The 56083-nt window shown below is 71.4% G+C and carries 52 protein-coding genes (1 of these 52 cut by a window edge); 17 read left to right on the top strand and 35 right to left on the bottom strand.

Annotated elements, in window-relative coordinates; all coding sequences use genetic code 11:
- A protein-coding gene (locus tag ADL34_RS12900; RefSeq protein ID WP_062667734.1) for a PepSY domain-containing protein crosses the window boundary here: on the top strand, positions 1 to 644 show its 3' portion. Its footprint begins 55 nt before the window's first position; only the last 644 of its 699 coding nucleotides appear in the window; its start codon lies beyond the left edge, outside the window; its stop codon occupies positions 642 to 644.
- Between the two features lie 13 nt (positions 645 to 657).
- Here the strand turns inward: ADL34_RS12900 and ADL34_RS12895 are convergent, their stop codons facing one another.
- From ADL34_RS12895 to ADL34_RS12885, 3 genes are all read right to left on the bottom strand, one after another.
- On the bottom strand, positions 658 to 1881 hold the full coding sequence (locus tag ADL34_RS12895; RefSeq protein WP_062667732.1) for an MFS transporter: 1224 nt from the start codon (positions 1879 to 1881) through the stop codon (positions 658 to 660).
- Positions 1882 to 2026: 145 nt separating this feature from the next.
- Entirely contained in the window at positions 2027 to 2986 is a 960-nt protein-coding gene (meaB, locus tag ADL34_RS12890) for a methylmalonyl Co-A mutase-associated GTPase MeaB (RefSeq protein WP_062667729.1), read from the bottom strand.
- Positions 2987 to 3036: 50 nt separating this feature from the next.
- Positions 3037 to 4239, bottom strand: coding sequence for an acetyl-CoA C-acetyltransferase (locus ADL34_RS12885; protein WP_079034124.1), 1203 nt, complete (start codon positions 4237 to 4239; stop codon positions 3037 to 3039).
- 148 nt (positions 4240 to 4387) lie between these two features.
- Here ADL34_RS12885 and mce point away from each other — a divergent pair, with 148 nt between their 5' ends.
- The 7 genes from mce to ADL34_RS12850 all read left to right on the top strand — a co-directional run bounded on the left by mce (position 4388) and on the right by ADL34_RS12850 (position 14176).
- On the top strand, positions 4388 to 4828 hold the full coding sequence (gene mce / locus ADL34_RS12880) for a methylmalonyl-CoA epimerase (protein ID WP_062667723.1): 441 nt from the start codon (positions 4388 to 4390) through the stop codon (positions 4826 to 4828).
- A gap of 211 nt (positions 4829 to 5039) precedes the next feature.
- On the top strand, positions 5040 to 8888 hold the full coding sequence (gene scy / locus ADL34_RS12875; RefSeq protein WP_062667722.1) for a polarized growth protein Scy: 3849 nt from the start codon (positions 5040 to 5042) through the stop codon (positions 8886 to 8888).
- A gap of 183 nt (positions 8889 to 9071) precedes the next feature.
- Complete coding sequence (locus tag ADL34_RS12870; RefSeq protein WP_062667721.1) at positions 9072 to 10007, top strand: hypothetical protein; 936 nt, start codon at positions 9072 to 9074, stop codon at positions 10005 to 10007.
- Positions 10008 to 10144: 137 nt separating this feature from the next.
- Positions 10145 to 11125, top strand: a complete 981-nt coding sequence (locus ADL34_RS12865; protein ID WP_062667720.1) for an ATP-binding cassette domain-containing protein — start codon at positions 10145 to 10147, stop codon at positions 11123 to 11125.
- Position 11126: 1 nt separating this feature from the next.
- Positions 11127 to 11897: an ABC transporter permease gene (locus ADL34_RS12860; RefSeq protein ID WP_062667718.1), complete on the top strand. Its 771-nt coding sequence runs from the start codon at positions 11127 to 11129 to the stop codon at positions 11895 to 11897.
- A 135-nt stretch (positions 11898 to 12032) separates the two neighbouring features.
- On the top strand, positions 12033 to 13307 hold the full coding sequence (locus ADL34_RS12855; protein ID WP_062667716.1) for an ABC transporter ATP-binding protein: 1275 nt from the start codon (positions 12033 to 12035) through the stop codon (positions 13305 to 13307).
- Positions 13304 to 14176 carry an ABC transporter permease subunit gene (locus ADL34_RS12850; RefSeq protein ID WP_062667714.1) on the top strand — a complete coding sequence of 291 codons (873 nt, stop codon included), beginning with the start codon at positions 13304 to 13306 and terminating at the stop codon, positions 14174 to 14176. Before ADL34_RS12855 ends, ADL34_RS12850 begins: the two co-directional genes overlap by 4 nt.
- Before the next feature lie 42 nt (positions 14177 to 14218).
- On the opposite strand, the gene ADL34_RS12845 is transcribed toward ADL34_RS12850, so the two are convergent.
- A complete protein-coding gene (locus ADL34_RS12845; protein ID WP_062667712.1) occupies positions 14219 to 14551 on the bottom strand; it encodes a hypothetical protein in 333 nt (110 codons plus the stop codon).
- 222 nt (positions 14552 to 14773) lie between these two features.
- Between ADL34_RS12845 and ADL34_RS12840 the strand changes: the two genes are divergently transcribed.
- A complete protein-coding gene (locus ADL34_RS12840) occupies positions 14774 to 15802 on the top strand; it encodes an LLM class flavin-dependent oxidoreductase (RefSeq protein ID WP_062667710.1) in 1029 nt (342 codons plus the stop codon).
- 91 nt (positions 15803 to 15893) lie between these two features.
- Here the strand turns inward: ADL34_RS12840 and ADL34_RS12835 are convergent, their stop codons facing one another.
- Positions 15894 to 16286 carry an SCO5389 family protein gene (locus tag ADL34_RS12835; RefSeq protein WP_062667708.1) on the bottom strand — a complete coding sequence of 131 codons (393 nt, stop codon included), beginning with the start codon at positions 16284 to 16286 and terminating at the stop codon, positions 15894 to 15896.
- Between the two features lie 266 nt (positions 16287 to 16552).
- On the opposite strand from ADL34_RS12835, the gene nucS reads away from it, so the two are divergent.
- Positions 16553 to 17224, top strand: coding sequence for an endonuclease NucS (nucS, locus tag ADL34_RS12830; RefSeq protein ID WP_062667707.1), 672 nt, complete (start codon positions 16553 to 16555; stop codon positions 17222 to 17224).
- 66 nt (positions 17225 to 17290) lie between these two features.
- On the opposite strand, the gene ADL34_RS12825 is transcribed toward nucS, so the two are convergent.
- The 4 genes from ADL34_RS12825 to ADL34_RS12810 form a co-directional block, all read right to left on the bottom strand.
- A complete protein-coding gene (locus ADL34_RS12825) occupies positions 17291 to 19858 on the bottom strand; it encodes an ATP-binding protein (RefSeq protein ID WP_062667700.1) in 2568 nt (855 codons plus the stop codon).
- A 263-nt stretch (positions 19859 to 20121) separates the two neighbouring features.
- Complete coding sequence (locus tag ADL34_RS12820) at positions 20122 to 20445, bottom strand: STAS domain-containing protein (RefSeq protein ID WP_062667699.1); 324 nt, start codon at positions 20443 to 20445, stop codon at positions 20122 to 20124.
- Between the two features lie 207 nt (positions 20446 to 20652).
- Positions 20653 to 21501 (bottom strand): 3-hydroxyacyl-CoA dehydrogenase family protein, encoded by an 849-nt coding sequence (locus tag ADL34_RS12815; RefSeq protein WP_062667697.1) that lies wholly within the window; start codon positions 21499 to 21501, stop codon positions 20653 to 20655.
- 136 nt (positions 21502 to 21637) lie between these two features.
- Positions 21638 to 22279, bottom strand: a complete 642-nt coding sequence (locus ADL34_RS12810; protein ID WP_062667692.1) for a TetR/AcrR family transcriptional regulator — start codon at positions 22277 to 22279, stop codon at positions 21638 to 21640.
- Between the two features lie 79 nt (positions 22280 to 22358).
- On the opposite strand from ADL34_RS12810, the gene ADL34_RS12805 reads away from it, so the two are divergent.
- Genes ADL34_RS12805 through ADL34_RS12795 form a run of 3 tightly spaced genes read left to right on the top strand, consistent with a single transcriptional unit; the run spans position 22359 to position 24485 of the window.
- Complete coding sequence (locus ADL34_RS12805; protein WP_062667691.1) at positions 22359 to 23141, top strand: ABC transporter ATP-binding protein; 783 nt, start codon at positions 22359 to 22361, stop codon at positions 23139 to 23141.
- 8 nt (positions 23142 to 23149) lie between these two features.
- Positions 23150 to 23899 (top strand): ABC transporter permease, encoded by a 750-nt coding sequence (locus ADL34_RS12800; RefSeq protein WP_062667690.1) that lies wholly within the window; start codon positions 23150 to 23152, stop codon positions 23897 to 23899.
- A 13-nt stretch (positions 23900 to 23912) separates the two neighbouring features.
- Complete coding sequence (locus ADL34_RS12795) at positions 23913 to 24485, top strand: cob(I)yrinic acid a,c-diamide adenosyltransferase (RefSeq protein WP_062667689.1); 573 nt, start codon at positions 23913 to 23915, stop codon at positions 24483 to 24485.
- Positions 24486 to 24489: 4 nt separating this feature from the next.
- Here ADL34_RS12795 and ADL34_RS12790 read toward each other — a convergent pair whose 3' ends face one another.
- On the bottom strand, positions 24490 to 25065 hold the full coding sequence (locus ADL34_RS12790; RefSeq protein ID WP_062667688.1) for a hypothetical protein: 576 nt from the start codon (positions 25063 to 25065) through the stop codon (positions 24490 to 24492).
- A gap of 152 nt (positions 25066 to 25217) precedes the next feature.
- On the opposite strand from ADL34_RS12790, the gene ADL34_RS12785 reads away from it, so the two are divergent.
- The 4 genes from ADL34_RS12785 (at position 25218) to ADL34_RS36085 (ending at position 29467) form a co-directional block, all read left to right on the top strand.
- Complete coding sequence (locus ADL34_RS12785) at positions 25218 to 26405, top strand: sensor histidine kinase (protein WP_062667687.1); 1188 nt, start codon at positions 25218 to 25220, stop codon at positions 26403 to 26405.
- Positions 26402 to 27043, top strand: a complete 642-nt coding sequence (locus ADL34_RS12780) for a response regulator (protein ID WP_062667683.1) — start codon at positions 26402 to 26404, stop codon at positions 27041 to 27043. Before ADL34_RS12785 ends, ADL34_RS12780 begins: the two co-directional genes overlap by 4 nt.
- A 145-nt stretch (positions 27044 to 27188) precedes the next feature.
- A complete protein-coding gene (locus tag ADL34_RS12775; RefSeq protein WP_062667682.1) occupies positions 27189 to 29012 on the top strand; it encodes a glycoside hydrolase family 18 chitinase in 1824 nt (607 codons plus the stop codon).
- Between the two features lie 236 nt (positions 29013 to 29248).
- A complete protein-coding gene (locus ADL34_RS36085) occupies positions 29249 to 29467 on the top strand; it encodes a hypothetical protein (RefSeq protein WP_159038917.1) in 219 nt (72 codons plus the stop codon).
- 33 nt (positions 29468 to 29500) lie between these two features.
- Here the strand turns inward: ADL34_RS36085 and ADL34_RS12770 are convergent, their stop codons facing one another.
- The 25 genes from ADL34_RS12770 to ADL34_RS12650 form a co-directional block, all read right to left on the bottom strand.
- Positions 29501 to 29947, bottom strand: a complete 447-nt coding sequence (locus ADL34_RS12770) for a DUF2550 domain-containing protein (protein ID WP_062667681.1) — start codon at positions 29945 to 29947, stop codon at positions 29501 to 29503.
- A gap of 163 nt (positions 29948 to 30110) precedes the next feature.
- Positions 30111 to 30485 carry a F0F1 ATP synthase subunit epsilon gene (locus tag ADL34_RS12765; RefSeq protein ID WP_062667675.1) on the bottom strand — a complete coding sequence of 125 codons (375 nt, stop codon included), beginning with the start codon at positions 30483 to 30485 and terminating at the stop codon, positions 30111 to 30113.
- A 129-nt stretch (positions 30486 to 30614) separates the two neighbouring features.
- Positions 30615 to 32051: a F0F1 ATP synthase subunit beta gene (gene atpD / locus ADL34_RS12760; RefSeq protein WP_062667674.1), complete on the bottom strand. Its 1437-nt coding sequence runs from the start codon at positions 32049 to 32051 to the stop codon at positions 30615 to 30617.
- Entirely contained in the window at positions 32051 to 32968 is a 918-nt protein-coding gene (locus ADL34_RS12755; protein WP_062667672.1) for a F0F1 ATP synthase subunit gamma, read from the bottom strand. The genes atpD and ADL34_RS12755 overlap by 1 nt, the downstream gene beginning before the upstream one ends.
- A gap of 21 nt (positions 32969 to 32989) precedes the next feature.
- The gene (atpA, locus tag ADL34_RS12750) at positions 32990 to 34582 is read right to left on the bottom strand and encodes a F0F1 ATP synthase subunit alpha (RefSeq protein WP_062667670.1); all 1593 of its coding nucleotides are present in this window, start codon (positions 34580 to 34582) and stop codon (positions 32990 to 32992) included.
- 132 nt (positions 34583 to 34714) lie between these two features.
- Positions 34715 to 35530 (bottom strand): F0F1 ATP synthase subunit delta, encoded by an 816-nt coding sequence (locus ADL34_RS12745; RefSeq protein WP_062667669.1) that lies wholly within the window; start codon positions 35528 to 35530, stop codon positions 34715 to 34717.
- Positions 35527 to 36072: a F0F1 ATP synthase subunit B gene (locus ADL34_RS12740; RefSeq protein ID WP_062667668.1), complete on the bottom strand. Its 546-nt coding sequence runs from the start codon at positions 36070 to 36072 to the stop codon at positions 35527 to 35529. Before ADL34_RS12740 ends, ADL34_RS12745 begins: the two co-directional genes overlap by 4 nt.
- A 42-nt stretch (positions 36073 to 36114) precedes the next feature.
- On the bottom strand, positions 36115 to 36345 hold the full coding sequence (atpE, locus tag ADL34_RS12735) for an ATP synthase F0 subunit C (protein WP_024884520.1): 231 nt from the start codon (positions 36343 to 36345) through the stop codon (positions 36115 to 36117).
- A gap of 72 nt (positions 36346 to 36417) precedes the next feature.
- Positions 36418 to 37239, bottom strand: a complete 822-nt coding sequence (gene atpB, locus ADL34_RS12730) for a F0F1 ATP synthase subunit A (protein ID WP_062667667.1) — start codon at positions 37237 to 37239, stop codon at positions 36418 to 36420.
- Positions 37240 to 37464: 225 nt separating this feature from the next.
- Positions 37465 to 37911 carry a hypothetical protein gene (locus ADL34_RS12725; protein WP_062667662.1) on the bottom strand — a complete coding sequence of 149 codons (447 nt, stop codon included), beginning with the start codon at positions 37909 to 37911 and terminating at the stop codon, positions 37465 to 37467.
- 305 nt (positions 37912 to 38216) lie between these two features.
- Entirely contained in the window at positions 38217 to 39518 is a 1302-nt protein-coding gene (locus ADL34_RS12720; RefSeq protein ID WP_062667660.1) for an MraY family glycosyltransferase, read from the bottom strand.
- Between the two features lie 139 nt (positions 39519 to 39657).
- The gene (gene glyA / locus ADL34_RS12715; RefSeq protein ID WP_062667658.1) at positions 39658 to 40896 is read right to left on the bottom strand and encodes a serine hydroxymethyltransferase; all 1239 of its coding nucleotides are present in this window, start codon (positions 40894 to 40896) and stop codon (positions 39658 to 39660) included.
- 135 nt (positions 40897 to 41031) lie between these two features.
- Positions 41032 to 41700: a protein-tyrosine-phosphatase gene (locus ADL34_RS12710; protein WP_062667657.1), complete on the bottom strand. Its 669-nt coding sequence runs from the start codon at positions 41698 to 41700 to the stop codon at positions 41032 to 41034.
- Between the two features lie 52 nt (positions 41701 to 41752).
- On the bottom strand, positions 41753 to 42400 hold the full coding sequence (locus ADL34_RS12705; protein ID WP_062667656.1) for an L-threonylcarbamoyladenylate synthase: 648 nt from the start codon (positions 42398 to 42400) through the stop codon (positions 41753 to 41755).
- A 52-nt stretch (positions 42401 to 42452) separates the two neighbouring features.
- The gene (prmC, locus tag ADL34_RS12700) at positions 42453 to 43292 is read right to left on the bottom strand and encodes a peptide chain release factor N(5)-glutamine methyltransferase (protein WP_062667655.1); all 840 of its coding nucleotides are present in this window, start codon (positions 43290 to 43292) and stop codon (positions 42453 to 42455) included.
- 89 nt (positions 43293 to 43381) lie between these two features.
- Positions 43382 to 44458: a peptide chain release factor 1 gene (gene prfA, locus ADL34_RS12695; protein WP_062667653.1), complete on the bottom strand. Its 1077-nt coding sequence runs from the start codon at positions 44456 to 44458 to the stop codon at positions 43382 to 43384.
- Positions 44459 to 44563: 105 nt separating this feature from the next.
- Positions 44564 to 44788 (bottom strand): 50S ribosomal protein L31, encoded by a 225-nt coding sequence (gene rpmE, locus ADL34_RS12690; protein WP_055625166.1) that lies wholly within the window; start codon positions 44786 to 44788, stop codon positions 44564 to 44566.
- 124 nt (positions 44789 to 44912) lie between these two features.
- Positions 44913 to 46052 carry an LCP family protein gene (locus ADL34_RS12685; protein ID WP_062667652.1) on the bottom strand — a complete coding sequence of 380 codons (1140 nt, stop codon included), beginning with the start codon at positions 46050 to 46052 and terminating at the stop codon, positions 44913 to 44915.
- A 211-nt stretch (positions 46053 to 46263) separates the two neighbouring features.
- A complete protein-coding gene (locus tag ADL34_RS12680; RefSeq protein WP_234375003.1) occupies positions 46264 to 48075 on the bottom strand; it encodes a trypsin-like serine protease in 1812 nt (603 codons plus the stop codon).
- A 121-nt stretch (positions 48076 to 48196) separates the two neighbouring features.
- The gene (gene rho / locus ADL34_RS12675; RefSeq protein WP_062667651.1) at positions 48197 to 50236 is read right to left on the bottom strand and encodes a transcription termination factor Rho; all 2040 of its coding nucleotides are present in this window, start codon (positions 50234 to 50236) and stop codon (positions 48197 to 48199) included.
- A gap of 411 nt (positions 50237 to 50647) precedes the next feature.
- On the bottom strand, positions 50648 to 51577 hold the full coding sequence (gene thrB / locus ADL34_RS12670; RefSeq protein ID WP_062667650.1) for a homoserine kinase: 930 nt from the start codon (positions 51575 to 51577) through the stop codon (positions 50648 to 50650).
- Between the two features lie 333 nt (positions 51578 to 51910).
- Complete coding sequence (gene thrC / locus ADL34_RS12665) at positions 51911 to 52969, bottom strand: threonine synthase (protein WP_062667649.1); 1059 nt, start codon at positions 52967 to 52969, stop codon at positions 51911 to 51913.
- Positions 52970 to 52975: 6 nt separating this feature from the next.
- Complete coding sequence (locus ADL34_RS12660; protein ID WP_062667803.1) at positions 52976 to 54265, bottom strand: homoserine dehydrogenase; 1290 nt, start codon at positions 54263 to 54265, stop codon at positions 52976 to 52978.
- 157 nt (positions 54266 to 54422) lie between these two features.
- Positions 54423 to 55814, bottom strand: coding sequence for a diaminopimelate decarboxylase (lysA, locus tag ADL34_RS12655; protein ID WP_062667648.1), 1392 nt, complete (start codon positions 55812 to 55814; stop codon positions 54423 to 54425).
- 17 nt (positions 55815 to 55831) lie between these two features.
- Positions 55832 to 56083, bottom strand: a 252-nt coding sequence (locus ADL34_RS12650; RefSeq protein WP_267891644.1) for a DALR anticodon-binding domain-containing protein, incomplete at its 5' end; no start/stop codon positions are given.

Here is a 56083-nt window from a genome sequence, read left to right as displayed (position 1 = left end):
GCACGGTCGCGGCCTACGCGGGCAGCGGTGACGACGGCGCGTCGCCGCGGCAGTCGGACGTCCGGGTCGCCGGCGACCGCGACGACACGCAGAAGGACGACGACGACGGCGACCGCCGCGACAGCCGGGACGACGACCGGGGCGGCCGGGACGACGACCAGGGCGGCCGCGACGACGACCGCGACGACCGCGACGAGGCCCGCTCGCAGGCCGGCCGCACCGGCGTCACCGCCGCCGACGCCATCGCGGCGGCGCTGGAGCGGACCCCGGGCACGGCCGTCTCCGCCGAACTGGACGACGACGGCTCGCGGGTCTGGGAGGTCACCGTCGTCGAGGGCGACGGCACCGAGCACGACGTGCGGGTCTCCGCGGGCGACGGCAAGGTGCTGAGCGACCGGCGCGACGACGATGACGACCACGAGGGCCGCGCGGACCTCGCCGCGCTGAAGGGCGCGTCGGTCGACGCCCGCGAGGCCGCCGAGGCGGCGGCCGCCAAGGGTGTCGTCGTGGAGATCGACCTCGACGACGACGGCCCGGCCGTCTGGAAGGCCGAGACCACCAAGGGCGAGTGGAACGTCGGCCTGAAGAGCGGCGCGGTGACCCCGCACCACGACGACGACCGCGACGACCGCGACGACGACTGACGTCAGGGCGTCGTCACACGATCCCCGTCCCCACGGGCCGAGGGGCGCCACGCCGGGTGGCGCCCCTCACCGCCGTCCCCGCCACCACCAGCGTCGCCGCGCCGGCCGCCGCCAGGCACCAGCCCGTCGGGAGCAGCCCGGCCAGCACCCCGGCGGCCGCCGTACCGGCCGTACTCCCCGCGTTGACCGCGGTGTTGACCCAGGCGCCCGCCCGCACCCGGGCGCCGGAGGGCGCCGACTCGTCGGCGAGGAGGTAGGCCGTGGTGAGGGCGGGCGACACGAAGAACCCGGCGGCCGCCATCACCGCCGTGAGCGTGCCGAGTCCGGTCGCCAGGCCCGCGAGGAGCACGGCGAGCCCGAGCCCGGCCGTCAGCAGCGGCAGCCGTACGCCCGCCGGGGTGCGCCAGGACACCGCCCCGTGGAGCAGCCCGCCGACGGCGCTCCCGGCGGACAGGGCGGCCAGCGGCCAGGCCGCGCCGGCGCCGCCCGGGCCGTGCTCCTCGGCGAACGCGACGACGAGCAGGTCGGCGGCGCCCAGCGCGAGCCCCACACCGAGCGCGGCCAGCACCGGCCGCCGGATCGCCCTCAGGACCCGGCCGCGGGCGCCGTCGCGGTGGGCGGCCGCCGCGGGCTCGGGCCGTACCGCACGCACCACGGGGGACATCACGAAGCCGGCCGCTCCGGCCGTGATCAGCACCGCCCCGGCGGCGATGCCGGCGGCCGGAGAGGCGATCGCCACGAGGGCGCCGACCAGCAACGGGCCCGAGACGAACAGCAGTTCCTCGGCGACGGCGTCCAGGCTGTAGGCGCGCCGCAGCAGGTCCGGGTCGGGGGCGATCCTGCTCCACACGGCCCGCATGGCCGGGCCGAGCGGCGGGGTGCAGGTGCCCGCGGTCGCGGCCACGGCGCCCAGGACCATCGGTGAAGCGGCGTCCGGCGGCCGGACGAGGGCCGTCAGCAGCCCGAGCAGTCCGGCGTAGGCGGCGGTCATCGGCACGAGCGCCCGGCGCGCCCCGAGCCGGTCGATCAGGGCGGCCCGGGCGGGCGACAGGAAGACGCTGGTCGCGGAGAACAGCGCCATCACGGCGCCGGCCACCGTGTAGGACCCGTGGGCCCGGGTCACGGCGAGCATCACGGACAACGGCACGATCCCGTACGAGAGCCGGCCCAGCAGGGCGGCGGCGAAGGTCGTGCGGGCATGGGGCAGGCGCAGCACGTGCGCGTAGGAGGCAGGCATGGCGGGTCCTCGCGGTGGCGTGGAGGAAGGGGACACCGGGGAGCCGCGGGAGCCCGGGGGCTCGGACCGCGGCCCGGTGTGCGCCTACGCCAAGGAGAGGAACATGCCGATCAAGGTAGCAGCGCCCGTGCGGGGCGGACAGCCCTCAGGTGGTGCGGGTCAGGCCCGCGACGAGTTCGTCGGCCGCCCGGTAGGGGTCGAGTTCGCCGGCGGTGATGCGCTCCGCGAGGGCGCCGAGGCGGCGGTCGCCGTGCAGGTCGGCGATGCGTTCGCGCAGCGCGGTGACGGCGATGGTCTCGACCTCGCGGGCGGCGCGGGCGCGCCGGCGCTCGGCCAGGACGCCGCGCTCCTCCATCCAGGCCCGGTGCTTCTCCAGAGCCTCCACGACCTCGTCGACGCCTTCGCGGCGGGCCGCGACGGTCTTGACGATGGGCGGCCGCCAGTCGCCGGGGCCGCGGGACTCGCCGAGGCCGAGCATGTGGTTGAGCTCGCGGGCGGTGGCGTCGGCGCCGTCGCGGTCGGCCTTGTTGACGACGTAGACGTCGCCGATCTCCAGGATGCCCGCCTTGGCGGCCTGGATGCCGTCGCCCATGCCGGGGGCGAGGAGGACGACGGAGGTGTCGGCCTGGGAGGCGATCTCGACCTCCGACTGGCCCACGCCGACGGTCTCCACCAGGATCACGTCGCAGCCGGCCGCGTCCAGGACGCGAATGGCCTGCGGGGCGGCCCAGGCGAGGCCGCCCAGATGCCCGCGGGTCGCCATGGACCGGATGTAGACGCCGGGGTCGGAGGCGTGGTCCGACATCCGGACCCGGTCGCCGAGCAGGGCGCCTCCGGAGAAGGGCGAGGACGGGTCGACGGCCAGGACGCCGACCCGCTTCCCCTGCTTGCGGTAGGCCGTCACCAGCGCCGAGGTGGACGTCGACTTGCCCACGCCGGGCGAGCCGGTCAGTCCGACGACGTAGGCGTTGCCGGTGAGCGGCGCGAGGGCCGCCATGACCTCCCGCAGCTGCGGGGACGCCCCCTCCACGAGGGAGATCAGCCGGGCCACGGCCCGCGGCCGGCCTTCCCTGGCCTGGGCCACCAGGGTGGAGACGTCCTGCATCACAGCTCCGTTCACAGATCGTTCGCTACTGCGTCCTCACGGAAAGGACGTCAGGCCTTCGGTACCCGCACGATGAGCGCGTCACCCTGACCGCCGCCACCGCACAGCGCGGCCGCGCCGACGCCGCCGCCCCGCCGCTTCAGCTCCAGGGCGAGGTGCAGCACGAGACGGGCGCCGGACATGCCGATCGGGTGGCCCAGGGCGATGGCACCACCGTTGACGTTCACCTTTTCCGATGACACGCCGAGGTCCTTCATTGACTGCACCGCGACGGCGGCGAAGGCCTCGTTGATCTCGATGAGGTCGAGGTCGGAGACCTCCAGGCCCTCCTTCTTCAGGGCGTGGAGGATGGCGTTCGACGGCTGGGACTGCAGCGAGTTGTCGGGGCCCGCGACATTGCCGTGCGCGCCGATCTCGGCGATCCAGTCCAGGCCGAGCTCCTGGGCCTTGGCCTTGCTCATGACGACGACCGCGGCGGCGCCGTCGGAGATCTGCGAGCTGGAGCCGGCCGTGATCGTGCCGTCCTTGGCGAACGCCGGGCGCAGCCTGCCCAGCGACTCGGCGGTGGTGTCGCCGCGGATGCCCTCGTCCTTGCTGAACAGGACCGGGTCGCCCTTGCGCTGCGGGATCTCGACCGGGGTGATCTCGGCCTCGAAGACGCCGTTCTTCTGGGCGGCGGCGGCGCGCTGGTGGGACAGGGCGGCGATCTCGTCCTGCTCGGGGCGGGCGATGCCGAGGCGGGTGTTGTGCTTCTCCGTGGACTCGCCCATGGCGATGTTCTCGAAGGAGTCGGTCAGGCCGTCGTGCGCCATCGCGTCGAGCACCTGCACCGCGCCGTACTTGTAGCCCTCTCGGGACTTGGGCAGCAGGTGGGGCGCGTTGGTCATGGACTCCTGGCCACCGGCGACGACCACGTCGAACTCGCCGGCGCGGATCAGCTGGTCCGCGAGGGCGATGGCGTCGAGGCCGGAGAGGCACACCTTGTTGATGGTGAGCGCGGGGACGTTCATGGGGATGCCGGCCTTGACCGCGGCCTGGCGCGCCGGGATCTGCCCTGCCCCGGCCTGGAGCACCTGGCCCATGATCACGTACTGGACCTGGTCGCCGCCGATCCCCGCACGGTCGAGGGCGGCCTTGATCGCGAAGCCGCCGAGGTCGGCTCCGGAGAACGACTTCAGCGAGCCCAGCAGCCGTCCCATCGGGGTGCGGGCACCCGCGACGATGACGGACGTCGTGCCGTTTGCAGAAGACATGAGGTGAGATCCCCTTCCAGCCTGCACAGCCGAGGAGTGAACGAGGGTTTACTTCGAATGTACTGAGTGGCACTCCGTGCCGTCACCGGGCCGTCGGTGTGATCGCGCGCACGTTGCGTAACCACCCCGTGAGCGCTCCACTGAATCCATGCTGACGCGAATCGACCACATCGGAATCGCCTGCTTCGATCTCGACAAGACAGTCGAGTTCTACCGGGCCACGTACGGCTTCGAGGTCTTCCACTCCGAGGTCAACGAGGAGCAGGGCGTCCGCGAGGCCATGCTCAAGATCAACGAAACCTCCGACGGCGGCGCCTCCTACCTGCAGCTTCTCGAGCCGACCCGCCCGGACTCCACCGTGGCGAAGTGGCTCGACAAGAACGGCGAGGGCGTCCACCACATCGCCTTCGGCACCGCCGACGTGGACGGCGACGCCGCCGCGATCAAGGACAAGGGCGTGCGCGTCCTGTACGAAGAGCCGCGGATCGGCTCCATGGGGTCACGCATCACGTTCCTGCACCCGAAGGATTGCCACGGAGTTCTGACAGAACTGGTCACTTCGGCGCCTGTTGAGTCACCTGAGCACTGACCCTCGTACATAGGGGCCGGTAGGGTTGGGGGCGGTCGCTCTCTGAACCGAGGTGACCGCATGCCGGGGTCCGGGTTTCGGGGGGCGAGCGTCGGGGCAGCAGCCCATGCTCCGCCGTTGATCTGACACCATTCCCCGGGGGCACCGTCCGTTCGGACGGACGGAGCTCGTATGGCCAGGGATGCGACCAGGGGACGGATGGGACCGCGCAGTGCGGGGCTACGAACGCCAGGAGCGAGAGCCGGCGGCTGACGTCGACCACCTCTCTCGGTTCGAGGCCGAGATGGATCGGCTGAAGACCGAGCGGGAGAAGGCGATCCAGCACGCCGAGGACCTCGGCTACCAGGTCGAGGTGCTGCGCGCCAAGCTTCACGAGGCGCGCCGCACCATCATGTCCCGGCCCGCCTTCGACGGCGGTGACATCGGCTACCAGGCCGAGCAGTTGCTGCGCAACGCCCAGGTGCAGGCGGACCAGCTGCGCCAGGAGGCCGAGCGGGAGCTGAGCCAGGCCCGCGCGCAGACGCAGCGCATCCTCCAGGAGCACGCCGAGCAGGCCGCCCGGCTCCAGGCCGAGCTGCACCAGGAGGCGGTCACCCGCCGCCAGCAGCTGGACCAGGAGCTGGCGGAGCGCCGGCAGACCGTCGAGTCGCACGTCAACGAGAACGTGGCGTGGGCGGAGCAGCTGCGCGCCCGCACCGAGCAGCAGGCCCGGCGCCTGCTGGACGAGTCGCGCGCCGAGGCCGAGCAGGCCCTGTCGACCGCGCGCGCCGAGGCCGAGCGGCTGGCCGGCGAGGCCCGCCGCCGGCTGACGGACGCCGCCGAGGAGGCGCGCACCGAGGCGGAGCAGATCCTGCGCCGCGCGCGCACCGACGCCGAGCGCCTGCTGAACGCCGCCTCCACCCAGGCCCAGGAGGCCACCGACCACGCCGAGCAGCTGCGCAGCTCCACGGTCAGCGAGTCGGACGCGGCCCGCCGCCAGGCCACCGAGCTCAGCCGGGCCGCCGAGCAGCGTATGACCGAGGCCGAGGAGGCGCTGCGCAAGGCGCAGTCCGAGGCCGAGAAGCTGGTCACCGAGGCCAAGGCGGCCGCCGAGAAGACGCTGGCCGGGGCCGAGTCGGCCAACGAGCAGCGGATGCGCACGGCCAAGGAGCAGGTCGCCCGGCTGGTCGAGGAGGCCACCAAGGAGGCCGAGAACACCAAGGCCGACGCCGAGCAGGTCATCGCCGACGCCCGCGCGGAGGCCGAGAAGGTCCTCGCCGAGGCCGCCGAGAAGGCGCGCACGCTCACCGCCGAGGAGAGCGCGACCCAGCTCTCCAAGGCCGCCAAGACCGCCGAGGACGTGCTCAACAAGGCGCAGCAGGAGGCGCAGAGCACCACCAAGGCCGCCGTCGAGGAGGCCGAGCGGATCCGCCGGGAGGCCGAGGCCGAGGCGGACCGGCTGCGCGCGGAGGCGCACGACATCGCCGAGCAGCTCAAGGGCGCGGCGAAGGACGACACCAAGGAGTACCGGGCCAAGACGGTCGAGCTCCAGGAGGAGGCCCGCCGGCTGCGCGGCGAGGCCGAGCAGTTGCGCTCGGAGGCCGTCGCCGAGGGCGAGAAGATCCGCGCGGAGGCCCGCAAGGAGGCCGTCCAGCAGATCGAGGAGGCCGCGAAGACCGCCGAGGAGCTGCTGTCGAAGGCCAGGCAGGACGCGGACGAGCTGCGCCAGAAGGCCACGACGGACAGCGAGAAGGTCCGCACCGAGGCCATCGAGCGGGCGACCACGCTGCGCCGGCAGGCCGAGGAGACGCTGCAGCGCACCCGGCAGGAGGCCGAGCGGCACCGCGAGGAGGTCGTCGAGCAGGCCGAGGGCATCAAGGCCGACGCCGAGCGGGCCGCCCAGGAGCTGCGCGAGGAGACCGAGCGCGGGGTCGAGGCGCGCCGCGAGGAGGCCGCCGAGGAGCTGACGCGCCTTCACACCGAGGCCGAGCAGCGGCTCGCGGCGGCCGAGGAGGCCCTCACCGACGCCCGCGAGGAGGCCGCCCGCATCCGCCGGGAGGCCGCCGAGGAGACCGACCGGCTGCGTACCGAGGCCGCCGAGCGGATCCGTACGCTCCAGCAGCAGGCCGAGGAGGACGCCGACCGGCTGCGCACCGAGGCCGCGTCGGACGCGGCCTCGTCCCGCGCCGAGGGCGAGGCCGTCGCCGTACGGCTGCGGTCGGAGGCCGCGGCCGAGGCGGAGCGGCTGAAGTCGGAGGCCCAGGAGAGCGCCGACCGGGTGCGCGCCGAGGCGCAGGCCGCCGCCGAGCGGCTGGCCACGGAGGCGTCGGAGACGCTGGCCGCCGCCCAGGAGGAGGCCGGCCGCCGGCGGCGCGAGGCCGAGGAGCTGCTCGGCTCGGCGCGCCAGGAGGCCGACCAGGAGCGTGAGCGGGCCCGCGAGCAGAGCGAGGAGCTGCTGGCGTCCGCCCGCAACCGCGTCGAGGAGGCGCAGGCCGAGGCCGAGCGCCTGGTCGCGGAGGCCGACCGGCGCGCCACCGAGATGGTGTCGGCGGCCGAGCAGCACGCCCAGCAGGTCCGCGACTCCGTGACCGGGTTGCACGAGCAGGCCCAGGAGGAGATCACCGGGCTGCGCAGCGCCGCCGAGCACGCGGCGGAGCGCACGCGCCGGGAGGCCGAGGAGGAGGCGGACCGGGTCCGCACCGACGCCTACGCCGAGCGGGAGCGGGCCGGCGAGGACGCCGGGCGGCTGCGGCGCGAGGCCAAGGAGGAGGCGGAGGCCGCCAAGTCGCTGGCCGAGCGCACGGTCGGGGAGGCCATCGCCGAGGCGGACCGGCTTCGCGCGGACGCCACCGAGCACGCCCAGCGGCTGCGCACCGAGGCGTCCGACAAGATCGCGGAGGCGGACCAGGCGGCGTCCCGGACCCGGGCGGACGCCCGCGAGGACGCCAACCGCATCCGTTCGGACGCGGCCGAGCAGGCCGACACCCTCATCACCGAGGCCCGTTCCGAGGCGGAGCGGCTGCAGTCGGAGACGATCGCCGAGGCCGACCGGATGCTGGCCGAGGCGCTCGCCAAGGCCGAGAAGCTGGTCGGTGACGCCACGTCGGACGCCGAGCGGCTGCGCGCCGAGGCCGCGGACGCGGTCGGCTCGGCGCAGCAGCACGCGGAGCGGGTGCGCGGCGAGTCGGAGCGGGTGCGCGCCGAGGCGGCCGCGGAGGCCGAGCGTCTGGTGGGTGCGGCCCGCGAGGAGGCCGAGCGCACCCTGGACGAGGCCCGCAAGGACGCCAACAAGCGGCGTTCGGAGGCGGCCGAGCAGGTCGACACGCTCATCACGGAGACGACGGCCGAGGCGGACAAGCTCCTCACCGAGGCGCAGCAGCAGGCGCTCAAGACGACCGCGGACGCCGAGGCGCAGGCCGACACGATGGTCGGCGCGGCCCGCAAGGAGGCGGAGCGGCTGGTCGCCGAGGCGACGGTCGAGGGCAACACCACGGTGGAGAAGGCCCGTACGGACGCCGACGAGCTGCTGGTCGGGGCCCGCCGGGACGCCACCGCGATCCGGGAGCGGGCGCAGGAGCTGCGCGACCGCATCACGAGCGAGATCGAGGAGCTGCACGAGCGCGCCCGCCGGGAGGCCGCCGAGACGATGAAGTCGACCGGCGACCGCTGCGACGCGCTGATCAAGGCGTCCGAGGAGCAGCTGGCCAAGGCGCAGGCCAAGGCCAAGGAGCTGGTGTCGGAGGCCAACTCGGAGGCGGGCAAGGTCCGTATCGCCGCGGTGAAGAAGGCCGAGGGGCTGCTCAAGGAGGCCGAGCAGAAGCGGGCGCAGCTGATCCGGGAGGCCGAGGAGCTCAAGGCGGAGGCGATCCGCGAGGCCAAGGCCACCGTCGAGGAGGGCAAGCGCGAGCTGGAGGTCCTCGTCCGGCGCCGTGAGGACATCAACGCCGAGATCTCCCGGGTGCAGGACGTCCTGGAGGCGCTGGAGTCCTTCGAGGCTCCGGGCGGGGCCAAGGACGGCGGGGTCAAGGCGGGGGCGACCGTGGGCGCTCCCCGATCGGGTGGCAAGTCGTCAGACGGCTAGCGCCCGGCGCGGGTTCCGGTGATGTCTGGGGGCTTTGACCGGGTTTTTGGCAAGCCGTCCGACGGTTAGCCACTCAAAAGGGGTCTCATTCTCCAGATCAAACACGTATCCGCTCGATGACACACCGCTTCGGCCCCTAGGATTCCACTTATCACCTCACCGGTCTCATTCGACAGGAACCCCATGAGCGACACTTCCCCCTACGGCTTCGAGCTTGTGCGGCGTGGGTACGACCGCGCTCAGGTGGACGAACGGATCTCGAAGCTCGTCTCCGACCGTGACAGCGCTCTCACCCGTATCACCGCCCTGGAGAAGCGCATCGAGGAGCTCCACCTCGAGACGCAGAACGCCCAGGCGCAGGTGACCGACGCCGAGCCGTCGTACGCGGGCCTCGGCGCGCGTGTCGAGAAGATCCTCCGCCTCGCCGAGGAGGAGGCCAAGGATCTGCGCGAGGAGGCGCGCCGCGCGGCGGAGCAGCACCGCGAGCTCGCCGAGTCGGCGGCCCAGCAGGTACGCAACGACGCGGAATCGTTCGCTGCGGAGCGCAAGGCCAAGGCCGAGGACGAGGGCGTCCGCATCGTCGAGAAGGCGAAGAGCGACGCCTCGCAGCTGCGTTCCGAGGCCCAGAAGGACGCTCAGTCCAAGCGTGAGGAGGCCGACGCCCTCTTCGAGGAGACCCGCGCCAAGGCCGCGCAGGCCGCCGCCGACTTCGAGACGAACCTCGCCAAGCGCCGGGAGCAGTCCGAGCGCGACCTGGCCTCGCGTCAGGCCAAGGCCGAGAAGCGCCTCGCCGAGATCGAGCACCGCGCCGAGCAGCTGCGCCTGGAGGCCGAGAAGCTGCGCACCGACGCCGAGCGCCGTGCCCGCCAGACGGTGGAGACCGCGCAGCGCCAGGCCGAGGACATCGTGGCCGACGCGAACGCCAAGGCCGACCGGATCCGTTCGGAATCCGAGCGCGAGCTGGCCGCCCTCACCAACCGCCGCGACAGCATCAACGCCCAGCTGACGAACGTCCGCGAGATGCTCGCGACGCTCACGGGCGCCGCGGTGGCCGCCGCCGGCACGCCGGCCGAGGACGAGCCGATCTCCCGCGGGGTCCCGGCGCAGCAGACCCGCTGACCGGCTGACGCCAGGGCGCGACGCCCCTGGGACGACCGAGGCCCGTGCCCCCTGGGGGCGCGGGCTTCGACCCATTTTCGGGGCCTGTTCGCGCCGTCCGGGTGGCATCGGCCGAACGGTCCCCCTAGCGTGGCCGCATGATCGAGCTCTCGGGGCTGACCAAGCGGTACGGCGACAAGGTGGCGGTGAACAACCTCTCCTTCACCGTCAGACCCGGCATCGTCACGGGCTTCCTCGGGCCGAACGGCGCGGGCAAGTCGACGACCATGCGGATGGTGCTGGGCCTGGACCACCCGACGGCCGGTGACGTCCGGATCGACGGCAGGCACTACGAGGAGCTGAAGGACCCGCTGACGTACATCGGCGCCCTGCTGGAGGCGAAGGCCTGGCACGGCGGCCGCAGCGCCTACAACCATCTGCTCTGCCTCGCGCAGAGCAACGGCATCCCGGCGGGCCGGGTCCGCGAGGTGCTGGAGACGGTCGGCCTGACGGCGGTCGCGCGCAAGAAGACCAAGGGCTTCTCGATGGGCATGGGGCAGCGCCTCGGCATCGCGGCCGCACTGCTCGGCGACCCCCGCATCCTGATGTTCGACGAGCCGGTCAACGGCCTCGACCCCGAGGGCATCCACTGGATCCGCACCCTGATGAAGTCGCTGGCCGCGCAGGGCCGTACGGTCTTCGTCTCCTCGCATCTGATGAGCGAGATGGCGCTGACCGCCGACCACCTCGTCGTCATCGGGCAGGGCCGGCTGCTCGCCGACACCTCCATGGCCGACTTCATCGCCCGCAACTCGCGGGCCTACGTCCGCGTCCGCAGCCCCCAGCGGGAGCAGCTGCTCGACGTGCTGCGCGCGGAGGGCGTCACGCCGGTGGAGGCGGACGACGGCGCACTGGAGATCGACGGCGGCACGTCCGCGCAGATCGGGGAGCTCGCGGCACGCCACCGGATCGTGCTCCACGAGCTGAGCACGCAGCAGGCGTCCCTGGAGGAGGCGTTCATGCGGCTGACCGCGGAGTCGGTCGAGTACCACGCGCACACCGGGCAGACCCCGGCCCCGCCGCCGCAGCCGCAGCCGCAGCCGCAGCAGGCGTGGGGCGAGGGCTGGAGGAGGAGCTGAGATGGCGACGACGCAGGTGCTCCGCTCGGAGTGGACCAAGATCCGTTCCGTGGCGTCCACCGTGTGGACGCTCTCCCTGGCGCTGGTCGTGACCGTGGCCCTGGGGATGCTGATCTCGGCACTGTCGAACAACGAGTTCGACAACATGAGCGAACGGGACCGGCTGGACTTCGACCCGACCTTCATCAGCTTCGCGGGGATGAGCCTCGGTCAGCTCGCGATGATCGTGTTCGGGGTGCTGGTCGTCTCGAACGAGTACAGCACCGGCATGATCCGCGTCTCGCTGGCCGCCGTGCCGCGCCGCGGCACCTTCCTGTTCAGCAAGATCGCGGTGGCGACCGGGCTGGCGCTGGCCGTCGGGCTGGCGACCAGCTTCCTCACCTTCTTCCTCGGGCAGGCGATGCTCGGCGACCACCGGGCGTCGATCGGCGACCCGGGGGTCCTGCGGGCGGTGTTCGGCGGCGGGCTGTACATGATGCTCATCGCGATGTTCTCGATGGGGATCGCGGCGATGCTGCGCTCCCCCATGCTGTCGCTGGGCATCCTGATGCCGTTCTTCTTCCTGGTCTCCAACATCCTCGGCAACGTCTCCGCCACCGAGAAGGTCGGCCGCTACCTGCCCGACCAGGCCGGCAGCGCCATCCTGCAGGTGGTCACCCCGATCGACGACGACCGTCCCTACGGCCCCTGGGGCGGGCTCGGCATCATGGCGCTGTGGGTGATCGCGGCCGTCGTCGGCGGATACCTCACCCTGCGGAAGCGGGACGCCTAGAAGAGAGGGCCGAGGAGGCCGGCGCGGCGAAGTTTTTACCCGCCCTTGAGTGGAACCGTCAGCGCCCTTATATCCTCCTAACCCTTACGGGGGGCGTGCGCCCCGCTGTCCTGAACCTTTCGATGGGTGCGGAGCATGATCGAGGCAGTCGGCCTGACCAAGCGCTACGGCGACAAGACCGCTGTGTACAACCTGTCCTTCCAGGTGCGGCCCGGTGCCGTCACCGGCTTCCTGGGCCCCAACGGCTCCGGCAAGTCGACGACGATGCGGATGATCCTCGGTCTGGACAACCCGACCGCGGGCCACGTCACCATCGGCGGCTACCCGTACCGCAGGCTGCCGAACGCGCCCCGCCAGGTCGGCGCGCTGCTGGACGCCAAGGCCGTCCACGGCGGCCGGTCGGCCCGCAACCACCTGCTGAGCCTCGCGCAACTCGCCGGCATCCCGGCCCGCCGTGTGGACGAGGTGCTGGGCGTCGTCGGCCTCCAGGACGTGGCCGGGCGCCGCTCCAAGGGCTTCTCGCTCGGCATGGGCCAGCGCCTGGGCATCGCCGCCGCGCTGCTCGGCGACCCGCAGGTGCTCCTGTTCGACGAGCCGGTCAACGGCCTCGACCCCGAGGGCATCCACTGGGTGCGGAACCTGATGAAGTCGCTGGCGGCCGAGGGCCGTACCGTCTTCGTCTCCTCCCACCTGATGAGCGAGATGGCGCTGACCGCCGACCACCTCATCGTGATCGGGCGCGGCCAGCTGCTCGCCGACATGAGCGTGAAGGACTTCATCGCGGCGAACTCCGCCGGGTTCGCCCGGGTCCGCACCCCCGACACCGAGCCGCAGCTGCGCGAGAAGCTGGCCGGCGCGCTCACCGAGGCGGGCGGACACGTGCTGCCCGAGCAGGACGGCGCGCTGCGGGTGACCGGGCTGCCGCTCCCCCGCATCAGCGACGTCGCCCACGCCTCCGACGTACGGCTGTGGGAGCTGTCGCCGCACCAGGCGTCCCTGGAGGAGGCGTACATGCGGATGACGCAGGGCGCCGTCGACTACCGCTCGACCGCCGACCAGAAGGCGGGGCTGCAGCAGCCGCTGCCGCCGGGCGCCCAGCCCCCGATGCCGGTGCCCGGCCAGGGCCAGTCCGGCTGGTACGCCCCGCCGCCGCCCCAGCAGGCCGCGCCCGGCCCCTACGGCGCTTCCGCGGACCCGGGCGCCGCCCCGGCCAACCCGTACGCCCAGCCGGCCGCCCAGGCGCCGCAGGAGGCTCCCGCGAGCCAGGCGCCCGCGCCCCAGCCCGCCGTCGCGCCGGCGCCCCCGCAGGCGCCCGCTCAGCCGCCCGCGCCCGCCCAGCCGCCCGCGCCGGCCGCCGCGCCGCAGGACGCCGCCCCCGCCGCCCCGACCAAGCCCGAGGAAGCCCGATGAGCACGCCCCAGCCCCCGATGCCGCAGACCGCCGCACCGACCTGGCAGGCGGCTCCGGGTCAGCCGTTCCCCACGTACACCTCGCCGATCCCCGTGGTGCGCACGCACCTCGGGCACGCGCTCGCCTCGGAGTGGACGAAGATCCGCTCGGTGCGCTCCACGATGTGGACGCTCGGGGTGTTCGTGGTGCTCGTGGTCGGCATCGGCCTGGCGGTCGCCGCGCTGATCGCCGCCAATGCCGCCGAGGAGAGCCTGGCGGGCGAGAGCCCCCTGTCGTTCGGGTTCTTCGGGCTGCTGCTCGGCACCATCTGCGTGATCACGCTGGGCGTGCTGACCACGGCCTCCGAGTACGGCACCGGCATGATCCGGACCACGATGACGGCCTGCCCGACCCGTGGCCGGGTGCTCGCGGCCAAGGCGATCGTGTTCTTCGCGGTGGCCTTCACGGTCACGCTGGTGTCGGCCCTGCTCGTCGCCCTCGCGGACGTGGCCATGCTGGACGGCGCCCGCGAGCCGTCCACCGAGGAGTGGCTGAAGGGCACCGTCGGCATCTCGCTCTACATCGCGCTGCTCGGACTGCTCTCGCTCGTCGTCGGCTCGGTGATCCGGCACTCGGCGGGCGCGATCACGATCATGATCGGCCTGCTGCTGGCGCCGCTCGTGATCGCGCTCTTCATGTTCGCGGAGTCGCTGCAGGACCTGCAGCAGGCGCTGTTCGAGTACTCCATCCCGAACCAGCTGAGCGTCTTCTACGCGCAGTCCCTGTCGGAGTCCGGCCCGCACGGCTGGGACCCGCTGTGGATCATGCTCGGGGTGACGGCGGCCGCGTTCGCGGGCGCCTGGGCGCTGCTGGAGCGGCGCGACGTCTGAGGGGTGTCTGACACAGACACGACCTAGGCGCCCCGCGGAGGCTCAGAACCTCGGCGCGTTACAGGACCGCTGCACCCGCGTGGTGCGGCGGTCCTTCGCGTTCCAGCACGCCTTGTGCCAGTGCCGGCGGTCGTCGACGCCCGCGTGGTCCGGCCAGGCGACGACGTGCGGGACGCCGTCCGGGATCAGCTGGTCGCAGCCGGGACAGCGGTACGCCTTGCCCTGCGCGCTCGCGCCCGCCACATGCCGGACGTTCCAGTCCTCGCCCTGCCAGGCCTCCGAGGACTGCCAGCCGCCGTAGCGGCCGGAGCGGTCCTCCCCGGCACCGCGGCCGGACGGACCGGCGCCCTTGGATCGGTTGCGACGCGGGGACACGGAACACCTCACGGAGCTATACAGGACGGGGGCCGTCTCCAGCCTACGCGGCACGGATGGGGGTATCCGTACGGAACCAACCCCCACAAGTCCCCCACGCGGACCCGTGATTCTGCAGACAATCCGCAAATCCCCCCGCCAGGCCGTGTCCTCGGCACGTGTCAGACGGTTATGCCCGCTGGGGGAGCTCCGCGTCGGAGCCAAGGAAGCAGGAAAACAGCAATGCGCGTAGGTAGTTTCGTGTTGGCGGCCCGGTTCCCGGGCCAGGGCGACGGGGAGGCGCTGCACCGGGCGGTCCGCTCCGCGGAGGTCGCCGAGGAGGCGGGCCTCGACTCGGTCTGGCTGGCCGAGCACCACTTCGTGCCGTACGGCACCTGTCCGTCCGCGGTCACCCTGGCCGCCCTGCTGCTCGGCCGCACCCGCCGGCTCCGCGTCGGCACCGCGGTCAGCGTACTGCCGACCGCGCACCCGGTGGCCCTGGGCGAGCAGGCCGCCCTGCTGCACATCACCTCCGGCGGGCGGTTCTCGCTGGGCGTGGGGCGCGGCGGGCCCTGGGTCGACCTGGAGGTGTTCGGCTCGGGTCTGGGCGCCTACGAGGAGGGCTTCCCGGAATCGCTCGATCTGCTGCTGCGCTGGCTGCGCGAGCCGGCGGTCGGGGCCTCGGGCGAGCGGTTCGGCTTCCGCGAGGTGCCGGTCGTGCCCTGCCCCTCGGAGTGCCTGACCGAGACGGACGGCCCCGAGGTGGTCGTCGCCTGCACCTCGCCGCGCAGTGTGCGCCTCGCGGCCGAGCGCGGGCTGCCGATGCTGCTCGGCATGCACGTGGGCGACGAGGAGAAGGCCGAGATGGTCGCCCTGTGGCGGGAGCACGCGCGCGCGGCCGGGCGCCCCGGGGACGAGATCCGCGCGGCCGCCCATGTCTCCGCCGGGGTGTGCCAGATCGCCGACCGGCGCACGGACGCCGTCGAGACGCTCACGAAGGCGATGCCCGGGTGGCTCCGGCAGGGTCTGGAGGCCCATGTGACGGTGGACGGCCGCGCGCGTGCCATGCGCGACCCGCTCGCCTACACCGAACTGCTCTGCGGGCTGCACCCGGTGGGCACCCCGCGCCTCGCCGCCGACCGGCTCGCGGCGACCAGCGAGCGGACCGGGATCTCCCGTTTCGCCCTGCTGGTCGAGGGCTCGGGCGACCTGGCGGCCACCGAGGAGAACGTCCGGCGGCTGGGCGCCGAAGTCCTCCCGCAGCTCGGCTGAATCGCGCGCGCGGGAGGTCCCCCGCCGATGGGCTTGCCGCCCCGGTACTGATGCACCTCCCGCGTACGGAGCGGCAAGCAAGCGGCTCGCGTCAGCAGTCCCTGAACTCCGGGGACTGGTTGAGCACCTGACTGCGGACCGAGGTGAAGCGGGCCAATGACTCGTCGACCGAGGAGTCGACCGGGAACACCGCCACCCGGTGGCAGTTCTGGAAGGCCAGCCGCACCCCGAAGTGCCGCTGCAGGGCGCCGCGTATCGCGTCGCTCGCAAGGGCACGCAGCAACTGTCCCCGTGCCTGCTCGTCCGGCGGGGGCGTCTGGTTGTCGGCGAACTGACCGCCGTCGACCTTCAGCTGAGCCACCAGGGAGCTGATCATCTCCCATGCATAGGGCAGGGAGGTCCGGACGCAGTCGACGAATTCGGCTTCGTCGACCTCGCCTCGCTCGGCCTTCTCGAGTAGGGCCGGTGAGACGTCGAGCGACATGGGTTCTCCTCTCGCACCCCCGCCGACGGCAGGGGTTGCCGGACAGATGAGGGAGTCCGCGCGACCGGACACGCTGTGTACACACCCCGCGACCTCCCGTTTAATACGGTAGGCAACAGACCGTGACGGCACCAGGAGAATGCGTACATGAGCCAGTCCCTTTAGGCTCACAATCGGCCAGAAACGAACAGGGGCAGTCCGGGGTCTAACGGACTCTCCCAGGGCGGATCGCGTCGACCCGGGCCCGTCGAGTAGCGTTGCGGACCATGCGTCTCGTCATTGCCCGATGCTCCGTCGACTACGCGGGCCGGCTCACCGCCCACCTGCCCTCGGCTCCCCGTCTGATCCTGGTCAAGGCGGACGGCAGCGTCTCGATCCACGCGGACGACCGGGCCTACAAACCCCTGAACTGGATGTCGCCGCCATGCACGCTGAAGGAGGGCGACGGCGAGCAGAAGGACGTCTGGACGGTCGTCAACAAAGCGGGCGAGAAGCTGATCATCACGATGGAGGAGGTCCTCCACGACTCCTCGCACGAACTGGGCGTGGACCCCGGCCTCATCAAGGACGGCGTGGAGGCGCACCTCCAGGAACTGCTCGCGGACCGCATCGAGACGCTCGGCGAGGGCTACACCCTGATCCGGCGCGAATACATGACGGCCATCGGCCCGGTCGACATCCTGTGCCGGGATGCCGAGGGACAGACGGTCGCGGTCGAGATCAAGCGGCGCGGCGAGATCGACGGCGTGGAGCAGCTGACGCGCTATCTGGAGCTGCTGAACCGCGATCCCCATCTCGCCCCGGTGCGCGGCGTCTTCGCCGCCCAGGAGATCAAGCCGCAGGCCCGGGTCCTCGCGACGGACCGCGGGATCGGCTGCCAGGTGCTGGACTACGACGCCCTGCGCGGCATCGAGGACGACAAGCTCCGGCTGTTCTGACGCGGCGCGCGACGGCGAAGGGCCGGTTCCGCTCGGCGGAACCGGCCCTTCGCCCTGTCCGGACGGTCAGATGACGGTGTCGGTGCTGTCGCCCGGCGAGGCGGGGTCGCCGCTCTGCGGGGCGCTCGCGGAGCTCGTGGTCTCCGCCGGGCCGGAGGAGGACGGGCCGCTGGCCGACGTCGAGCTGGTCGGCGTGTTCGTCGGGTCCTCCGTCGGGGTGCCGGTCGGGTCCTCCGTCGGCTCCTCGGTGGGATCCTCCGTCGGTTCCTCGGTCTCCGTCTCGGTCGGCCGGGGCGGCTTGGTCGAGGACGGCGGCTTCGTGCTCGACGGCGGCCTGGTCGTCTCGTCCGAGTCGCCGCCGCCCGGCTTGTGCGTGCCGCTCGGGTCGTCCGACGGCTTCGCCGAGCTGGTCGGCGTCGGGTCGTCCGAGGTGCCGAGCGTGCCGTCGGGGCCGGGGTCCGTCGGCCGGCTGGTCGCCGATCCCGTGTTCCCCGAGTCCTTGCCGTCCGTGCCCGCCGCCTCGTCGGCGCCGAGGCTGTCGTCGCCGGCGCCCTGGCTCGCGGACGGATTGACGCCGACCCGCGTGGAGGGGCTCTCGGGGTCGCCGTCGGAGGTGGCGCCGAGCGTCACGACCGTGCCGAGCACGGCCACCAGGAGGGCGCCGGCGCCGGCCGCGACGAGGTTGCGCCGGGCGAAGCTGCGGACACCGCCCCGGCCCTTGTGGGTGGGCACCGGGGACACGGGTGCGGAGGACCGGTGGGTGACCAGCGTCGAGGTGTCGACGACGGGCGGGAAGGGGGCGGGCGTTCCCCCGGGCGGCGACTGGGACTCCTCGTACCGGGCGTCCGGGACCTCCTCGCCCGCCGTCGCGGTGAGGGCGGCGAGTCCCGGCGCGGTGCCGGTGCGGTCGGCGACCAGGGCGAGCGCGCGGCGGCCCGCGACCGTGCCGCGCTTGTCGGCGAGGGCGCCGCGCAGGCCGATCGCGGTCTCCAGCTCGGTGCGGGCCCGGTCCAGCCGGCCGTCGCACAGCGCGAGGGCGCCCAACTCGTGGTGGAAGTAGGCCTGTTCCGTGACGTCACCGACCGCCCGGGCCGCCTCGGCGCCCGCGCGCAGGGCGCGCTCCCAGGCGCTCCAGTGCAGGCCGGCCGCGAAGGCGGGCGCCGCCGCGCGGGCCAGCTGCACGGCGGGGTCGGTCTCGTCCTCGTCGGTGCCGGAGGGCTCGGCGGCGGGTGCCGGGGAGGCCACGAGCACGCCCAGCGCGGCGAGCACGGCGTCCGCCTCGGCGCTGACGCGCTCCGGGGTGACCGAGGGATGTCCGGCCCACCAGGTGTAGTGCCGGGCGGCGCTGAGGGCGGTCTCCTTGAGGTCGTCGGCGTAGCCGGCGGCCTCCAGCTGGATCTGCACGCCGGCGGCGAGCCGGTAGCGGGTGCCGACCGGCGAGACGAGCCCGCAGTCGGTCAGTTCACCCAGGGCGGCGTCCGCGTGGGTGTCGCCGACCAGGGCGGGCAGATGGGCCTGGTGCGGCATCTCGCCGCCCAGCGCGACGGCGAACCGCAGGGCGGCCCGGGCGGAGGGGCTGAGCCGTGAGGCGAGCAGCCGGGCCGGTGCGGCCGCCTCCCCGAGGGACGGCAGCGGCACCTCCTCGCGGTCGCGGACGCTCTCGGTCTCGACGGCGTCGGCGGGCGGGGCGTCCTCGAAGACGCCGTACTCGTCGACCGCCTCGGCCTCGGCCCGCAGCCGGTCGCGCTGCCGCAGCAGGGCCCCCGCCTGGACGAACCGCAGCGGCAGGCCCTCCGACTCGAACCAGAGGTCGCCCGCCCAGTTCCGCTCGTCCTCGGTGAGGTCGCGGCCGACCACGTGCTCCAGCAGCTCCATGCCGGCGGCGCGGTCGAGGCCGCCGAGCACGACCTCCTCGACGTCGGACTCGGCGGACGGGACGGGCACGTCGGGCGTGGCGCCGATCAGGAAGGCGCACTCGGGGGTCGCGTCGAGGAGCTCGTCGAGGGCTGTGCCGCCGAACTCGATGTCGTCCAGGACGACGACCGCTCCGATGTCCCGCACGCACGCGAGCAGTTCGTCCGGTTCCGGACGGTGCAGCGGGGCGTCGTACACGGCGCGGAAGAGGTCGTGCAGGAGGTCGTCCGGGGTGCGGCGGAAGCCGGTGAGCCGGACCACGCCGTCGGGCGCGAGGTCCGCGCAGTCGTCGGCGACGAGGTCGAGCAGGCTGGTGCGGCCGGCGCCGCGGGGGCCGACCAGGCGCACGGAGCGGCCGCGCGCGAGCAGCCGGACCAGTTGCTCGCGGTCGTCCTGGCGGGCCGGCAGGGGCGGGGCGGGGCGCGTCGGCCCGGGCGGCACGGGCGGCTTCGCGGCCCGGTCGGCCTCGGCGCGGTCGGCCGCGGAGAGCTTCTCGGGCCGGGACGGCCGCTCGGCGGGCGGGCAGGGTTCTATCTCGCTGCCGTCGACCGGGTTGACGGTGAGCAGGAGGTCGCCCGACACGAGCTGGACGGTGCGGGCGAGAGTCGGCGCGTGCTGTCCGAAGTCCGGCGTGAGGGGATCCCTGGGCGGGCGCGGACGCGACGACTGCTCGTCGGCGTCATGGCCGTACCCCTCGGGCCCCCGGGTGTTCGGGTCCATGAGTTCCAAGCCCCCCAAAAGCGTCGTGTGCGTATGCCAAGCCCCTCCCGGCCTTGCTGCACACCGCGCTGTCGCTTCTGGTCCGGGCCCGCTCGAAGGGAAACGTCTAGCCAGCGGGCAGCCGAACCCTAAACCTTGGCACAGTATCTACGACAGCCCGGGGTCCCGCGCCGTCCGAGACATCACAGTCTCGTGAGGATTGTGCGCGGTGTGCGCTTCGCAGACGGAACGCCCGACTGTCCCGCCCCACCCGTGCCGGGGTGTCACACCCGGGGCAGGGACTCCACCCCGATGCCGCCCTCGATCGCCAGGATCCGGTGCAGCCGGGTGGCCACCAGCAGGCGCTGCATCTGCAGCGGCACGCCGCGCAGCACCAGGCGCCGGCCGCAGCGGCCGGCCCGCCGGTGGGCCCCCATGATCACCCCGAGTCCGGTGGCGTCCCAGGAGTCCAGCTCGGACAGGTCGAGCACGAGGTCGCCGGCTCCGTCGTCGACGGCCGAGTGCAGGACCGTACGGGCGTCCGCCGCGCTGCGGACGTCGAGGCGGCCCCCGACGACCAGCTCGGCGTGGTCGCCCCTGATGTGCATAGCGCTCCCCTAAGCGTGCGTTCGTGCTCCGCGGTGTGTGGTCTGCGTAGGTGCGTGGGTCTGTCGTTGCTACGAGTCTTCGCAGTGGCCGGTGATGCAACCTCTGACTGCGTTCAGCGGCCAGAGGTTGCCGTCTGTAAGCGAACCGATACCGAATTCACCCCATCGCGTGACGCGTGCGGGGGCTGTGCGGTGGTGGACGAAATCTCAGTAGCTGTAAAAGCCTTGCCCGCTCTTGCGGCCGATGTCACCCGCGTCCACCATCCGGCGCATCAGCTCCGGCGGCGCGAACTTCTCGTCCTGGGACTCGGTGTAGATGTTGCCGGTGGCGTGCAGCAGGATGTCGACGCCGGTCAGGTCGGCCGTGGCGAGGGGGCCCATGGCGTGGCCGAAGCCCAGCTTGCAGGCCAGGTCGATGTCCTCGGCGGAGGCGACGCCCGACTCGTACAGCTTGGTCGCCTCGACGACGAGCGCCGAGATCAGCCGGGTGGTGACGAAGCCGGCGACGTCGCGGTTGACGACGATGCAGGTCTTGCCGACGGACTCGGCGAACTCACGGGCGGTGGCGAGGGTTTCGTCGCTGGTCTTGTAGCCGCGCACCAGCTCGACGAGCTGCATCATCGGCACCGGCGAGAAGAAGTGCACGCCGACGACCCGCTCGGGGTGCTCGGTGGCCGCCGCGATCTTGGTGATCGGGATGGCGGAGGTGTTGGAGGCGAGCACGGTGTCCGGGCGGACGATCTTGTCCAGCGCCCGGAAGATCTCGTGCTTGACCTCCAGCTTCTCGAAGACCGCCTCGACGACGACGTCCGCGTCGGCGGCGGCGTCCAGTTCGGTGGTCGCGGTGATCCGGGCCAGGGCGGCGTCGGCGTCGTGCGCCTCCATCTTGCCCTTGCTCACGAACTTGTCGTACGAGGCCTTGATGCCGTCGGTGCCGCGCTCGAGCGCCTCGTCCGTGACGTCCCGCAGGACGACGTCCCAGCCCGCCTGCGCGGAGACCTGGGCGATCCCGGAACCCATCAAGCCGGCGCCGATGACGGCAAGCTTCCGTGCCACTGTTGCGACTCCCCTTAGAAACGCCTTACACCCTGTTGAGGTTGCTCTTCGGCGGACCTTAGCGGCAGTGAGGCACTGTGTGACCGGTTAGTAACGCGAGTCACGTCTCATCTGACGGACATCACACCGGCACGGCTCATTGCGCGCCCCGGACGGCGTAGTTGAGCACCTTCTCGCTCAACAGCTCCTCGACGTCGTCGAGAAGTGCCAGCGTCTCGCGGGACACTTCGCCCGGTTTGCGCCCCTTGACCATCTCCCGGCCGACGGCCTCGAAGACGGTCTGGTGGATCCAGGCGAGCTGACTCGCGATCAGCCCTGGCAGCGGGTCGCCGGCGGCGGCGCCGGTCTCCTCGCGCAGGGTCGCCTCCAGGTCGTCGTGGATCTCCTGCCGGAGACTCCAGAGCCGGGAGCGCAGCGGCGGCGCCTCCTGGATGCAGCGCATGAAGCGGTCGTAGCCCTCCATGAGCCCGACGCGTGGGGAGACCGCCTCGACCTCGGCGCGCAGCTCGCGCAGCACGGCGCGGGCGGCCGACTCCCCCCGCGGCCGGCCGCGCACCCAGCGGGACAACTGGTCGACGACCCCGGAGGAGCGGTCGAAGAACAGGTCCTCCTTGGCCGGGAAGTAGTTGTAGACGGTGTTCACGGAGACGTCGGCGGCCTCCGCCACCTCGGCGACGGTCACGGTGACGAAGCCGTGCTCCAGGAACAGCCCGGTGGCGATGTCCGAGATCCGCTGCCGCGTCTCGCGCTTCTTGCGCTCCCTGAGCCCTTCCGTCATGCCCTCATCCTAACTTCGATGGGGCCGTTTGAATTTTGGGGCCGTTGCAAAATTTCAGTGACTCTGTTTTTCTGTGCCCATGCCTGTCATCAGCGCGGCCGGACTGGCCCGCACCTTCCCGACCAAGCGCGGCCCCGTCGAGGCCGTGCGCTCCGTCGACCTGACCGTCCAGGAGGGCGAGATCCTCGGCTTCCTCGGCCCGAACGGCGCCGGCAAGACGACGACCCTGCGGATGCTGACGACCCTGCTGGCACCCACCGGCGGCGCGGCCACCGTGGCGGGGCACGACCTCGCGACCGACCCCGCCGGGGTGCGCCGCGCCTGCGGCTACGTGGCCCAGTCGGGCGGGGTGGACCCGCAGATCACCGTGCGGGAGGAGCTGGTGACCCAGGGCCGGCTGTACCGCCTGCCCAAGGCGCGCGCCGTGGAGCGCGCCCTGGAACTGGCCCACGACCTCGGTCTGACCCAGCTGCTGGACCGCAAGGCCGGCGCCCTCTCCGGCGGCCAGCGCAGGCGTCTGGACATCGCGATGGCGCTCACCCACCGCCCGAAGGTGCTGTTCCTCGACGAGCCGACGACCGGCCTCGACCCCGGCAGCCGAGCCGACCTGTGGGACCTGGTGCGGCGCCTGCGCGACGAGCAGGGCACCACCGTCTTCCTCACCACCCACTACCTGGACGAGGCCGACGCCCTCGCCGACCGCCTGGTGATCGTCGACCGCGGCACCGTCGTCGCGGAGGGCACGCCGAGCGCTCTGAAGCTGCGCCACGGCGGCTCGATCGACGCGACCCTCCAGGACACCTTCCTCGCCATCACCGGCCGCGGCCCGGCCCCGGCCGACGCCGCCCCCGTCGCCGTCTAGGACCCCTCATGCTGATCCAGGACACGGCCCTCATCTACGGCCGCTATCTCCGCCAGTCCCTGCGTTCCCGGTTCGCGCTGCTCTTCGGCGTGCTGATGCCCCTGCTGTACCTGCTGTTCTTCGGCCCGCTGCTCACGGACCTCCCGCTCGGCGGGAAGGGGTCCTCCTGGCAGGTGCTGGTGCCCGGGCTGCTGCTGCAACTCGGCCTGTTCGGGGCGTCGTTCGCGGGCTTCGCGGTCATCATCGAGCAGAGCCAGGGCGTGGTCGACCGGATGCGGGTGACGCCCGTCAGCCGGCTCGCGCTGCTGCTCGGGCGGGTGCTGCGGGAGGCCACGGTGTTCGTCTTCCAGGCGGTGCTGCTGGTGCTGGCGGCGCTCGCGATGGGCCTGCGCGCCCCGCTGCCCGGCGTGCTGATCGGGTTCGCCTTCGTGGGGCTGCTGACGGTGTCGCTGGCCTCGCTGTCGTACGCGCTCGCGCTGAAGGTCCGCACCCCGCAGGAGTTCGGCCCGGCGGTCAACGCCATGACGATGCCGATGATGCTCCTGTCCGGCCTGATGCTGCCGATGACGCTGGGGCCCCGCTGGCTGGATGTCCTGTCCCACTTCGTCCCCTTCCGCTATCTGGTGGACGCGGTCCGGGACGCCTACGTCGGCGCGTACGCCACGGAGCACATGCTGTACGGCACGGTGGTGGCCGTCCTCTTCGCCGCGCTCGCCGTGACAGTGGGCACACGCGTGTTCCGCGGCGCCGGAGCGTAACTAGGCTGGTCACATGGTCAATCTGACGCGCATCTACACCAGGACCGGCGACCAGGGCACCACCGCCCTCGGCGACATGAGCCGGACCGCCAAGACCGATCTGCGGATCTCGGCGTACGCCGACTCCAACGAGGCGAACGCCGTCCTCGGCACCGCCATCGCCCTCGGCGCTCTGGACGAGGAGGTCGTCGAGGTCCTCACCCGCGTGCAGAACGACCTGTTCGACGTGGGCGCCGACCTGTCGACGCCGGTGGTGGAGGACCCCGAGTACCCGCCGCTGCGGGTGGAGCAGTTCTACATCGACCGGCTGGAGGCGGACTGCGACCGCTTCAACGAGCGGCTGGAGAAGCTGCGGTCCTTCATCCTGCCGGGCGGCACCCCCGGCGCGGCCCTGCTGCACCAGGCGTGCACGGTCGTCCGGCGCGCGGAGCGCTCGACGTGGGCCGCGCTGGAGGTCCACGGCGAGACGATGAACCCGCTCACCGCCACCTACCTCAACCGCCTCTCCGACCTCCTGTTCATCCTCGCCAGGACGGCGAACAAGGAGGTCGGGGACGTGCTGTGGGTGCCGGGCGGGGAGCGCTAGCCCGTCACCGGGGCACTGTCTCCCGCGTCTCCTCCCGATGCTCGGGCTCACCCTTGGGCCGCTTCGGCCACAGCAGGTAGGTCAGCGCGATCAGCCCGTGGATGCCGGCGGCCCGCAGCGCCACCCACTGGAAGGACCGCAGGGACGAGGTGTCGCCGTCCCCGACGTACCAGACCGCGGCCTGCAGCAGGGCCAGCGCGACCGCCGCCGCGAGAAGCGTCCGCAGCCAGAGGGCGCCCTCGTGGCGGGCCCGCGCCATGCCGTACCGCGGCGGGCGCGGAGGGCGCGGCGCCCCGGCCAGGCGGTGCGCGGCGTGGCCGTCCAGCCACCGGATCGTGTAGTGGCCGTAGGCCACGGTGTAGCCGATGTAGAGCGCCGCCAGGCCGTGCTCCCAGCCGGGCTCGGCGCCGTTCCGCAGGTCGACCGCCGTGGCGGCGAACAGGACCAGCTCCAGCACCGGCTCGCACAGCAGCAGGACCACGCTGGTCCTGCGCCACTTCAGCAGGTAGCGCGCGGCCAGCCCCAGGGCCAGCAGCACCCAGAAACCCACCTCGCAGGCGACGACGAGGGCGACGATCACGACAGGCTCCCTTCGTTCACCCTTCCAGGCTCCCGCCGTGCGCGGCCGCTTCCGTCGTCGGCGGTGACGAAACCGCCGTACATCGAAAGATGCAGTCCGGGACCCGCCCACGGCATCACGCGTCCGCCGGGGGCAGCGTGTTGGATGGACGCATGCCCCTCCCCCGCCCGCACCGCTTCGACGTGTACGTCGCCGTCGCCGGGCTGCTCGGGGGTCTGCTGCTGGTGGGTATCGGCCTCGGCACGCGGACCCGCGAGGACCCCGTCACGCTCTTCGACGGGCCCTGGCCGATCCTGGTGCCGCTCACCGTGATGGCGGGCTGCGAACTGCTGCGCCGGGCGGCCCCCCGCACGGCCCTGCTGATCGCCACGCCCGCGATCTGCGCGGACGTCCTGACCCAGGGCAACCTGGCCACCGTCCTGATGTTCACCGACATCGTCTACGCGGCCGTGGTGTACGGCCCGCTCACCTCGGCCCGGCGCATCCAGTGGATCACCGGCCTGCTCACCGTGGCCGGGACGCTGGTCCCGTGGGTGGCGTGGCGGGAGCCCGAGGCGCTGCTCGTCGGGGTGGTCATCGGGGTCGTCGCGTACGGCCCCGCCGCCACCGGCTGGATCGTGCGCAACCACCGCGACGCCGCCGAGGCCGCCCGGCTGCGCGCCGAGCAGACGGCACTGCTCGCCGAGATGGACCGCGCCCAGGCCGTGTCGTCGGAGCGCTCCCGCATGGCCCGCGAGCTGCACGACCTGGTGGCCAACCACCTCTCCGCCATCGCCATCCACTCCACCGCCGCGCTCTCCCTCGACGACCCGGCGACCTCCCGGGACGCCCTGTCCGTGATCCGGGAGAACAGCGTGGCGGGGCTCGCCGAGATGCGCCGGCTCATCGGCATCCTGCGCGACGCGGGCGACGACGCGGCACCGGCGGCCGCGCCGACGCTGGACAGCCTCGACGCCCTCGCGGACAGCGCCCGCTCCAACGGCCTGGACGTCCAGCTCGCCGTCCGCCCGGGCACCGTCCCCGCCCCCGTCGAGCTGGCCGCCTACCGGATCGTGCAGGAGTCGCTGACCAACGCCCTCAAGCACGCGGCGCCCGGCCGGGTCACGGTCACGCTCGCCCGCCGGGACGGCTGTCTGGCCGTCACCGTGACCAGTCCGTTCGGCGACCGGGAGGGGCCGCGCGCACCCGGTTCGGGCGCCGGTCTGGTCGGCATGCGGGAGCGGGTCGCGCTGCTCGGCGGCACGTTCGAGGCGGGCCCCGCCCGTGACCCGGATTCCGCGGACGGCAAGATCTGGGCCGTCCGCGCGCTGCTTCCGCTGACCGAAGGAGACTCCGCATGATCCGTGTCCTGGTCGCCGAGGACCAGTCCGCGGTCCGCGCCGGACTCGTCCTCATCCTGCGCAGCGCCCCCGACGTCGAGGTCGTCGGCGAGGCGGCCGACGGCGAGCGGGCGGTGGCCCTGGCCCGGGAACTGCGTCCCGACCTGGTGCTGATGGACCTTCAGATGCCGCGTCTGGACGGGGTGTCCGCCACCCGGCAGGTGGTGGCCGAGCGGCTCGCGGACGTGCTCGTGCTGACCACCTTCGATCTGGACGAGTACGTCTTCGGGGCGCTGCGCGCGGGGGCGTCCGGATTCCTGCTGAAGAACACCGAGGCGAAGGACCTGATCGAGGCGGTGCGCACGGTGGCGCGGGGCGAGGGCCTGATCGCACCGGCCGTCACCCGGCGTCTGATCGCCGAGTTCGCGGCGAGGCCGGCGCGGGAGACGGCGCCCGATCCGTCCGTGCTGGACGCGCTCACCCGGCGCGAGCGCGAGGTGCTGTCCTGTCTCGGCGAGGGACTGTCCAACGCCGAGATCGCGGCCCGGCTGGACATGGCCGAGGCGACGGCGAAGACGCACGTCAGCCGTCTGCTGGGGAAGCTGGAGCTGCGCAGCCGGGTCCAAGCCGCCGTACTGGCACAGGAGTTGGGTATCTAGATCACGGGCGGGGGAAGCCCATCCGGCGTGAAACGTCAAGTGGTCCAGACCTATTGACCTGTGGTCCAGACCTTTCTATTCTCACCGCACCATGAGTGGGCGTGAGGCTCAGTCACGCCCCAGGACTCCCCCAAGGAGGCGCGACATGCGCTTCAGACACAGAGCCGCGGCAGGATTCGCGACGCTGTTGCTCCCACTGGCCGGTCTGGTCGGCCTCGCGAGCCCCGCCGAGGCGGCGACGTCCGCCACCGCCACCTACTCCAAGCCCCAGGACTGGGGCACCGGCTTCGAGGGCAAGTGGACGGTGAAGAACACCGGCACCACGACCCTCTCCTCGTGGACCGTCGAGTGGGACTTCCCCTCCGGCACCTCGGTCACCTCCGCCTGGGACGCCGACGTCACCTCCTCCGGCACCCACTGGACCGCCAAGAACAAGTCCTGGAACGGCAGCCTCGCCCCCGGCGCCTCCGTCAGCTTCGGCTTCAACGGCTCCGGCTCCGGCTCCCCCTCAAACTGCAAGCTCAACGGCGGCAGTTGCGACGGAGGCACCACCAACCCGGGTGACAACCCGCCCAGCGCCCCCGGCACCCCGAGCGCCTCGGACATCACCAACACCTCGGTGAAGCTGTCCTGGAGCGCGGCCACCGACGACAAGGGCGTCAAGAACTACGACGTCCTGCGCGACGGCGCCAAGGTCGCGACCGTGACGACCACCTCGTACTCGGACACCGGCCTGAGCGCCGGCACCGACTACTCGTACACCGTCAAGGCCCGGGACACCGCCGACCAGGTCGGCCCGGCGAGCGGCGCCCGCGCGGTGCGCACCACCGGCGGCACCACCGAGCCGCCCCCCGGCGACAAGGTCAAGCTCGGCTACTTCACCGAGTGGGGCGTCTACGGGCGCAACTACCACGTCAAGAACCTGGTGACCTCGGGCACGGCCTCGAAGATCACCCACATCAACTACGCGTTCGGCAACGTCAAGAACGGTCAGTGCACCGTCGACGACACCTACGCCGCCTACGACAAGGCGTACACCGCCGACCAGTCCGTCAGCGGCCAGGCCGACACCTGGGACCAGCCGCTGCGCGGCAACTTCAACCAGCTGCGCCAGCTGAAGGCGAAGTACCCGCACATCAAGGTGCTGTACTCCTTCGGCGGCTGGACCTACTCCGGCGGCTTCGGCCAGGCGGCGCAGAACGCGGCCGCGTTCGCCAAGTCCTGCAAGGCCGTCGTGGAGGACCCGCGCTGGGCCGACGTCTTCGACGGCATCGACATCGACTGGGAGTACCCGAACGCCTGCGGTCTCACCTGTGACTCGTCCGGCCCCGCGGCCTTCAGGACGCTGATGCAGGCCCTGCGCGCCGAGTTCGGCTCCAACTACCTGGTCACCGCGGCCATCACCGCGGACGGCTCCAACGGCGGCAAGATCGACGCGGCCGACTACGGCGGCGCCTCGCAGTACCTCGACTGGTACAACGTGATGACGTACGACTACTTCGGCGCCTTCAACGCGCAGGGCCCGACGGCCCCGCACTCGCCGCTGACGTCGTACTCCGGCATCCCGCAGGCCGGCTTCAACTCGGCCGACGCGATCGCCAAGCTGAAGTCGAAGGGCGTGCCGTCCAAGAAGCTGCTGCTCGGCATCGGCTTCTACGGCCGCGGCTGGACCGGCGTCACCCAGGCCGCCCCCGGCGGCTCGGCGACCGGCGCGGCCCCCGGCACCTACGAGGCGGGCATCGAGGACTATAAGATCCTCAAGAACTCCTGCCCGGCCACCGGCACCATCGCCGGCACCGCCTACGCCTACTGCGGCAACAACTGGTGGTCGTACGACACCCCGTCGACCATCGCCGGAAAGATGAGCTGGGCCAAGAACCAGGGCCTCGGCGGCGCCTTCTTCTGGGAGTTCAGCGGTGACACCGGCAACGGCGAGCTGGTGAGCGCCATCAACAGCGGTCTGCAGTAACCCGCACGGCAGCACCCCGGCCACGGACAGGTCACGAGCCTGTCCGTGGCTCTTTTCGTTCCCCGCACGCGTGCGGCCCCGTCCGCGCGCCCCGGGCGTACGCGGACCAGGGCCGTTCGGCGGGGCCGGCGGGCCGGACGGCCATAGGAGCGGCGGGTGCCGACGGGGAACACTACGTATCTCCAGCCAGCAAGTGGAACCAGTAATTCGGGGGGACAGCGATGAAGCGCACGATCATGAGGCAGAAGAGGACCGGCCGGCCCCCGGGGCCGAGGAGGTTCGACCGGCCCAAGGTGGTCGCCGCGACCGTGTTCACCGGCACCACGGCCGCCGCACTCCTCGCGGTGTGCCCGGTCACCGTGTCCGTCACGGTCGCCGCCGACGCCCCGGCACTCGTCGTCGGGCAGCACAACGCGCCGATACCCCAGCAGCGGCCGGTGTGCCCGACGGCGTGAGCGGCGGCGCGTGGTCCAGGGGCCCCGGTCGTCTCAGGCGACGTTCACGCGCTGGCCCGGCGGAGCGGCCTCCAGCCACGCCAGGAACCCGGTCAGCGCGTCCTCGGTCATGGCCAGTTCGAGCCGGGTGCCCCGGTGCAGACAGGTGAGGATGACGGCGTCGGACAACAGCGCCAGCTCCTCCTCGCCGTCGGGGACGCGACGGCCGGCCACCTCGATCGCGGAGCGCTCCAGGACGCGGCGCGGGCGGTAGGCGTAGGAGAAGACGCGGTACCACGCGATGCGGTCGCCGTTGTAGCGGGCGACGCCGTAGCTCCAGCCCTTGCCGTTGGTGTCCGGCCTCTCCGGCACGTCCCAGCGCAGCGAACAGTCGAAGGTGCCGCCCGAGCGCTGGATGAGTCTGCGGCGCAGGCCGAAGACGAACAACCCCAGCACCACAAGGGCGACGACGATTCCGCACACAGTCAGAGCGAGGACCATCGGCACCGACCTCCTCGTCTCCTAGGTAACGGAACGGAAAAAACATCCGTATCTGCCTCAGCCGCGACCGGCACCGGATCGCTCCGGTACCAGCCGCGGCTGAGTGACGTCAATCGCGAGCGCTCCCCCTGAGCCTAAAGGGCACGGGAGGCGACCCGGGGGGTCAGCGCGCCGTCACCGCCCGCAGGCGCACCTCCGCGCGGCGCCCGGCGGAGGCGTCGTCCGCCGACTTCGCGCGCTCGAGCGCCCGCTCCGCGCGCTGGACGTCGATCTCGTCGGACAGTTCGGCGATCTCCGCCAGCAGCGACAGCTTGTCGTCCGCGAACGAGATGAAACCGCCGTGCACCGCGGCGATGACGGTCCCACCATCACTCGTACGGATGGTCACCGGGCCCGACTCCAGCACACCGAGCAGCGGCTGGTGACCGGGCATGACGCCGATGTCGCCGGACGTGGTGCGCGCGACGACCAGGGTGGCCTGGCCCGACCAGACCTCACGGTCGGCGGCGACCAGCGCGACGTGCAGCTCAGCAGCCAAGATGGCTCCTCGGGTCACCACCCGGCGGTTCTGCCGGGTGTTGGTTACAAGTCTAATAGGCATGAATGAGGGGGCGGGACGTGCCCCGCCCCCTCATCACGAGCTCAATGGCTCACGAAGACCGATGCGTCAGGAGACGCCCAGTTCCTTCGCGTTCTTCTTGAGGTCCTCGAGACCACCGCACATGAAGAACGCCTGCTCCGGGAAGTGGTCGAACTCACCGTCGCAGATCGCGTTGAACGCGGTGATCGACTCGTCCAGCGGCACGTCCGAGCCGTCCACACCGGTGAACTGCTTGGCGACGTGCGTGTTCTGGGACAGGAAGCGCTCGACGCGGCGGGCACGCTGGACGACCAGCTTGTCCTCCTCGCTGAGCTCGTCGATACCGAGGATCGCGATGATGTCCTGGAGGTCCTTGTACTTCTGCAGGATCCCCTTGACGCGCATCGCGGTGTTGTAGTGGTCCTGCGCGATGTAGCGCGGGTCCAGGATGCGGGACGTGGAGTCCAGCGGGTCCACGGCCGGGTAGATGCCCTTCTCGGAGATCGGACGGGACAGAACCGTCGTCGCGTCGAGGTGGGCGAACGTGGTGGCCGGGGCCGGGTCGGTCAGGTCGTCCGCGGGGACGTAGATCGCCTGCATCGAGGTGATCGAGTGACCACGGGTCGAGGTGATGCGCTCCTGGAGGAGACCCATCTCGTCGGCCAGGTTCGGCTGGTAGCCCACCGCGGAGGGCATACGGCCGAGCAGGGTCGACACCTCGGAACCGGCCTGCGTGAAGCGGAAGATGTTGTCGATGAAGAACAGCACGTCCTGCTTCTGCACATCGCGGAAGTACTCCGCCATGGTCAGGCCGGCGAGGGCCACGCGCAGACGGGTGCCCGGGGGCTCGTCCATCTGACCGAAGACCAGCGCGGTCTTGTCGATGACGCCCGACTCGCTCATCTCGTCGATGAGGTCGTTGCCCTCACGGGTGCGCTCACCGACACCGGCGAACACCGAGACACCGTCGTGGTTGTTGGCGACGCGGTAGATCATCTCCTGGATGAGCACCGTCTTGCCGACGCCGGCACCACCGAACAGACCGATCTTTCCACCCTTGACGTACGGGGTGAGAAGGTCGATGACCTTGACGCCGGTCTCGAACATCTCGGTCTTCGACTCGAGCTCGTCGAAGTTCGGCGCCTTGCGGTGGATGGACCAGCGCTCGCCGGTGTACTGCTCGTCGACGTTCAGCACCTCACCGAGGGTGTTGAACACCTTGCCCTTGGTGAAGTCGCCGACCGGGACGCTGATGCCCGAACCGGTGTCGGTGACCGGGGCCTGGCGGACCAGACCGTCGGTGGGCTGCATGGAGATGGTGCGGACCAGGCCGTCACCCAGGTGCTGGGCGACCTCCAGGGTCAGCGTCTTCTTCTCGCCGGCGTTGGCCGGGTCGGCCACCTCGACGTGAAGGGCGTTGTAGATGTCCGGCATCGCGTCGACGGGGAACTCCACGTCGACGACCGGGCCGATGACCCGGGCGACGCGGCCCGTAGCCGTCGCGGTCTCAACAGTGGTGGTCATTATCGGTCACTCCCCGCGGTCGCGTCGGCCAGGGCTGCAGAGCCACCGACGATCTCGCTGATTTCCTGGGTGATTTCGGCCTGGCGGGCCGCGTTGGCAAGACGGGAGAGCGTGTTGATCAGCTCGCCCGCGTTGTCGGTGGCCGACTTCATCGCGCGCCGCGTGGCGGCGTGCTTGGAAGCGGCCGACTGGAGCAGCGCGTTGTAGATCCGGCTCTCGACGTACCGCGGCAGCAGGGCGTCGAGGACGTCCTCCGCCGAGGGCTCGAAGTCGAACAGCGGAAGGATCTCGCCCTTGGTGGCGGTCTCCTCCGCGACCTCCTCGAGGCGCAGCGGAAGCAGCTGGGCGTCCAGCGCCTGCTGCGTCATCATCGAGACGAACTCGGTGTAGACGATGTGGAGCTCGTCCACGCCGCCCTCCGCCGTGTCCTTCTCGATGGCCTCGATCAGCGGGGCCGCGACCTTCTTGGCATCCGCGTACGTGGGCTCGTCGGTGAAGCCGCTCCACGACTCCGCGATCTTGCGCTCGCGGAAGTTGTAGTGCGCCACACCGCGCCGGCCCACGATGTACGTCTCGACCTGCTTGCCCTCGCGCTCGAGGCGCTCGGTCAGCTGCTCCGCGGCCTTGATGGCGTTGGAGTTGAAGGCCCCGGCGAGACCACGGTCGCTCGTGAGGAGCAGCACCGCGGACCGCGTGACCGTCTCGGCCTGCGTGGTCAGCGGGTGCTTGGTGTTCGAACCGGTGCCGACCGCCGTGACCGCGCGGGTGAGCTCGGTCGCGTACGGCGTGGAGGCCGCCACCTTGCGCTGCGCCTTGACGACGCGCGAGGCGGCGATCATCTCCATCGCCTTCGTGATCTTCTTGGTCGCGGTGACGGATCGGATGCGACGCTTGTAGACCCGGAGCTGAGCTCCCATGAGTCAGGTCCCTTCCTTACGTCACTTGGCGGCAGCGGCCGGAGCGTCCTCGCCGAGCAGCTTGCCGTCCGAGGTCTCGAACTGCTTCTTGAACTCCGCGATGGCGTCGGCGACGGCCGTGAGGGTGTCGTCCGACATCTTGCCGCCCTCCTTGATGGAGGTCATGAGGCCCTGCTCCTTGCGGTGCAGGTACTCCAGCAGCTCCTTCTCGAAGCGCCGGATGTCGGCGACCGGGACGTCGTCCATCTTGCCGGTGGTGCCGGCCCACACGGAGACGACCTGGTCCTCGGTGGACATGGGCTCGTACTGGGCCTGCTTCAGCAGCTCGACCATGCGCTGGCCGCGCTCCAGCTGCGCCTTCGACGCGGCGTCCAGGTCGGAACCGAAGGCGGCGAACGCCTCCAGCTCACGGAACTGGGCGAGGTCCACGCGCAGACGGCCGGAGACCTGCTTCATCGCCTTGTGCTGCGCGGAACCACCGACTCGGGAGACGGAGATACCGACGTTCAGCGCGGGGCGCTGACCGGCGTTGAACAGGTCCGACTCCAGGAAGCACTGGCCGTCGGTGATGGAGATGACGTTGGTCGGGATGAACGCCGAGACGTCGTTGGCCTTGGTCTCGACGATCGGCAGACCGGTCATCGAGCCGGCACCCATGTCGTCGGAGAGCTTCGCGCAGCGCTCCAGCAGACGGGAGTGCAGGTAGAAGACGTCACCCGGGTAGGCCTCACGGCCCGGCGGGCGGCGCAGCAGCAGGGACACGGCGCGGTAGGCGTCGGCCTGCTTCGAGAGGTCGTCGAAGATGATGAGGACGTGCTTGCCCTCGTACATCCACTGCTGGCCGATGGCCGAACCGGTGTACGGCGCCAGGTACTTGAAGCCGGCCGGGTCGGACGCCGGGGCGGCGACGATGGTCGTGTACTCCAGCGCGCCGTTCTCCTCCAGCGCGCGGCGGACCGACGCGATGGTCGAGCCCTTCTGGCCGATGGCGACGTAGATGCAGCGGACCTGCTTGTTCACGTCGCCGGAGCGCCAGTTGTCGCGCTGGTTGATGATCGTGTCGACGGCCAGGGCGGTCTTGCCGGTCTGACGGTCACCGATGATCAGCTGACGCTGGCCACGGCCGATCGGGGTCATCGCGTCGACGGCCTTGTAGCCGGTCTCCATCGGCTCGTGCACCGACTTGCGCTGCATGACCGTGGGGGCCTGCAGCTCGAGGGCACGACGACCGCTGGTCTCGATCTCGCCGAGGCCGTCGATCGGGTTGCCGAGCGGGTCGACGACGCGGCCGAGGTAGCCCTCGCCGACGGCCACGGAGAGCACCTCACCGGTGCGCTGCACCGGCTGACCCTCCTCGATGCCGCTGAACTCACCGAGGACGATGGCGCCGATCTCGCGCTCTTCCAGGTTGAGCGCGAGGCCGAGGGTGCCGTCCTCGAACTTCAGCAGTTCGTTGGCCATGGCCGAGGGGAGGCCCTCGACCTTCGCGATGCCGTCGCCGGCAAGGGTGACCGTACCGACCTCCTCGCGCGAGGCCGCGTCCGGCTTGTACGACTGGACAAAGTTCTCCAGCGCGTCCCGGATCTCCTCCGGCCGGATCGTGAGCTCCGCCATCTGGGTTCCCTGCTCTCCTTGTTGGGCCCGAAGTTTCACTTTGGGGGGGTGGGGACTCCCCCCTGAACGAGGTGAATCCTCTGTACGACCCAACTGGGCCGTCGTAAGTACGTACTGCGTATTGAGTTGCTGCTAGCCCGCCAGGCGGCGGCCGGCGTCCTCGATGCGGTCCGCGATCGCGCCGTTGATGACCTCGTCGCCGACCTGCACCCGGATGCCTCCGACGACCTCGGGGTCCACGTCGAGATTGAGGTGCATCTGGCGGCCGTAGACCTTGGCGAGGGCGGCGCCCAGGCGCTGCTTCTGCCGGTCGCTCAGCGGCACCGCCGAGGTGACGACGGCGACCATGCGCTCCCGGCGGTCGGCGGCGAGCTTGGACAGGGACTCCAGTCCCGACTCCAGGCTACGTCCACGCGGCGCGGTCACGAGGCGCGTCACCAGACGCTCGGTGGTCGCCCTGGCCCGGCCGCCGAGGAGGCTGCGCAGCAGCTCGCTCTTGGCCGAGGTGGTGGCGGCACGGTCGGTGAGCGCGGCACGCAGCTCCGTGCTGGAGGAGACGATCCGGCCGAACCGGAACAGCTCGTCCTCGACGTCGTCGAGCGTGCCCGCCTTCTGGGCGGCCGTGAGGTCGGCGGTGTTCGCCAGCTCCTCCAGCGCGTCCACCAGGTCGCGGGACTGCGACCAGCGGGAGCGCACCATGCCGCCCAGCAGGTCGGCGGTCTCGCCGCCGACCTGGTTGCCGAGCAGACGCCGGGCCAGGTCGGCCTTGGCCTCGCCGGCCTGCGCCGGGTCGGTGAGGACCCGACGCAGCGACACCTCGCGGTCGAGCAGCGCGGTGACGGCGGCCAGCTCGTCGGCGAGCCGTCCGGCGTCGACGGACGTGTTGTCCGTCAGCGCGTCGAGTCGCTCACGTGCGGCTGCCAGGGCCTCGCGGCTCGCTCCGTTCATCGTCCGGCCTCGGCCTTCTCCTCGAGCTCGTCGAGGAAGCGGTCGATGACGCGGCTCTGCCGGGCGTGGTCCTCGAGGGACTCGCCGACGAGCTTGCCGGCCAGTTCGGTGGCGAGCTTGCCGACGTCCTGGCGCAGCGCGGACGCGGCGGCCTTGCGGTCGGCCTCGATCTGGGCGTGACCGGCGGCGACGATCTCCTCACGCTGCCGCTGGCCTTCCGCGCGCATCTCGGTGATGAGCGTGGCGCCCTGCTCCTGCGCCTCCTGGCGCAGACGCGCGGCCTCGTGCCGGGCCTCGGCGAGCTGAGCCTTGTACTGCTCAAGAACGCTCTGGGCCTCGGTCTGCGCGGCCTCGGCCTTCTCGATACCGCCCTCGATGGCCTCGCGACGCTGCTCCAGAACCTTGTTGATGTTCGGGAGGAGCTTCCAGGCGAGGAAGCCGAAGACGATGACGAAGGCGATGAGGCCGATGACGAGCTCGGGGACCGGCGGGACGAGGGGGTTTTCCATCTCCTCGGCCGCCACAATGAGCAGTTGGCTCATGTCAGTGCCTTTCGTCTAGTCGGCTGGTCGTGGATCGTCAGATCACTTGCCGTAGACGAACGGCATGACCAGACCGATCAGGGCGAGCGCCTCACAGAAGGCGAAGCCGAGGATCTGGTTGGCACGGATCAGGCCGGCAGCCTCGGGCTGGCGGGCGAGGGCCTGGGTGCCGTTACCGAAGATGATGCCGACGCCGACGCCGGGGCCGATGGCAGCGAGGCCGTAACCGATGGAGCCGAGCGAGCCGGAAACAGCGGCAAGGGTCTGGGACATGCCAGTTCTTCCTTTTCTTTACGGACCGGTGGGGGTTGGCCACCGGACGACTTGGGATCGAGGGGGGAAGGCTCAGTGGTGCTCGGCGAGCGCGCCCTGGATGTAGGTACACGTCAGGAGCACGAAGACGTACGCCTGAAGGGCCTGGATGAAGAGCTCGAAGGCCGTCATCACCACGGTCATGATGAACGAGACACCGGCGTAGGCGATCCCGATGCCGTTCAGCAGGTACCAGCTGGCGATCGTGAAGAGAAGCAGCAGGGTGTGGCCGGCGAACATGTTCGCGAAGAGTCGGACGGCGTGGGTGAACGGCCGCACCAGCAGGTTCGAGAAGAACTCGATGAGCATGGCGAGCGGAAGCACCGCACCGAGCGACTTGTCGTAGCCGGTGACGTTCTTGAAGAACCCGACGAAACCGTGGCGCTTGAAGGTGAGCGACACCCACAGGACGTACACGATGAGCGCGAGCACAGCCGGGTAGGCGATGATCGCCGTCACCGGGAACTGGGCGACCGGAATGATCGACCACAGGTTCATCATCCAGATGAAGAAGAAGAGCGAGACGATCAGCGGAACGTACTTCTCGCCCTCCTTCTTGCCGATCGTCTCGTAGACGACACCGCGCCGGATGAAGTCGTACCCGGCCTCGGCGACCATCTGCAGCTTGCCCGGAACGACCTGCGGCTTGCGGAACGCGGCCCAGAAGAAGCCGACGATGACGATCGAGCCGAGCAGCGCGAGCAGCATCGTCTTGTTGAAGTAGACGTTGCTGTCCGCGTCGCCCCACAGAGGCTCGAACAGGAACGAGTGCAGGCCGGGAGCCGGGAAGCCACAGCCGTCGAAGATGTGGCAGTCGGTCTCGAAGGCGAGCACCTGCGTCGGGTCAGCACTCACCGCGGGCTCCTTCAGCGTGGCGCATAGGTACGGCAACCTCGTTGTGTCGGCGCGGCGCGAGGCCGCGGGTCGGCACGGGACTGGTGTTACGGATATGGGGGCGGCTGGGGGGCATCTCGCCTCGCGATTGAGCAGGCGTCAGCTCGGATGCCCGCGCCCGCGATGCCGCAGTTGGCACCGGACGATAGCAGGACTTCTCAAGTGCCTTTATCCCGCCCCTACCCCTCACGACGAATGCCCCGTCTTTTCGGAGCTGCCGTCCTTGGCGGAGGCGTCCGAATCGGGTTCCACGTAGAGGATCTTGGCCTTCATGTGGGCCCGGGTCTGCGCGGCGATCCACACGAGTGTGGTCGCGAGCAGGGTGATGGCGAAGGCCCTCGGGTTGAACAGCGTCGTGTTCTTGAACGCGGCCATGAAGATGAAGAGCAGCAGGATCTGCGCGGCGTAGAGCATCAGCCCCATGGCCTGGAACAGGTGCGGAAGCGATTTGGCAGTGCGCTGCAGGATGAAGAGACCGAGCCCCATGAAGAGGAGCACGACCAGCGTCGCGACGACGGCCCCGATCGCGCCCTTGCCACCGGCGACCACACCGCTGACGACGGCGGCTACGGCGCCGGCGGCGGCTGTGGGCGCACCGGCCTGGAGCAGGGTGCGGGCGTCATTGGACGGCATGGCGGCAACTCCGCTTTCACGGTGGGGGCAGGGTGTCGTCATGGACGAGCGTAGTCCCGGGTGGAGAGAGAACCTCACGCCGGTGGACCGTCGCACTGCGGTCCTACGGCTCTGTCCGGGGGGTTCTCGTGAACCGTATCACAAACTATTTGATGAGGTCTTTACCTGGGAGTGTGCCTACTGTCACACATGAGGGTGACGGCGCGCGTCTGTGCGTTTCACGGGGCGGCTTGTCTGATATTGGGGCGCTTCGTTCCCCCATGACTTGGCAATGCTCTCGTCAGATTCTTACCTTGCGGCACTTCTCACCTGGACCGTGAACGGGACCCCAGCGCCGTCGCCCCGTTGGGGCCCGCGGCTCCCGCGGCGACCGGGGTGCGGAGTTCGGTGTCCTCCGTCGTCGCCGCGGCCGGCGTGGTCGGGTCCGTGGAGTGGCGGGCGGAACGGCGGCGGCGGTAGCGCGGTGGGACGAAGTGTTCCGCCCAGCGGGGGGTGCGCGGGGTGAAGCGAGGGAGGAGCAGGAGGCCCAGGCCGATGGCACTGAGGAAGACGACGCCGAGGACGATCCACATGGACGCCGAGTTGACCGAGTAGGCGAGCGCGCCGAAGGCGATCAGGGCCGACCAGAAGTACATGATCAGCACCGCGCGGCTGTGGGAGTGGCCGATCTCCAGCAGCCGGTGGTGCAGATGTCCCCGGTCCGCGGCGAACGGCGACTGGCCGCGCCAGGTGCGGCGCACGATCGCCAGGATCAGGTCGGCCGCCGGGATCGCGATGATCGTGAGCGGCATCAGCAGCGGGATGTACAGGGGCACCATCTGGTGCACCGCGCTGCGCTCGGACCCGCCGAAGAGGTTGTCCGGGTCGACCTGGCCGGTGACGGAGATCGCGCCGGCCGCCAGGACCAGCCCGATCAGCATCGAGCCGGAGTCGCCCATGAAGATCCGCGCCGGGTGCATGTTGTGCGGCAGGAAGCCCAGGCACATGCCCATGAGGATGGCCGAGAAGAGCGTCGCGGGCGCCGCCGCCTCGATGCCGTACGAGTACCAGATGCGGTAGGCGTACATGAAGAACGCCGCCGCCGCGATGCACACCATGCCGGCCGCGAGACCGTCGAGCCCGTCGACGAAGTTGACCGCGTTGATGGTGATGACGACGAGGGCCACCGTCAGCAGCGTGCCCTGCCACTGGGTCAGCGCGACCGTGCCGACCTTCGGGATGGGCAGCCACAGGATGGTCAGGCCCTGCATGACCATCACACCCGCGGCGATCACCTGACCGCCCAGCTTGATCAGGGCGTCGATCTCGAACTTGTCGTCCAGGACGCCGATCAGCCAGATCAGCGCCGCTCCGGAGAGCAGCGCCCGCGGTTCGTTGGACTTCTCGAAGACCGCGCTGAGGTTCGTGAGGTGGTCCGCGACCAGCAGTCCGGCGCACAGGCCGAAGAACATCGCGATCCCGCCGAGCCGCGGAGTGGGTTCCCGGTGCACGTCACGCGCCCGGATCTCCGGCATCGCCCCCGCCACGATCGCGAACTTCCGCACCGGCCCTGTCAGCAGATACGTCACCGCGGCCGTGACACAGAGCGTCAGCAGGTATTCACGCACGGGCTTCCCCACAAGTCTCGCCGGCCATCTCAGCCCCACACCCTAGCGACGGTGGCGTACGCGACGCATATGTGAGGGGACTCCCGGGTAACGACGATGGTTGCACGTGTCGCTGTGTGCCCGGCGCGGGTACCCCGTCTCACCGGGGGTAGGGCGGGAATCCGGCGGTCAGCTCCCGTACCTCCTCACGGGCCGTGTGACGTTCGTCGTCCCCGCGCAGCACGCGCGCGATCAGCGCCGCCACCCGTGTCATCTCCCGCTCGCCCATGCCCTGGGTGGTGACGGCCGCCGTGCCGAGCCGCAGGCCCCGGACGTCGCCGTGCGGCAGCGCGCAGCAGTCCAGGACCACCCCGGCCGCCGCGAGCCGGGCGCGGGCCGTGCGGCCGTCGACGCCGAGGGGCGTCGGGTCGGCGGTGACGAGGTGGGTGTCCGTGCCGCCCGTGGTGACGACCAGCCCGTGCGCGGCGAGGCCGGCGGCGAGCGTGCGCGCGTTGGCGACGACCTGGTGCGCGTACGCGGCGAACGCCGGCGTGGCGGCCTCCCCGAACGCCACGGCCTTCGCGGCGACGGAGTTCATCTGGGCGCCGCCCTGGGTGAACGGGAACACCGCGCGGTCGACGCGTTCGGCGAGGTCGGCCCCGCACAGGAGCATGCCGCCGCGCGGCCCGCGCAGCACCTTGTGGGTCGTCGCGCACACGATGTCGGCGTACGGCACCGGGCTGGGCGCCGCTCCCCCGGCCACCAGCCCGATGGGGTGGGCGGCGTCGGCGATGAGGTACGCCCCGACCTCGTCGGCGACCTCGCGGAAGAAGGCGTGGTCGATGTGGCGGGGGTAGGCGATGGAGCCGCACACGATCGCCTTCGGCCGGTGGGTGCGGGCGAGCGTGCGCACCTGGTCGTGGTCGATGAGCCCGGTCTCCGCGTCGACGCCGTAGGGGACGAAGTCGAACCAGCGGCCGGAGAAGTTGGCGGGCGAGCCGTGCGTGAGGTGCCCGCCGTAGGGCAGGCCGAGGGCGAGGACGGTGTCGCCGGGCCGCAGCAGGACCGCGTACGCGGCGAGCACGGCGGAGGACCCGGAGTGGGGCTGCACGTTGGCGTGCTCGGCGCCGAAGAGGTCCTTGGCGCGCTCCACGGCGAGCCGCTCGGCCACGTCGGCCATCTCGCACCCGCCGTGGTACCGGCCGCCCGGATACCCCTCGGCGTACTTGTTGGCCAGGGGCGAGCCGAGGGCCGCCAGGACGGCCGGGGACGTGAAGTTCTCGGCGGCGATCAGCTGGAGCGTCGTGGACTGCCGGTCGAGCTCGCCGTGCAGGATGTCGGCGAGCTGGGGGTCCTGCCGCCGCAGGACATCGGCCTCGAGGGTGTGGGTGACCGACATGGTGGGCTCCGGACGTGCGTCGACGGTGACGTGAGTCCAATGTAGGCCCGGTGCGCCGGGGGCGCCCTGCGTATTAGGCCCCTGGGGCGTGTCCGCGCAGTCCCGTCCGCCGTCCTCCGGGCGGACGGCGCGACCTCACGGACACGACCTGGCGGGCACCCCCGTCAGCGCCGTCACCACCGGGTCCAGCGCCTCGTGTATCTCCTCGCCCACCGAGCGGAAGAACGTCAGCGGCGCCCCGTACGGGTCGTACACCTCGTCCGCCTCCGCCGTCGGCGCCAGAAGCCACCCGCGTAGAGCCGCCGCGGCACGCACCAGCGCACGCGCGCGCTGCACCACGCCGTCCTCGAGCGGAGGGAGGGTGGCCGGGTCTATGGCGCGGACCAGGCGGGTGAACTCCTTCAGCGTGAAGGTGCGCAGGCCCGCCGAGTGCCCCATGGAGATGACCTGGGCGCGGTGGTCGCGGGTCGCCGTCAGGACCAGGTCGGCCATGATGACGTGCTCGTCGAGGAGCTCGCGGCCGGTGAAGCCGCGGGCGTCCGCGCCGAAGTCGGCCAGGACCGTCTCGGCGTTGGCCTCCATGGGCGCGCCCTCGTGGCCCCAGGTGCCGGCGCTCTCCACGATGAGGGAGCGGCCCAGCACACCGAGCCGCTCCTGCACGAAATGACGGGTCAGCCGCTCGGTGATCGGTGAGCGGCAGACGTTGCCGGTGCTGACGTGGAGGATGCGGAAGCTGTCACGCGGGAGGCCGACGAAGGTCGTCGTGATCTCCGCCGCGCTCTCCCCGTCGCCTATGCCACGCATGGGGGTCCCCCCTGCCCGGGCGCAGCCGAGACCCTGGGGGATTCAGGGGCTGTCAATTGGCCACCTCGAGGTCGGGTACGACCTTGCGCAGCTCCTCCGCCGAGATGGCACCCGCGCGGAGCAGCAACGGCACCTCGCGGGTGACGTCGACGATGGAGGAGGGCACGTTGCCCGGGGTGGGGCCGCCGTCCAGGTAGACGGAGACCGAGTCGCCGAGCATCTCCTGCGCGGCGTCGCAGTTCTCCGGCGCCGGGTGCCCGGTGAGGTTCGCCGAGGACACGGCCATCGGGCCGACCTCGGTCAGCAGCTCGATGGCGACCGGGTGCAGCGGCATGCGCACGGCGACCGTGCCCCGGGTGTCGCCGAGGTCCCACTGCAGGGACGGCTGGTGCCGGGCGACCAGGGTGAGCGCGCCCGGCCAGAACGCGTCGACCAGCTCCCAGGCCGACTCGGAGAAGTCGGTGACGAGTCCGTGGAGCGTGTTCGGGGAGCCGATCAGGACGGGGGTCGGCATGCTCCGGCCGCGTCCCTTGGCCTCCAGCAGGTCGCCGACGGCCTCCTTGGTGAACGCGTCGGCCCCGATGCCGTACACCGTGTCGGTCGGGAGGACCACGAGCTCGCCTCGGCGGACGGCGGACGCGGCCTCACGCAGACCCGTCGTACGGTCGGTCGCGTCGTTGGTGTCGTATCGCCGTGCCATGTCTAGCGGGCCTCCTCGTACACGTACTTCCGGACAAGAGCTCGGGGGGCGGTCACGGCAGCGCCTTCCGGGCGGTCGCGAACCGGGGGCGGTTGTTCAGGTCGGGGTGGTCGGCGGCGTCGGCCCAGCCCCGCTCCTCGGTGAAGATCCACGGCACCTGGCCGCCCTGGGTGTCGGCGTGCTCGATGACGACGACGCCGCCGGGCCGCAGCAGGCGGTGCGCGGTGCGCTCGATGCCCCGGATGAGGTCCAGGCCGTCCTCGCCGGAGAACAGGGCGAGCTCGGGGTCGTAGTCCCGGGCCTCGGGGGCGACGTACTCCCACTCGGTGAGCGGGATGTACGGCGGGTTGGAGATGACCAGGTCCACCTGGCCGTCGAGGTCGCGGAAGGCGTCCAGGGCGTCGCCCTGGCGCAGCTCGACCCTGGACCCCTCGACGTTCCTGCGGGTCCAGCGCAGGGCGTCCTCGGACAGCTCCACGGCGTGCACGCGGGAGCGCGGGACCTCCTGGGCCAGGGCGAGCGCGATGGCGCCGGAGCCGGTGCACAGGTCGACGATGCAGGGCTCGACGACGTCCATCGCGCGGACCGCGTCTATGGCCCAGCCGACGACGGACTCGGTCTCGGGCCGGGGCACGAACACCCCGGGCCCGACGTGGAGTTCGAGGTAGCGGAAGTAGGCCCGTCCGGTGATGTGCTGGAGCGGCTCACGCTGCTCGCGCCGGGCGATGACCTCCCAGTAGCGGGCGTCGAAGTCGGCGTCCTTCACGGAGTGCAGCTCGCCGCGCTTCACGCCGTGCACGAACGCCGCGAGCTCCTCGGCGTCGTTGCGCGGCGAGGGCACGCCGGCGTCGGCCAGCCGCTGGGTGGCCTGGGCCACCTCCGCGAGCAGCACGCTGCGGGGGCTCGAGGGTCGCCCCCCAAAAGATTGCTGCACGCAAGTCCTCCGTGTCGTACTCGTCCGTGCCTGGGTCCCTGGCGTCCTTACGCGGCTGCCAGCTTGGCCGCCGAGTCCGCGTCGACGCAGGCCTGGATCACGGCGTCGAGGTCGCCGTCCAGGACCTGGTCGAGGTTGTAGGCCTTGAAGCCCACCCGGTGGTCCGAGATGCGGTTCTCCGGGAAGTTGTAGGTGCGGATCTTCTCGGAGCGGTCGACGGTGCGGACCTGGCTGCGGCGCGCGTCGGCGGCCTCCTTCTCGGCCTCCTCCTGCGCCGCGGCGAGCAGCCTGGAGCGCAGGATACGCATCGCCTGCTCCTTGTTCTGCAGCTGGCTCTTCTCGTTCTGGCAGGAGGCCACGACTCCGGTCGGCAGGTGCGTGATGCGCACCGCGGAGTCGGTGGTGTTGACCGACTGGCCGCCGGGGCCGGACGACCGGTAGACGTCGATGCGCAGATCGTTGGGGTTGATCTCGACGTCGATCTCCTCGGCCTCGGGCGTGACCAGCACACCGGCGGCGGAGGTGTGGATACGGCCCTGGGACTCGGTCGCCGGCACGCGCTGCACGCGGTGCACACCGCCCTCGTACTTCAGCCGGGCCCAGACGCCCTGGCCGGGCTCGGTGGCGCCCTGACCGCCCTTGGTCTTCACGGCGACCTGGACGTCCTTGTAGCCGCCGAGCTCGGACTCGGTGGCGTCGATGATCTCGGTCTTCCAGCCGACGCGCTCGGCGTAGCGCAGGTACATGCGCAGCAGGTCGCCCGCGAAGAGCGCGGACTCGTCACCGCCGGCGCCCGCCTTGATCTCCAGGATGACGTCCTTGTCGTCGCTCGGGTCGCGCGGGACGAGCAGCAGGCGGAGCTTCTCGGTGAGCTCCTCGCGCCGCTGGTCGAGCTCCTTGACCTCGGCGGCGAACTCCGGGTCCTCCGCGGCGAGTTCGCGGGCCGTCTCGATGTCGTCGCCCGTCTGCCGCCAGGTCCGGTACGTGGCGACGATCGGGGTGAGCTCGGCGTAGCGCTTGTTCAGCTTGCGCGCGTTCGCCTGGTCGGAGTGGACCGACGGGTCGGCGAGCCTCGTCTCCAGGTCGGCGTGCTCAGCGACCAGTTCCTCGACGGCCTCGAACATCTTGGGCTCCTGAAATACGTACGGAAGGGAAGGGCGGGCGACCAAAAACGCCGGTCCCGGCGCGCCTGGTGGGGGCGCGGCCGTGGACCGGCGAATCGGTGCTCGCTACTTCTTGGAGCCGGCGGCAGCCTTGCCGAAGCGGGCCTCGAAGCGGGCCACACGGCCACCGGTGTCGAGGATCTTCTGCTTGCCCGTGTAGAACGGGTGGCACTCGGAGCAGACCTCGGCGCGGACGGTGCCGCTGGAGATCGTGCTGCGGGTGGTGAACGACGCGCCACAGGTGCAGCTGACCTGCGTCTCGACGTACTCGGGGTGGATGTCGCGCTTCAAGGTGTCTCCTAGAGTTCCGGGAGGGCGCCGGGTCGCCGCCGCGGGCTGCGGGAGCGTGAACCGGGGCCGACGTACCAGTCTGCCAGGACTGGCGCCATCCCCCAAAACCGGGGGGCTCCGTGATCTATTCCGCGTTGGTCACGATGCCGTTCGCCTCGCCGGTCGCGGTGCCCTCGGTGGCCGCCTTCGGGATCGGCCTGTCGTGCTTGAGCGCCGTGAACACCTGCTTCGCCTTGGCCTCGGCGACGATCACCCGGTTCGGGTCGGCCGGGTCGTAGCGCACGGGCAGCGTCACCATGGTCATGTTCTTGGAGCTGATGCCCTTGAGGCCGTTCGCGAAGGACATGAGCCGGTTGACCGAGCCCAGGTCGGAGTCGGTCGTCACGGTCTTGGTGGCGGTGTCGGCGAGGTCGAGCAGCCGCTTGGGGTTGCCGAACAGACCGATGCTCTTCGCCTGCTCGATCAGCGCCTTCATGAACGCCTGCTGGAGCTGGATGCGGCCGAGGTCGGAGCCGTCGCCCACGCCGTGCCGGGTGCGGACGAGGCCGAGGGCCTGCTCCCCGTCGAGCCGGTGCGTGCCGGCGGTCAGCTTCAGATGGCTGTCGGGGTCGTGGATGGCCTTGGTGGTGGTGACCTCGACGCCGCCGAGCCGGTCGATCAGCTTCTGGAAGCCGGAGAAGTCGACCTCCAGGTAGTGGTCCATGCGGACGCCGGTCAGGGACTCCACCGTCTTCACGGCGCAGGGCGCGCCCCCGGTGCTGTACGCCGAGTTGAACATGACCCCGGAGGCCGCCGGGTGGGTCGTGCCGTCGGTGTCGGTGCAGCGGGGCCGGTCGATGATCGTGTCGCGGGGCACGGAGACCACGCTGGCCTTCTTGTGGCCCTTGTGGACGTGCAGGATCATCGCGGTGTCCGAGCGGGCGCTGCCGTCGTCGGCGCCGCCGCCGAGCTTCCTGTTGCCGCCCGAGCGGGAGTCGGAGCCGAGCACGAGGATGTTCTCGGAGCCGTTGTCGGTCTTCTCCGGCCGGTCGGTGCCGAGGGCCTGGTCGATGTCGACGCTCTGCAGGTTGCCGTTGAGCTTGAAGTACAGGTACCCGGCACCGGTACCGCCCAGGACGACGATCCCCGCGGCCGTCCAGGCCGCGATCAGCAGCCCCTTGCGTCTCTGGCGGGGCTTGCGGCGGCGTCCCTTGCCACGCTGTCGGGGCGTCTGGGAGCCGGGTCCGCCCGGTATGCCGGGCTCCGGCGTGCTCTCGGCTGACACTGCGCTCCTCGGTTGCTCGTCCGGTCGTCTCCCCCTTGCGGTCAGGGATGGGTCTGGTACATATGCACCCTTACCGCACTATCGTCACCCCGTCCGGTCAGACGGGGAAACCCGGACGAGGGTTGCACAGACGACTGTGCCCACCGCCGGAGCGACGGTGGGCACGGGGAGCTGCGGGTGAGGCGGGCGGAACCCGCTCTCACCTGGGACGTCAGCCGAAGATGTCGTACTGCTTGAAGTCGGTCGCGACCGAGATCCTTGTGTCGAAGATCTCGCTCGTGGCCTTGCCGGTGCCCTTGTACAGGTAGAGCGTGCCGGCGGACGTACGGGCCAGGAAGTCGGCCTTGCCGTCGCCGGTGATGTCACCGACGGCGTCGAAGGCGTTGTACGTCCAGTGGCTGCGCACCTTGATCCGGGACGAGAACGCCTCGGAGCCGGTCTTGCCGGTGCCCTTGTACAGGTACATGTCGCCGGTGCCGGCCTGGCGGACGATCAGGTCGGCCTTGCCGTCCCCGGTGAAGTCGCCGTGCCCGCGCACGGAGTTGTACTGGTTCCAGCCGGTGCGGACCGAGAAGCGGGAGCCGAAGGTGCCGTCGCCCTTGCCCGGATAGACGTACAGCGTGCCGCCGGAGTCGACCGAGATCAGGTCGGGCAGGTAGTCGCCGGTGACGTCACCCGGGGTGACGATGCGGGTACGGGTCTTCCAGTTGTCCGCGATCTGCTTGGTGGACCAGCTCTCGCTGGACGCCACGTAGTGCGACCAGAAGACGTCGCCGTCGCTGCTGCGGCGGTAGACGAGGTCCTGGTAGCCGTCCCGGTCGAGGTCGGTCTGCAGGACGACGTTCACGCCGTTCCAGTTGCCCCAGGACTCGCGGGCCGCGAAGGAGCTGCCCTTGGAGTCCTTCGAGTAGCCGGTCTTCGTGGAGGCGTTGCGCACCCACAGGTCGGCCTTGTGGTCACCGCTGATGTTGGTGTCCTCGACCCGCGGGTAGGCGGCGCCGACGTAGGTGCTGACCTTCGAGAAGACGCTGTAGGCGCCCTTGGCGACGCAGTCCTCCACGCCCCAGGAGACGACGCCGACGATGCGGCCGTTCACCACGAGCGGCCCGCCGGAGTCGCCGTTGCAGGCGGAGACGGTGCCGCTGTCGCTGCCGGTGGCGGGCTTGCCCGCGCACACCATGTGGCCCTTGACGAAGTCGCTGCCGTAGAAGCCCGCGCACGTGGTGTCGGACTGGATCGGCAGCGTCGCCGACTTCAGCGACTGCGAGATGTCCTGGCTGGTGGAGCTGGTGCGGCCCCAGCCGTAGACCTTGGCGCTGGTGCCGGAGGCGTACGAGGAGGTGTCGCCGGACGTCGTCATGCGGATCGGCGTCGCCTTGACCTTGCTGCCCAGCGTGATGACGGCGATGTCGTTGTCGATCTTCGTCGCGCTGTACGACGGGTGGTACCACTGCCGGTACGGCAGGGACACGGTGCCGCCGTGCAGGTCGCTGCCGCCGGAGCCGTCGGAGGTGGGCAGCTGGTTGGTGCCGGTGACGATGGCGCCGTAGTTGTACCAGTCGTAGCCCTTGACGCAGTGCGCGGCGGTGAGGATCTTCGTCGGCGCGACGACGGCGCCGCCGCAGAAGAAGCCGAGGTCGTCGTCCTCGGTGGCGGTGCCCCGGTCGTCGTAGTACCAGAGCTGCGCCATCCAGGGCGCCGTGGTGATGCTGGTCGTGGTGCCGCCGATCACCATGGGGCTCGCGGTCGAGTCGTCGCCGCCCGCGGCGTACGACGACTTCTTCGCCGGCTCACCCGCGATGTCGTCGCCGGCGAGCGCGCCGGACACGCGGCGCTCCAGCTCGGCCGACGGCACCGAGGCCGTGGCGGGCTTCACGGTGGGCTGCGGCGCGGCGGTGGCGGCTCCCGCGGTGGACGTGAGCAGGGCGGCGGCGACGGCCGCGGCGACACCGGCGGCGGCGACGGGCAGCGCGAAGCGGATCCGGCGTCTGTGACGACCGCTGCCGGATTGGGTGGTGGTCAAGGTCCCCCCAGAGACACAAGAGTAGGAAGGGGTGCCTGAGGCACCCGTCCCTATCAGCGCCAAAAGGCCGCCCCACGTCACTCGCGTGACGTGGGGCGGCCTTTACTGGACGCGAACCGGCTCAGTCGCCGTTGCCGGGGGTCGGCGTCGTCTTCTGGATCTGCATCAGGAACTCGATGTTCGACTTCGTCTGCTTCATCTTGTCGAGGAGCAGCTCGATGGCCTGCTGCTGGTCGAGCGCGTGCAGGACGCGGCGCAGCTTCCAGGTGACCGCCAACTCCTCGTTGCCGAGCAGGATCTCTTCCTTACGGGTACCGGACGCGTCCACGTCCACCGCCGGGAAGATGCGCTTGTCGGCGAGCTTCCGGTCGAGCTTGAGCTCCATGTTGCCGGTGCCCTTGAACTCTTCGAAGATCACCTCGTCCATGCGGGACCCGGTGTCCACCAGCGCGGTGGCGAGGATGGTCAGCGAGCCGCCGTCCTCGATGTTGCGGGCCGCACCGAAGAAGCGCTTCGGCGGGTACAGGGCGGTCGAGTCGACACCACCGGACAGGATGCGGCCGGAGGCGGGGGCGGCGAGGTTGTACGCACGGCCCAGACGCGTGATCGAGTCGAGCAGCACGACGACGTCGTGACCCAGCTCCACCAGGCGCTTGGCACGCTCGATGGCGAGCTCGGCGACCGTGGTGTGGTCCTCGGCCGGACGGTCGAAGGTCGAGGAGATGACCTCGCCCTTCACCGACCGCTGCATGTCGGTGACCTCTTCCGGACGCTCGTCGACGAGGACGACCATCAGGTGGCACTCGGGGTTGTTGTGCGTGATCGCGTTGGCGATCGCCTGCATGATCATGGTCTTGCCGGTCTTCGGCGGGGCCACGATCAGACCGCGCTGGCCCTTGCCGATCGGCGACACGAGGTCGATGATCCGCGTGGTCAGCACGCCCGGGTCGGTCTCGAGACGGAGCCGGTCCTGCGGGTAGAGCGGGGTCAGCTTGTTGAACTCCGGGCGGCCGCGGCCGTGTTCGGGCGCCATGCCGTTGACGGAGTCGAGGCGGACCAGCGCGTTGAACTTCTCGCGGCGCTCGCCCTCCTTGGGCTGACGGACCGCGCCGGTGATGTGGTCGCCCTTGCGCAGGCCGTTCTTGCGGACCTGGGCGAGGGAGACGTACACGTCGTTCGGGCCCGGCAGGTAGCCGGAGGTGCGGATGAACGCGTAGTTGTCGAGGATGTCCAGGATGCCCGCGACGGGGATCAGGACGTCGTCCTCGGCGATCTGCGGCTCCTGCACCTCGTCGCGGCCACGACGTCCACGGCGGTCGCGGTAGCGGCCGCGACGGCCACGCCGGCCGCCCTCGAAGTCGTCGTCGTCCTGCGGGCCGTTGTCACGCTGGCGGTCCTGACGGCCGCCGCCCTGCTGCTGGCCCTGCTGACGGTCCTGACGGCCGCCGCCCTGCTGGTCGTCGCCCTTGCGGCGGTCCCCGCGGTCGCGGCCACGGTCGCGGTCGCGGTCCCCACGGTCACGGCGGTCACGGCGGCGGCCCTCGCCCTCGCCGGCGTCGCCCTTGGCGTCGTTGCCCTGCTGGCCCTGCGACTGCGCGGGCGTCTCGGCCTTCGGCTCGCTCTTCGCCTCGGCGGCGACCGTCTCGGGCGCACCGGCCTCGGCGGTCGCACGACGGCGGCGGCGCTCGCCCGGCGCGTCGTCTCCCCCGCGCTCACCGTCCGCGGCGCGCTCGCCCGCGTTCCCGCGGGAGGGGCCGCCGGCCGGCTGGCCGGGGATCTCGATCTGCTGCTGGGCCACCGCCTGCTCGGCGGGCGCCTCCGCCTTCGCCTTCTTCTCGGCGTCCTCGCCGGTGCGCGCCTTGGAGGTGGCACGGCGCTTGGGCTTGGTCTCGGTGGCGGCGTCGGCCTTCGGAGCCGCGGCACCTCCCCCCGCCTGCGCCTCCTTGATGACCTCGATCAGCTGGCTCTTGCGCATCCGCGCGGTGCCCCTGATGCCGAGGCCGGAGGCGACCTGCTGCAGCTCGGCCAGCACCATGCCCTCGAGGCCGGTGCCGCGGCGCCGCCGGGAGCCGGCACCGCTGGCAGGCGCGGAGGCGTCCGTGGCGGGCGCGGCAGCGGTCTCCTCGACACGTGCGCCCATCAGATCGGTGGTGTCGCTCACGAAGGGTCCTTCCCTGGAGCGGACGTCGGCCTGTCTGGCTCGGCGACCGGTTGTGCTGTCCGGCGTCGGTCCTTGGTGTGTGGACCGTGCCGGGGCGGTGGTCCGCCAAAGGCGGCGGAGGAATATCTGGAGATGGCGGTTCCCTGAGCCGTGGCACTGAGTGTCGGTGTCACGCGGCTCGGTCGCGCCGGTTCCGGAGCGTGCCCGGCGAGTCGCTCAGCGCTCGTGTACGAGGTACTGCCCGCATACGTCGTACGGAACACAGTGCGACTTGGGAGGCTCCCGGAAGAATGTCTGTCCCGGACGGGGACACGAAGCACCTCGCCATGGTGGGGTCGGGTGCAGACTTGAGGTTAACACTACCGGATCCAACAAACATTCCCCCTCTCGAAATCCGGCAACCGCACGCTTCTAGATGTCACCGGACGGCGCGAGCGGCAGTACGCACGCGCCTTGAGCGTCGAGGTCGAGCCGGTTCGCGGCCCATCCCTCGCCTGCCAGATGGGCGACCTTGTCGGCACTGGCCTCGTCGGCCAGGGCCAGCACGGTCGGGCCCGCGCCGGAGATCACCGCGGGCACTCCGTCGGCCCGCAGCCGCTCCACCAGCGCGGCGCTCTCCGGCATTGCGGGCGCGCGGTACTCCTGGTGGAGGCGGTCCTCGGTGGCGGGCAGCAGCAGCTCGGGGCGCCTGGTCAGGGCCTCGACGAGCAGGGCGGCACGACCCGCGTTGGCGGCGGCGTCGACGTGCGGGACGGAGCGCGGGAGCAGTCCGCGCGCGGTCTCGGTGAGGACCGGCTTCCCGGGGACGAAAACCACCGGAACGATGGAATCGGCCGGATCCATCCTGATGGCGCGGGCGGCGCCGGCCTCCATCCAGGACAGGGTGAACCCGCCGAGCAGACAGGCGGCGACGTTGTCGGGGTGGCCCTCGATCTCGGTGGCGAGCTCCAGCAGGGCGTCGTCGTCGAGCCTGGTCTCGCCGCCTATGGTCACCGCCCGGGCGGCGACGATGCCGGCGCAGATGGCGGCGGAGGAGGAGCCGAGGCCGCGGCCGTGCGGGATGCGGTTGGCGCACACGATCTCGAGGCCGCGCGGCTGGCCGCCCAGCAGGTCGAATGCGGTGCGCAGGGACCGTACGAGCAGGTGCTTCTCGTCGCGGGGCAGTGTCTCGCTGCCCTCACCCGCGATGTCGATGTGCAGCCCGGAGTCGGCCACCCGGACGACGACGTCGTCGTAGAGCCCCAGCGACAGGCCGAGGGCGTCGAAGCCCGGGCCGAGGTTGGCGCTGGTGGCGGGGACGCGCACCCGGACGGCGGCGGCGCGGAACGCTGGACCGGCCATCGCTCGATGACTCTCCTTGAGCTGCGTGATTGTCGAAGACACTTCGATGCCGTACGAGAACCCAGGGGGCCGCGTCCGGGCCGCGGAGACGGCGCGGCACCGCGCCCCTGCGGAGGCATATGCGGCGGGCGGGTTCAGTACAGCCTATCGAAGACAGGTTCTGTGGCGACATAGGGCGCACAGGAGGCGCACGACGCGTGTCGTATGCCCCCTGTGCACCCCCGTCAAGGGACCTTTCCCGGGTGGGCGCTCCCCGACGTGTCGCGCGAAACCCTGCGACGGGGCGTGGCGCCACTGCTCCGGCGGTGGCGCCGCACGCCCGTCCGGCGGCGCCTACGCCAGTCCGAGCCGCTCGGCCGCCGTGGCCGCGTCGACCGGGACGGTGACCGGCTGCGGGGCGCCGGCGACGGCCCAGTCGGGGTCCTTCAGGCCGTTCCCGGTGACCGTGCAGACGATCCGCTGGCCCGGGTCGACCTTGCCCTGCTCGGCCGCCTTCAGCAGACCGGCGACCGACGCGGCCGACGCGGGCTCCACGAAGACGCCCTCCTGCGCGGCCAACAGCCGGTAGGCGCGCAGGATCTCACGGTCCGTCACCTCGTCGATGAAGCCGCCCGACTCGTCGCGCGCGTCGAGGGCGTACTGCCAGGAGGCCGGGTTGCCGATCCGGATGGCGGTGGCGATCGTCGAGGGGTCCTTGACGACCTCGCCGCGCACGATGGGCGCGGAGCCGGAGGCCTGGAAGCCCCACATGCGGGGGGTGCGGGTGGCCGGGCCGTCGGCGGCGTACTCCCGGTACCCCTTCCAGTACGCGGTGATGTTGCCCGCGTTGCCCACCGGGAGGACGTGGATGTCGGGGGCGTCGCCCAGCATGTCCACGATCTCGAAGGCGGCCGTCTTCTGCCCCTCGATCCGCACCGGGTTCACCGAATTCACCAGCGAGACCGGGTAGTTGTCGCTGAGGTCGCGGGCGAGCGTGAGGCAGTCGTCGAAGTTGCCGTCGACCTGGAGGATCTTCGCGCCGTGCACGAGGGCCTGGCCCATCTTGCCGAGCGCGATCTTGCCCTGCGGCACGAGCACGGCGGACACCATGCCGGCGCGCACCGCGTAGGCGGCGGCCGAGGCGGAGGTGTTGCCGGTGGAGGCGCAGATGACCGCCTTGGCGCCCTCCTCCTTGGCCCGCGTGATGGCCATCGTCATGCCGCGGTCCTTGAAGGACCCCGTCGGGTTCGCGCCCTCCACCTTGAGGTGGACCTCGCAGCCCGTGCGCTCGGAGAGCACCTGCGCGGGCACGAGGGGCGTGCCGCCCTCACGGAGCGTCACGACCGGCGTGGTGTCGGAGACGGGCAGCCGGTCCCGGTACTCCTCGATGATTCCGCGCCACTGGTGGGTCATTGCTGGTTACTCTCCTTCAACCCGCATGATGCTGGCGACACCCCGCACGGTGTCGAGCTTGCGCAACGCCTCGACGGTCCCGACGAGGGCCGCGTCGGACGCACGGTGGGTGACGACGACGAGGGACGCCTCGCCGTCCTTGCCCTGCTGGCGGACGGTGTCGATCGACACCCCGTGCTCCGCGAACACGGTCGCGACCTGGGCGAGAACGCCCGGTTTGTCCGCCACGTCAAGGCTGATGTGGTACCGCGTGACGACCTCGCCCATCCCGGAGACGGGAAGGGCCGCGTACGCGGACTCGCCGGGACCGGTCGCGCCGTTGAGCCGGTTGCGGCAGACGGCGACGAGGTCGCCGAGCACGGCGGACGCGGTCGGGGAGCCGCCCGCGCCGGGGCCGTAGAACATCAGCTGTCCGCTGGCGTCGGACTCGACGAACACGGCGTTGTACGCGCCGCGCACGGAGGCCAGCGGATGAGTCAGCGGGATCATCGCGGGGTGCACGCGCGCGGTGACGGACCCGCCGTCCGCGGCCCGCTCGCAGATGGCGAGCAGCTTGATCGTGCAGCCCATCTCCTTGGCGGAGGCGAAGTCGGCCGCGGTCACCTCGGTCATGCCCTCGCGGTAGACGTCGTCGAGGCGCACGCGCGTGTGGAAGGCGATGCCCGCGAGGATGGCGGCCTTGGCGGCGGCGTCGAACCCCTCGACGTCGGCGGTGGGATCGGCCTCCGCGTACCCGAGCGCGGTGGCCTCGTCGAGGGCCTCCTGGTAGCCGGCCCCCGTGCTGTCCATCTTGTCGAGGATGAAGTTGGTGGTGCCGTTGACGATGCCGAGCACGCGGTTGACCTTGTCGCCCGCGAGGGACTCCCTCAACGGCCGGATCAGCGGGATGGCCCCGGCGACGGCGGCCTCGTAGTAGAGGTCCTTGCCGTGCTGCTCTGCGGCGGCGTGCAGGGCCGCGCCGGCCTGGGCGAGGAGCGCCTTGTTGGCGGAGACGACGGAGGCGCCGTGCTCGAAAGCGGTGGTGATGAGCGTACGGGCGGGCTCGATGCCCCCGATGACCTCCACGACGACGTCGATGTCGCCGCGTTTGACGAGGGCGGTGGCGTCGGTGGTGACCAGCGCGGGGTCGATGCCTTCACGCACCTTGGCGGGACGCCGTACGGCCACGCCCGCGAGCTCCACCGGGGCGCCGATGCGGGCGGCGAGGTCGTCGGCGTGCGTCGTCATGATGCGCGCCACCTCTGAGCCGACCACTCCACAGCCCAGCAGCGCCACCTTCAGCGGACGCGTACGCATCATCCGACCTCGTTTCCTCATACCGTCTACGGTTGCACCAGTCTCACTCACCGGACGGAGGTTTCTGCCCTTCGTCCGGATCGTGAGACATCTATTTCATTTGTACGGGGTGGGCGACGGGAGATCTTCCAGCCCGGGCCCCGGTGGTGGCCGTGGGTCAGCCCACGTCGAGCCGCAGGAGGTCCTCCTCCGTCTCCCGCCGGACGATCTCCCGGGAGGCGCCGTCGTGCACGGCGACGACCGGCGGCCGCAGCACGTGGTTGTAGTTGCTGGCCATGGAACGGCAGTACGCGCCGGTGGCCGGTACGGCGATGAGGTCACCCGGAGCCAGGTCGGCCGGCAGGAACGCGTCCTTCACGACGATGTCCCCGCTCTCGCAGTGCTTGCCGACGACGCGGGCGAGCATCGGCTCGGCGTCACTGGTCCGGGACACCAGGGCGACGCTGTACTCGGCGTCGTACAGGGCCGTGCGGATGTTGTCGGACATGCCGCCGTCGACGGAGACGTACGTCCGCAGCCCGTCGAGGGGCTTGACGGTCCCGACCTCGTAGAGCGTGAACGCGGTCGGCCCGACGACGGCCCGCCCCGGCTCCACGGAGATCCGCGGCGTGCGCAGCCGGGCGCTCTCACACTCACGGGTGACGATCTCGGTGAGCGCCTTGGCGATCTCGTGCGGCTCGCGCGGGTCGTCGCCGCTGGTGTACGCGATCCCGAGCCCACCCCCGAGGTCGATCTCGGGCAGCTCGACCCCGTGCTCGTCCCGGATGTCCTTGAGCAGCCCGACGACCCGGTGCGCGGCGACCTCGAACCCGGACATGTCGAAGATCTGCGACCCGATGTGGGAGTGGATCCCGATGAGCTCCAGCCCGTCGAGCTGGAGCGCCCGCCGCACGGCCTCGGCGGCCTGCCCGCCGGCCAGCGGGATGCCGAACTTCTGGTCCTCGTGGGCGGTGGCGATGAACTCGTGGGTGTGCGCCTCGACGCCGACGGTGATGCGGATCTGGACCCGCTGCCGCCGGCCCAGCTCCTGAGCGACGTGGGCGACGCGGACGATCTCCTGGAAGGAGTCGAGGACGATCCGCCCGACACCGGCCTCTACGGCCCGGCGGATCTCGTGAGTGGACTTGTTGTTCCCGTGGAAGGCGATCCGCTCGGCGGGCATCCCGGCGGACAGCGCGGTGGCGAGCTCGCCGCCGGAGCACACGTCGAGGTTGAGCCCCTCCTCGTGCAGCCACCGCACGACGGCACGGGAGAGGAACGCCTTCCCCGCGTAGAAGACGTCGGCGTCCTGCCCGAAGGCCTCGCGCCAGGCGCGGGCGCGGGCCCGGAAGTCGGCCTCGTCGAGGACGTAGGCCGGGGTGCCGTGCTGTTCGGCGAGGGTGTTCACGTCGACACCGCCGACGGTGACGACGCCGTCGGCGCCCCGGGCGACGGTCCGGGCCCACACCTTGGGGTCGAGGGCGTTGAGGTCCGCGGGCGGGGCCGAGTAGTGGCCCTCGGGGAGGACGTCGGCGTGACGGGGCCCGGCGGGGTGTGCGGAACGGCTCATGACTCTTGTCGGCTTCCTCAGAGATGTTCGGGTGCGTCGATGCCGAGCAGGGACAGGCCACCGGCCAGCACCGCCCCGGCGGCTTCGGCGAGCGCGAGCCGGGCACGGTGGGTGGCCGAGGGTTTCTCCGCCCCGCGCGGCAGCACCGAGGGCAGCAGGGGCAGCACGGCATCGGCGACGCTGACGAGGTGCCGGGCAAGACGATCGGGAGCGCGGTGGGCGGCGGCCTGGGCGAGGACGCGGGGGTGGTCGGCCAGGGGGTGGTGGAG

This window comes from Streptomyces sp. NRRL WC-3605, from assembly GCF_001509795.1.
GTDB classification, from domain to species: Bacteria; Actinomycetota; Actinomycetes; order Streptomycetales; family Streptomycetaceae; genus Streptomyces; species Streptomyces viridochromogenes.
This window is presented reverse-complemented; position numbering and strand designations above follow the sequence as displayed.

Excerpts from the sequence above, each read along its gene's own strand:
- ADL34_RS12895 (WP_062667732.1), bottom strand. The coding sequence starts at position 1,881 with ATGCCTGCCTCCTACGCGCACGTGCTGCGCCTGCCCCATGCCCGCACG.
- meaB (WP_062667729.1), bottom strand. The coding sequence starts at position 2,986 with ATGCAGGACGTCTCCACCCTGGTGGCCCAGGCCAGGGAAGGCCGGCCG.
- ADL34_RS12885 (WP_079034124.1), bottom strand. The coding sequence starts at position 4,239 with ATGTCTTCTGCAAACGGCACGACGTCCGTCATCGTCGCGGGTGCCCGC.
- mce (WP_062667723.1), top strand. The coding sequence starts at position 4,388 with ATGCTGACGCGAATCGACCACATCGGAATCGCCTGCTTCGATCTCGAC.
- ADL34_RS12870 (WP_062667721.1), top strand. The coding sequence starts at position 9,072 with ATGAGCGACACTTCCCCCTACGGCTTCGAGCTTGTGCGGCGTGGGTAC.
- ADL34_RS12865 (WP_062667720.1), top strand. The coding sequence starts at position 10,145 with ATGATCGAGCTCTCGGGGCTGACCAAGCGGTACGGCGACAAGGTGGCG.
- ADL34_RS12860 (WP_062667718.1), top strand. The coding sequence starts at position 11,127 with ATGGCGACGACGCAGGTGCTCCGCTCGGAGTGGACCAAGATCCGTTCC.
- ADL34_RS12855 (WP_062667716.1), top strand. The coding sequence starts at position 12,033 with ATGATCGAGGCAGTCGGCCTGACCAAGCGCTACGGCGACAAGACCGCT.
- ADL34_RS12850 (WP_062667714.1), top strand. The coding sequence starts at position 13,304 with ATGAGCACGCCCCAGCCCCCGATGCCGCAGACCGCCGCACCGACCTGG.
- ADL34_RS12840 (WP_062667710.1), top strand. The coding sequence starts at position 14,774 with ATGCGCGTAGGTAGTTTCGTGTTGGCGGCCCGGTTCCCGGGCCAGGGC.
- ADL34_RS12835 (WP_062667708.1), bottom strand. The coding sequence starts at position 16,286 with ATGTCGCTCGACGTCTCACCGGCCCTACTCGAGAAGGCCGAGCGAGGC.
- nucS (WP_062667707.1), top strand. The coding sequence starts at position 16,553 with ATGCGTCTCGTCATTGCCCGATGCTCCGTCGACTACGCGGGCCGGCTC.
- ADL34_RS12825 (WP_062667700.1), bottom strand. The coding sequence starts at position 19,858 with ATGGACCCGAACACCCGGGGGCCCGAGGGGTACGGCCATGACGCCGAC.
- ADL34_RS12820 (WP_062667699.1), bottom strand. The coding sequence starts at position 20,445 with ATGCACATCAGGGGCGACCACGCCGAGCTGGTCGTCGGGGGCCGCCTC.
- ADL34_RS12810 (WP_062667692.1), bottom strand. The coding sequence starts at position 22,279 with ATGACGGAAGGGCTCAGGGAGCGCAAGAAGCGCGAGACGCGGCAGCGG.
- ADL34_RS12805 (WP_062667691.1), top strand. The coding sequence starts at position 22,359 with ATGCCTGTCATCAGCGCGGCCGGACTGGCCCGCACCTTCCCGACCAAG.
- ADL34_RS12800 (WP_062667690.1), top strand. The coding sequence starts at position 23,150 with ATGCTGATCCAGGACACGGCCCTCATCTACGGCCGCTATCTCCGCCAG.
- ADL34_RS12795 (WP_062667689.1), top strand. The coding sequence starts at position 23,913 with ATGGTCAATCTGACGCGCATCTACACCAGGACCGGCGACCAGGGCACC.
- ADL34_RS12785 (WP_062667687.1), top strand. The coding sequence starts at position 25,218 with ATGCCCCTCCCCCGCCCGCACCGCTTCGACGTGTACGTCGCCGTCGCC.
- ADL34_RS12780 (WP_062667683.1), top strand. The coding sequence starts at position 26,402 with ATGATCCGTGTCCTGGTCGCCGAGGACCAGTCCGCGGTCCGCGCCGGA.
- ADL34_RS12775 (WP_062667682.1), top strand. The coding sequence starts at position 27,189 with ATGCGCTTCAGACACAGAGCCGCGGCAGGATTCGCGACGCTGTTGCTC.
- ADL34_RS36085 (WP_159038917.1), top strand. The coding sequence starts at position 29,249 with ATGAGGCAGAAGAGGACCGGCCGGCCCCCGGGGCCGAGGAGGTTCGAC.
- ADL34_RS12770 (WP_062667681.1), bottom strand. The coding sequence starts at position 29,947 with ATGGTCCTCGCTCTGACTGTGTGCGGAATCGTCGTCGCCCTTGTGGTG.
- atpD (WP_062667674.1), bottom strand. The coding sequence starts at position 32,051 with ATGACCACCACTGTTGAGACCGCGACGGCTACGGGCCGCGTCGCCCGG.
- ADL34_RS12755 (WP_062667672.1), bottom strand. The coding sequence starts at position 32,968 with ATGGGAGCTCAGCTCCGGGTCTACAAGCGTCGCATCCGATCCGTCACC.
- atpA (WP_062667670.1), bottom strand. The coding sequence starts at position 34,582 with ATGGCGGAGCTCACGATCCGGCCGGAGGAGATCCGGGACGCGCTGGAG.
- ADL34_RS12745 (WP_062667669.1), bottom strand. The coding sequence starts at position 35,530 with ATGAACGGAGCGAGCCGCGAGGCCCTGGCAGCCGCACGTGAGCGACTC.
- ADL34_RS12740 (WP_062667668.1), bottom strand. The coding sequence starts at position 36,072 with ATGAGCCAACTGCTCATTGTGGCGGCCGAGGAGATGGAAAACCCCCTC.
- atpE (WP_024884520.1), bottom strand. The coding sequence starts at position 36,345 with ATGTCCCAGACCCTTGCCGCTGTTTCCGGCTCGCTCGGCTCCATCGGT.
- ADL34_RS12725 (WP_062667662.1), bottom strand. The coding sequence starts at position 37,911 with ATGCCGTCCAATGACGCCCGCACCCTGCTCCAGGCCGGTGCGCCCACA.
- glyA (WP_062667658.1), bottom strand. The coding sequence starts at position 40,896 with ATGTCGGTCACCCACACCCTCGAGGCCGATGTCCTGCGGCGGCAGGAC.
- ADL34_RS12710 (WP_062667657.1), bottom strand. The coding sequence starts at position 41,700 with ATGCGTGGCATAGGCGACGGGGAGAGCGCGGCGGAGATCACGACGACC.
- ADL34_RS12705 (WP_062667656.1), bottom strand. The coding sequence starts at position 42,400 with ATGGCACGGCGATACGACACCAACGACGCGACCGACCGTACGACGGGT.
- prfA (WP_062667653.1), bottom strand. The coding sequence starts at position 44,458 with ATGTTCGAGGCCGTCGAGGAACTGGTCGCTGAGCACGCCGACCTGGAG.
- thrB (WP_062667650.1), bottom strand. The coding sequence starts at position 51,577 with ATGGCCGGTCCAGCGTTCCGCGCCGCCGCCGTCCGGGTGCGCGTCCCC.
- thrC (WP_062667649.1), bottom strand. The coding sequence starts at position 52,969 with ATGACCCACCAGTGGCGCGGAATCATCGAGGAGTACCGGGACCGGCTG.
- ADL34_RS12660 (WP_062667803.1), bottom strand. The coding sequence starts at position 54,265 with ATGCGTACGCGTCCGCTGAAGGTGGCGCTGCTGGGCTGTGGAGTGGTC.
- lysA (WP_062667648.1), bottom strand. The coding sequence starts at position 55,814 with ATGAGCCGTTCCGCACACCCCGCCGGGCCCCGTCACGCCGACGTCCTC.